The sequence below is a fragment of the Sphingobacterium sp. UBA7625 genome (genome assembly GCF_002484085.1).
Classification (GTDB): Bacteria; Bacteroidota; Bacteroidia; order Sphingobacteriales; family Sphingobacteriaceae; genus Sphingobacterium; species Sphingobacterium athyrii.
In genome coordinates, this window is sequence record NZ_DLJD01000031.1 from 197,499 (window position 1) to 241,403 (window position 43,905).

The window sequence follows — 43,905 nt, forward strand, 5'->3', positions numbered from 1 at the left end:
GGACGAAATCAGGGACCAGCTTTCGTTGTCAATTGCTGCCGGAGTATGCCAGTTGTCAAATACCATCTCCTTATTGGGCGCAAAGAACAACGAAAAAGGACCTCCCTCCGGACCCAGCCATAGTCGATCTTCACCACCATAGGCATTCATGTGTGGATCAAGAGCTTTATCGAATGCTTTGTAGTTGATCCAGCCAAAGCTCCTTCCCTCCGCCCCCCCGGCTGTAGAAGTGAATACCTTACCTTGATATTTGGGAGAAACAATGAGTTGCGCATCAGTATCTGAAGCTGAGAGAACAATCAGCTCCTTATCCCATTTTTGAAGAAAAGTGAGGTCGTCAGCAAAATTAGATTTGCCTTTTTGTGTATGCCCCGGCTCCTTATTGTTTCCCTGACAGGCGGAGAACATAACTGAAAATATGATCATAGCGTTGAATAGTTTTATTTTCATGATCCTAAACTTTAGTTGATTTCTATCCCATTCTTTCCCGGAAGCGGTTTAAATTTCCCGTGAGGTTCAGTCTGATACCAGTAAGCGACTGAAATGATATCGGATTTCTGCGGTAGATATCGGTCTTCGGAACGCCAGCCCAGATCTTGAACCGTCACCTTTAGGTCGCCGTCAAAACGCACAGGATCTAGAATATGCCATCTATACATGCCAAATCGTTGCTGAGAATCATATATACCATCCGGCCGAATGACCTGATGTAGTCCCGCATATGGGGTAGTAAATTCCTGATAGCGTCGGGTTTCTTTATTTTCAAAATTGTACGATCCACAGAAATAATCTTCCAGCCCTGTCGTCACAATCGTTGCAAACTCTTTATCGCCATCGAGAAAGAACTTGACCTCACCTTCACCCCACCAACCAGTATTGTTAACTCCTACGGCCAAATAGGTTCCCACATAATGTCCCTTACCCTTTACACCATCAAGAATGGTATGTAAAGAACCTTCGGTGGGATGGGATCTCCGGTATTGCGCATGAAAATAGGCTTCATCATTTGCAACCTCAGTCTCAGCATAATTGACTTGATAATAGAGCACCATAGGATGAATGCTCACATTCTCCATAGTTATTTTACATTTTTTCCGAAAGGGCATTTGCCAATAGGAATTAAATGCACTCCCCGGGTTGACGGTCATGGCCAGTGAATTTAAAGGCGCATATTTATTCCAGCCCATGCCGAAAAAGGCACCTACCGGAGCTTCAATTGAAGGCTCGGTCTCCCCGTCCCAATAAAACCTGATAATGGATTGACTCCAGTTTCCCGTAGGTGTCATCCAGATGTGCTGAATGATTCCCGATCCGTCTATTTCGGCCAGTGTAAAGGTCTCACCGGCACCGATATGAACATACGGATTAACTTTCCAGCCTACGCCCAATTCACGGGCGGCTCGGGAAGCATTTGCCTGGTTCCGCGCCCCCTCCTTTTCATTTGGGACAGCCATTCCACCTTTACCTTTTCCACCGCTAAAATTTTCAGGACTGATAGACCTGGTTTTAGCATTCGATAGTTTGGATAGATTAGTCAGTCCAGCTGGATTTTGAGCAAAAGATGTATAACCGAACATGACTATACACCATAAAAACATGAATCTTTTCATATGCTGTAATTAATTAGTTTTGGATGTCTATTTTCAACGGATTAAATGAATTCGATTTTCCCTATCAGCCAGATGAAAATTTTCTTTTTAAAAATTACATCTAATTGCGTCCTAAAATTGAAATATTCAATATGAACGATTGCTCATCCATTTAATCGCTTTCTGGAACTTGTTTATATAATCAGTTATGTGGAATTAATTTTATTTTTTTGCTTAATCGTTTAAACTAGAAAGGTAAAAAAAATGAAAGAATCCCGCAGCTTGTTTTAAGTTTATAATTATCAGTTATACAAGTATAAGCTTAATCGATTAAATAAACAAACAAAAAATTGTATCTTTTTTGTTAACCTATAAATTATCAACATATTAACAGCGAAAACAGCACTATTTACGTGTTTTATGCGTTTCAGCTATGGCTTAGTTAATGGACATCAAAAACAAAAAGCCGGAAGAGTAGTTCTTCCGGCTTGAAGGGCAAGGCCTTATTTTTTTATCACAGATAGGCTTTTTTCAATTTTCGCCTGGTTAGTGTTCCGCAATAATGGAACGGTCTAGATGCACATAACCGCCATCAACGTGGATCAATTGTCCTGTTGTATGGCTTGACTTTTCAGATAGTAAGAATACGGTTGTATCCGCAATTTCTTCTGCGGTTGTCATGCGATTTTCCAATGGAATACGATCGGTAATTTTTTTCAATATTTCCTCCGGATTTGGTAGCGTCTGAATCCAGGTATCGTATTGTGGCGTTGCGCATTCCGCAACAACAATCGCATTTACCCGGATGGAATAAGGCAACAGTTCTACCGCCCATTCACGTGTCAGTGCATTTCGCCCACCATTGGAAGCGGCATAAGCCGAAGTATTGCCCTGTCCGGTTTCTCCTGTTTTGGAAGAAATATTGACGATACTACCTTTAGATGCTTTCAGGGCGTCGAGGGCGTGATGCGCCATTAAATAATAATGAATCAGGTTTTTATGGAGTGAGGCGACAAATTTTTCGTAATCGCCTGAAGCTAATCCTACCCCATCATTTTGTCCCGCATTATTCACTAAACCATCGATTCGACCATAGACCTCCAGTGTCTTTTGTACTGCTTTTTCACAATCTTCAGGTTTGGACAATTCAGCTTCGATACACAAAGCATCAATCCCAAACTGTTTCACCTCTTCCCTGACTTTCTCGTTGTCGGCCTGCTTACGTCCAACAATGACAGGAATAGCCTGCTCCCTAGCCAAAGCATGCACGACAGCACGTCCGATCCCTTTCGCGCCCCCCGTAACAATAACAACTTTATCTTTTAAATGAAGATCCATAATAATTTTATTGAATTGTGTGTTTCATTGATGCCTCCAACCTGTCCGCATCCATAAACTCGTTTCACTGGTTATTGATTAAAACCTATGTCGACAACCTCGCGTTATTTATTCCCGCTATTTGGCTGTCTTAAAAAATCAGTATGCATTCTTTCCCTTTCATGCATACTGATTTCTTTCTTATAAATTATATACACGTATAGCATTCTCAGCCCAAAACGCCTTTTTTTCCGATGCTGTAAAGCTGCCCAGTTTATCCTCCACAATTGCGATACTTTCTTCATAGGAAGCTGCTAGGAGACATACCGGCCAGTCTGAACCATACATAATGCGGTCCTTTCCAAAACGTTGAAAAATATGTTCGATATATTGTGTAAAATCATCCAATTTCCATCCTGACCAATCTGCTTCCGTTGCCAGTCCGGACACTTTACATACGACATTTGGAAAGGCAGCAAGCTTATCGATAAACGCGGCCCAGTCATTAAACTCTTTTGATTTAATGGGCGGTTTGGCGATATGATCCAGCACAAACTGCAGGTTTGGATTCTGCTGTACACATTGCAATGTAGCCGCGTAATGACGTGGACGAATCAATAAATCGTAGGTGTAACCAAAAGCGGCCAGCGCTTTCAACCCGTTCAATACAGCGGGCCGAATTAAAAAATCTGGATCCAACTCCCCCTCAACGACATGACGGAAACCCTTGATTACTGGCAATTCTTTATAGCTGATCAGCTGTTGCTCGATGTCTTCGGCCTGAAGGTCGATCCAACCGACAACACCTTTGATAAAAGGGTAACTTTTGGATAGCTGCACCAGGTAGTTTGTCTCCGCGTCAGACTGATCGGCCTGAACGGCCACACTACCTGCGAATCCATTTCGCTCCAAAACAAACTGCATATCCAAGGGCGTAAAATCCCGTTGGATGACCTGCATTTCGTCGGTAATCCAACTGTCTCTAACGGGATCGTATTGCCAAAAATGCTGATGGGTATCTATACGCATAATAAAACCTAAAATGTTAGCTAAATTAATTTTTGGAATAAGCAACCACTGTCTGACGCGACTCGCCGAGGCCATCTGCTCCCAATTCGATCACATCACCTGCTTTTAAATAAATTGGAGGATTGAAACCAAGGCCTACACCAGCTGGGGTTCCCGTTGAAATCACGTCACCCGGCAATAGTGTCATAAATTTGGAAACGTAGGATACAACATGTGCGATCGAAAAAATTAAATCTTTGGTATTTCCATCTTGATAGGTCTTCCCGTTTACTTTCAACCAGATGCGCACATTATTGATATCCTTGATCTCTTCTTTGGTGGCCATAAATGGGCCCATCGGTGCGAAGGTATCACAACCTTTTCCTTTATCCCAGGTGCCACCACGTTCCAATTGATACTCGCGCTCAGAGACATCATTGTGCAGGACATAACCCGCTACATAATCCAGTGCTTCATGCTCTTCCACATAAGAAGCTTTTTTACCGATCACAATACAGAACTCCACTTCCCAGTCTGTCTTTACAGAATCTTTAGGAATCATCACGTTGTCGTATGGCCCGATTAAAGAAGTCGTGGATTTCATAAAAATAATAGGCTCAGCAGGGATTGGAGCATTGGTTTCCTTTGCATGATCCATATAGTTCAATCCGATGCAGACAATTTTGGAAGGACGGGCAAAAGGTGCTCCGATACGTTCTTCCTGAGGTATTTCAATAAGCTTACCTGCGTTTGCCTTGACGAATTCTTCCAAACGAGCCAAGCCGTCTTCTGCAAAGAACTGCTCGTTGTAATCACCACCAAATGCACTTACATCGTAATTTACACCGTCAATCTGAACTCCGATTTTCTCTTTGCCGAAGGCTCCAAAACGTATTAATTTCATAGTTTTATAGATTTGAGATTTGTCTAGTATCTAATATTTAATTATTCAATTTAATAAAACCACCATCAATAGGATAATCATTGCCGGTAATAAAACCCGCATCATCACTACAAAGAAAAAGTGCCAATTTAGCAATTTCTTCCGGCTGTGCCATACGGCCGATTGGTTGGCTTGCGGACAACTTTTCAAACATTTCCTCTTCTTTACCGGGATAGTTCTTCGCAATAAATCCATCCACAAAAGGGGTATGCACACGGGCTGGCGAGATACTGTTGCACCGGATGCCAAAAGCCATATAATCACGTGCGACAGACATGGACATCGCATAGATCGCACCTTTACTCATGGAATAGGCAAAACGATCTGTAATCCCAACCCATGCCGCAATTGAAGCCAGATTTAGGATAGCCCCTGCCCCCTGTGCCTTCATGATTGGTACAATTGCATATAATGCATTGTATGCGCCCTTCACATTCACATTAAAAATGCGTTCAAAGTCTTCGGATTTACAGTTTTCTAAATTGCCAACGTGGGCAATGCCAGCATTATTTACTAAAATATCAATTTTCCCGATATTTTGCGCTATCGTGCCAATTTCTTGTTGATCGGTTACGTTACAACGATTGAACACAGCCTGTCCTCCTAGAGCCAAAATTTCTTCCACTACAGCATGCCCACCCTCCTCATTTAAATCCAAAATATGGACTTTCGCTCCTTCCTTAGCAAATTGCACACTGATAGCGCGGCCAATTCCACTACCACCGCCTGTAATAACAGCTACTTTTTGTTCTAATTTTCCCATTGTTATTTAATTGTTAGTGTTAAAACTAGATCCGCCTCATCGTTTGATGCGGGCAAATCCAATCGTAAACTATGATCTTTATTACTAAATTTAATATCCTTATTTCCGATAAATGTCTTCACTTTCTTAACCTGATAAGGAAGCTTGGCAATAACTAATTCTTTTTTCTCAGGTTTAAGGACATGCAGGAATACCTGATTTCCTTTTCGCGTCAATGCATAATCATCCGTAGGCGCTATTCCTCCTGCTTCCGTTCCGTAAATGGTCTCGCCATAGACAGCCAACCATCTTCCAAGATCTTTTAAGCGATCTTGTTGATAGTCCTGAATTTCGCCATTCGGCATCGGTCCCACATTCAGTAACAGATTTGAACCATGTCCGGCAGCTTTAACCAGATAAGTCAAGACCTCTCTGAACGATTTACGGGTCCTATCTTTCAATTCAAAACCCCAAGATCCAGCAATCGTACCACATACCTCTTTGGGCAATTTGCCGACATCATGTGCACTTGTTCCAAATCCAGTGGTGTTCTCCCCTGGCAAATCACGTTCAAACATCTGAAAGTCCTCGCCTTCAAAAGGAGCCAGATGGTGATTGTTACCCACCAGACATTGTGGCTGCAACTTATGGATCAATTCATAAATCTCTTTAAAATGCCAATCTTCTTTGGGTTTGTCCCAATGACCATCAAACCAAATTCCATCAATTTGCCCATATTCCGTAAGAAGCTCGGTCAACTGGCTCTTCATAAACTGCACATAATGATTCCAATCGCCTTTTGTGGAGTCACGGCCTGAAATGCCACCTCCTGTTTTACCAGCTGGAAAATAATCATTCCGATGCCAATCCAGTAGTGAATAGTAAAACATGACTTTTATCCCTTCGGCACGGCAGGCTGCTACCAGCTCTTTTACAATATCACGTTTAAACGGTGACTTTTTCACGATGTTGTAATCGGATGTTTGACTATTCCACATCGCAAAACCATCGTGATGCCTTGTTGTAAAAGTGATATATTTCGCACCGGCCTGTTTAAATAATTTTGCCCATTGTTTTGCATCAAAAGAAATGGGATTAAAAAATTTAGGCAGCAATGCATACTCATCCAGGCTGATGTTCTGATTATTCATGACCCATTCGCCATCCCCCAACACGCTATATACCCCCCAATGGATAAAGACTCCAAATCGAGATTGTTCAAACCATTCCCTATTTTTTAAGTTTTCAGGACTTGGTTGGTAATGTTGCTGACTATAACCATAGGAAATGGATCCTATGAGCAAGGCCAGGCTGCAGATGACATGTTTTAGTTTCATATGGAATTATTTATGATTTAAAGGCCATATGGAATATCCAGACCATTTTGTATGCTGTGTATGCTTTTTTGACATGGATATTTCATTATGCTTGATAATTTGTTTATTTACAAAGAAACGCCCCTTCGCCAAGGAATAAAATCATCCTGTCCCAACAAGACTGCTTTAGGTTTAATTTCACCTGAAGCAACTTCAATCACATAATCAAGGATGCGATGCGCAGCCTGTTCAATGCTCTCTGTACCTTCGATAATGGTACCACAATTGAGATCTATGATATCAGGCATTTTTTCAAAAGTTTTGGTATTGGTCGATAGTTTTACCACAGGTGTAATCGGGTTTCCAGTCGGCGTGCCCAGACCTGTCGTAAATAGGACAATATTAGCTCCTGCAGCAACCTCTGCAGTGGTACTCTCTACGTCATTACCCGGTGTACACAGTAGGTTTAGCCCTGCACCATTGGCAAGTTCGGGATAGTCTATCACGGCCGCTACCGGTGAAGTACCGCCTTTCTTCGCAGCTCCTGCAGATTTAATCGCATCCGTAATTAGGCCATCACGGATATTGCCCGGAGATGGATTCATATAGAAGCCCGAACCATCTGCTTCCGCCTTAGCGTTATAGGTCCGCATTAAGCTCATAAATTTCTCCGCAGTAGCTTCATCCACACAACGGTCACTAAGCTCCTGTTCCACACCACACAGTTCAGGAAATTCAGCTAAAATGACTGAACCGCCTAAAGTCACCAGAATATCGGAAACAAAACCAAGCGCCGGATTGGCAGAAATGCCTGAGAACCCATCTGAGCCACCACATTCCAAGCCTATACATAGCTTGTCCAACGTGGCTGGCTTGCGCTCATTTTTATCCGCCTGCATCATACCGGCAAAAGTCGCTTTGATCGCCTTTTGCATCAATTCTTTCTCCGTACCCTCTTTTTGCTGTTCAAAGATATATAAAGGCCGGTCGAATCCCGGATTTCTTTTCTCGATTTCAGCCTTTAGAATAGAAGCTTGCGCATGTTGACACCCTAAGCTCAATACTGTCGCTCCCGCAACGTTTGGGTGGGTTATGTAACCGGCCAGCAAACCACATAAGGCATCGGAATCCATGCGTGTACCACCACAGCCCATTTCATGATTCAGAAACTTGATACCATCGACATTTTTAAACAAACGCTCTTGTTCATTTGAAGCCGGATTGGCCAATAAGTCCTGCCCGAGAATCTGGTTCACATCTGCTCCGGACTTGTACAAATCTATTAAGTCTTCTACTTCGGCGATATAATTATTTGCTTTCACTTTATAGCCCAATTTTTCTTCGAAAGCCGCTTTAAGTGTTAGGACATTCCGGTTTTCGCAGAATACCAATGGAATGACCAACCAATAATTTGCGGTTCCCACCGTACCATTCGAGCGGTGAAACCCGTTGAATGTTTTGTCTTTAAATGCAGTGATATCCGGTTTGGTCCAAGCTGTTTTGCGGTCCCCCATTCTAAAATCTTCGGATGCATGACGTAGATTTTCTGTTGTAATCAATTCACCGGCACTTAAATCATCATTCAGCTTACCAACCAAAACACCGTACATCAATATTTCGGCATCTCGCTTCATCGGCTGAATGGTAAACTTATGTTTGGCCGCGACGGCTTGTTTCAATGTGAACTCGCTGCCTTCGAAAACAATTGTCGTTCCTTCGGCCAAGTCCTGTAAAGCAACCAGGACATTATCCATCGGATGGATCTGTAAATAGCGTTGTATGGCCATAATTTAAACTAATTCAAATATTTTATTCATCATTACCCATTTCTCACCTGGTTTGGCTCCCGGGATGGCAGCCTGATATTTCCACATCAGTTGCTCCCACTCCTGTACCTTTTCATTGGCCGCATCCATCGCTGCTTTTTTGTCAAATGAAAAATCCGCCCCAACTTCCATGTTCATAAACAGTCTATTCTCAAAACGGTAGATTTCCATTTGCGTTACGCCGGCATCCAAAATCGATTGCTTGATCTCTGGCCACACCGCACGGTGATAATCCTCGTATTCTTTGATCAATTGTGGATCATTCACAAGATCCAATGCCATGACATATTTTTTCATCTGTATAAATTTGTTTTTTGTGATGAAGCGATCAGATTTATTCATCGAGAGCATGTTTTAAGCGGCATTTATGAGCTCGCTTTGCTCGTTTTGAATAAAACATGATGGTTTCATTGTTCTTTATTAATGTGATTTAAGATTTTCTGTTTCGGCAATACGCACGTTCCTATTTTGAAAGGCAAAGACTAATACCACTATAAAACAGACTAAAGGCACAAAATAACCGTATTGAAAATGGCCTGTTTTATCCGATATCAAACCCAAAAGCGGCGGCAATAAGGCCCCGCCTACAATAGACATAACGATTAAGCTGGAGGCAGATTTAGTATCTGCGCCAATGCCTTGTACACCAAAGGCAAAGATGGTCGGGAACATAATGGACATAAAAAATGCGATTCCGATCAAGGCATATAATGTTTGTACCCCCGTTCCAAAAATAACGAACAGCGATAACACGATCGTCACAAACGAGTAGATGATCAACAACTTGGACGCAGACACAAAACGCATAAAGAAAGTACCGATAAATCGACCCAACATAAATGCCAGTCCGGCAAAACCAGCGTAGTCTGCCCCATCTTTACCTGATATTCCCGCTACTTCGGTCGCATATAATACCAGAAAGCTTAAAATACAGACCTGCGCACCAACATAAAAAAACTGTGCAATAACAGCCCATCTTACATTTTTGTGTTTCAACGCGTGAAAAAAGCCAGCTTTTCCCTCTTCCTCATCATCTTTGATGTCCGGTAATTTGGTAAAGAAAAATAAAGCTGCGATCAATAAGATCAAGACCCCCAAAACAAGGTAAGGCATTTTTACGGAAGCAGTTTCCGACTGAATATAAGCCATTTTTGCCTGTTCAGCCATTTGCGCAAGTTCTTCCTGCGATTTGGGTTCGTGCGACAAAATAAATTTCCCGCCGAATATAGGTGCCAAAAAGGCTGCAAGTCCATTGAATGACTGCGCAAAATTAAGCCTTTGAGCCGAGGTTGAAGGGTCACCCAGTATCGCCACATAGGGATTGGCAGCGGTCTCTAAGATCGTCAAGCCACAGGCAACAACAAATAGCGCACCCAAAAAGAAAACATAACTGATCGTGTTCGCTGCCGGAACAAATAAAAAGCAGCCCAGCGCAAAGAAAAGCAATCCGATCAGAATGCCCGCCTTATAACCATAACGCTTCATAATAATCCCCGCTGGAATCGCCATCACAAAATAGGCGATAAATACCGCTGAGTCAACCAGAGATGCCTGGAAATGCGATAAACTAAAAGCATTCCGCAAATGTGGAATCAAGATCGGATCAAGGTTATGGATAAATCCCCAAAAGAAGAACAAGGAGGTCACCAAAATCAAGGCAAATGTGTAACTCTTTTTGTTAGTCATATATTCAAATGGTTATAAGTAGTTATTTTATGTAAAATAAGCCTAAAAAACCTAGACAATATTCAAGTATATTATCAATTTATTAAGCTATATTACCATATCCAAACAGAAATGAGTAACTTTAATGCATATATTTCATAGTCATGAAAGCACAGTTACTGCATTTAGACAACGACCTCACCCATTCATTCAATGCCAGAAGAGACGATACGCCGCAATATCACAATATTTGGCACTATCACGAAGAGCTCGAACTGATTTATTTTGCTGAAGGGTCTGGCACACAATTTATTGGCGACAGTGTACGACGTTTTGAATCCGGAGATATCACTTTGGTAGGCTCCAATCTTCCCCATTATTGGTTGTTTGATGAGATCTACCTACGGGATGATCGTCCGCAGGCCGCGGATATACGGGTACTGCATTTTAAGGAAAACTTCTGGGGGCATGAATTCACCAACCTGCCGGAAAACAAAAATATCAAAGACTTGATGCGAATTTCGAAACGGGGGATTGCACTTTCCAGTTCATGCCGGACGGAAACGATAGCGCATATTGATGCTATATTGGATAGTGTTGGCACCGCCCGCCTTATTCACCTGCTCCAGCTTCTTGTGACCATTGCTGCAGAAGAACAACATGACCTATTAACCAGCACAAGCTTTACGATTCAGTCACAGGACCAGGATGCGGACCGTATGCGCATTGCCATGCATTACATCGGTGAAAATTATCGGGATCAAATCCGTCTACAGGAACTAGCCTCATTGACAGGTATGACTCCGAATTCTTTTTGTCGTTATTTTAAATCACAGCTCGGGAAAACACTTTTTCAGTTTCTAATTGAAATGCGTGTAAAGACCGCATGTAATCTCCTGATGGAAAACAAGCAGACAATCAAACAAATCTGCTTCGAATCCGGATTTCAAAACTTTTCAAGTTTCCACAAATATTTCAAGAATATCACGGGCACAACACCCCTCAACTATCAAAAATCAAAAAGTTAAGACGACTTTGCCCAGCAAGGCGGAATCTTCCATTAAACGATGCGCCGCCGGGGCCTCCTCAAATGGAAGAACACGATACAGGACTGGTTTAAAATCTCCGGAAACAATCTTAGGCCACACCTTAGCCCATATCTCATTACGCAATAGTTCTTTAAATTGACGGTCCCTTGCTCTAAGGGTACTTCCAGTCAATGTAATCCGCTTTTGCATCAATTTCAGCAAGTTCAATTCCACTTTTGCGCCTTGCATGGCATTGATATAAACCAGATGCCCATCGGGGTTCAGAAGAGCTATATTTTTTTCGAAATAAGCACCGCCAATACTATCCAAGATCACATCAACCCCCAGATCGGCCAATGCCAGCTGGAAGTCCTCGCTTTTATAGTTGATTACTTTCGATGCACCAAGGGATTGGCAAAAATCGCCTTTTTCTTCCGAACTTATGGTCGTATAGACTTCCGCCCCAAATAGGGCTCCCAATTGAATCGCGGTACTTCCAATCCCGCCGGCTCCGCCATGGACTAAAAAGTGCTGCCCAGCCTGCAGTTTTCCCCGGCGAAAGACATTATCCCACACTGTGAAAACGGTTTCTGGAAGTGCTGCAGCTTCTTCAAAAGTCAGATTGGGCGGAATAGGAAGACAATGGCCCTCATACACGGCAACATAATTCGCATACCCGCCGCCAGCAACCAATGCGCATACCGGATCACCAATGTTCCAATTATCGACCAAACGTCCTTTTTCCACGATAACACCCGCCACTTCTAGTCCCGGAATACGCGGATCGACACCTGCAGGAGCGGGGTAATTTCCTTTTCGCTGGAAAACGTCCGGCCTGTTCACCCCTGCCGCCTTGACTGCTATCAGCACATCCAAATCACCCATTTGGGGTTGTTCAAGCTCCTCAACATGCAATACCTCCGGACCGCCCGGCTGGGTTATAACTACTGCTTTCATCTGTGAATACTTATTTATTCTATTTTTTTTTGTGCTCTTCTAGAGACCTCTATTTTTTCTTCCCAATATCCGATAGGCCTATGCATCGTTTAACTTCCATATCACCTATCCCGGAATGCCGACATCTTCGTCTGTGTATTTTATTAGGATTTCTTTGGATATTTTTGTAACCGAATATTGAGCGAGAGCATAAAATACCGGGCTAGACGATTATTTTGAACATCCAATATATCGTTACCGACAACAGCACGGGAGATTCCCGTATTCTGATTCATCAAATCGAATCCCTGAAACCGCAGCATACCCAGATTATTACGTCCAAAAGTATATTCCATATAGGCATTGATGATCGTTGGATTGATATTGCTCCATGAACTCGAATACCCCGCATTAAACTTTTGGGACAACTCCAGTCCTATGGTAAAATGCTTACCCATATACGCCTTTGAACCCAAGCCCACAATCCCCGAATGCGCCGTAATATTATCGCGAACGGGCCAATCAAATGTCGCCCGATTCAGCGAATAATTACCATTGAGCTCCGCCTCAAAAATATCGTTCCAGGCATAGCGAAATTGAATCGCCTGTGTGAATAAAAAATGTCCACCAAAGCTTTTCTTATCATTGACATACGATATATTGTTGTAGTAATCAGCATTCCCGTTAAGGCTCATCTGTAAGTTATCCGAAAACAAAGAAGCTGTAAAAAGATAGTAACTTTTGAGATCAAAATAGCCTTCAGTATTGCGGTACGTTGTTTTTTGTACTGTTGAATTAGACTCGATCGTGCGGTTTGCCACAATTTTATCATTGACAAGGTTATAAGCAAGACTAGCTTCAAGATATTGTCCTTTACGCGTCATGGATTTACGATATTTTGAAACGATACTATGTGCAAATTCAGATTTCAGATCCTTATTCCCAATAACAATATTCTGGGTATTGGTATTATCCACTACAGGTTGTATCTGATAAAAACTAGGCTGATTATTTCGTCCATAATAATCTATGGCAAGATCCTCGTCTTTCGTAAACTTCCATTTTAGCCCTGCCGAAGGAACAAGATTGACATTCGGATAGGAAGTTCGTATGTTTTCATTTGTTAAAGCCCCGGTTAATTCCGATGCCTGGACCGCAAAACCCAAATTTATCTTAACATTTTTTCCTATATCCTGACGGTAGACCATCCCGACCTTATTATTAGCAAAAGAATAATCGTATTTTAAACTTAACGAATCTATCTCAGATTGAAGTGTATTATCGATAGTCGAACGACTGGCATCAATTCTTGTGTAATCAAAATCGTAATTGATCTCCAAAACACCGCCCAGATCCACAGGCTCAACAAGTGACAAGCGGCTTTGGATATTTTTACTTTCGTTATTGGATCGGATCATTTGATTTAGGTAAGTATTTGTGACCTTAGGGGGAGTCAGGCTACTATCTATTGCTGTATTATCATCACTTAATACTTCATCTTTATCCAAGGAGTTAAAGTCTGAATGAAAAGTATATAGTATTTTTCGGCCCGGTTTATCAAAAGTACGCACATAAAACAGATCAAGGGCTGCTGCAGGGCTCTCGGTACTATTCGCGGCCTCATATTTACCCGTACTGCTCAATCTATTGTTTCTTATCCGCCGATCTTTTAATGTTCGGCCTGTGGAATTGGTCCAGGACAGTTTTGGAGAGATCTTTAATTGATCTTTAGACGACAGCTTCATGTCAAAGTCCCAGTCCATCTTGTGTGTCCGGTCAACCGACTTTATTTTGTAATCCTCATAGTTACTGATTGCTGTATTACTTCCTTTTCCAGAGCCATAGATAGACTGCAAAAAAGAATTTCCTACCGTATTATTATTACGCTGTGTAAAAGAATATTTTCCACTGGCGTTCACCTTTTTGGAAAGCGGACTGGAAAAACTTGCCCCAATAGAACTTATCTTATTAACACCATCGGTGGGATCAGCAAAATCCGCCAGTTCGCCCATCTCCCGTTCCCGCTCTCCTCCATTCGGAGAACCGAAGGAAAAGAGATTGGTATTTGTGTTATTCATCGAAGACACCATGGAATATTCCTTTCCATTATCAAATCTATTCACCCCGATACTTCCCAAATAGCGCTCTGCGGTTCCCCCGCCCAATGTCGCCTGCCCAAAGGTGATTTTTTTCTTATCTTCCTTAAGAACAATATTCAGTACTTTCTCGGACTCTGCGCTTTTGATCCCTTTGGCCGTGGCTTCATCGCCATAAAAGTCAATGACCTGCACACTCTTCACGAAATCTGCCGGAAGGTTCCGTGTAGCCGTAAGCACATCGCCACCAAAGAATTTTTTACCATCAACTTTTACCGAAGATATCGCTTTCCCAAAAGCATAGACGGATCCGTCTCTGGATACTTGCACGTTGGGCAAGGCTTTGAGCGCCTCCTCTAAAAGTGCCCTTCGATCGAACTGAAAAGCCTCTAGATTAAACTGTACGGTATCTTGCTTATAAACAATAGGTTTGTATTTTTGAATAACGATTTCTTTGAGCAAGGATACATGTGGAAACATGGTCAATTTCCCCACATCTAATTTGGCTGTGCTGCTATTATATAGTGGATAACTTCTTTCGAGAATACTCAAACCTATCTGGCTACAGCTTATGCGAATGTCGTTGCCCAGAACCCGTCCAAAGCGGAAATAGCCGGTAGCTGAAGTTGACGTAAATAAGGTATCACGCGAGCTCGTCAAATGCACGCTAACACCTTTCAGCGGACTGCCGGCAGTATCTACAACAATTCCATAAACTTCTTTTTTTGTCGCCTGACCAAAAGTGCTTTTAGGCAGAAAAAATAAGCTTATAATGGATAACAAAAGTATAAACCGGATTATATCCCCGCCCCTTAGTTTCATCAAACAGACTTTGCAATAATACAATTCAATATAAGAATTCTTAAGCTATTAACGTAAAAAGTTGTGATTTTGTATAAAAAAAAACGAGTTGTTAGGAAAACAACTCGTTCTTTCAACTAATTTTTTATAATCTGTTACTCACCGGCAAAGGTAACCTTCACAAGATGTTTGTCAATTTCCCAACGGCCAGTACCATCCTCACCAATAACATCAAATAATTCCAGGATACGTCGCGCAACAAATTCCTCCTCTACCTGCTCTTCAAGGAACCATTGTACAAAGTTGAAGGTTACATAATCCTTCGCTTTGGCACATTTATCAGCAATATTATTAAATTGCTCTGTTACAAACATTTCCTGCTCCAAAGTCTGCTCAAATACACCACGGAATGATTCAAAATCTTGTGGGATACCTGTGATCTCCGGAGAGATTGCACGTCCACCACGATTGTTGATGTAGTTGAAAAGTTTCAACATGTGCTCACGCTCTTCGTTAGACTGCTTTGCAAAAAACTCAGCAGCGTTTTCTAAACCTTGATCATCACACCATGAAGACATCGCCAGATATAGTGCCGAAGAGTGTGCTTCTACTTTGATCTGTGCATTTAGTATATTTTCGATCTCTTCTTTCAAAGAAGATTTTAATTTCAATAAATCTTTCATATTTACCTTAAGTTTAATTTCTAAAACAATATCAGGTGATATACCTTATCATCCGATTACATTACAAAGATACATCGGATTTGGAAAATCTGTATAAATAATCTGCAATACAAATTCAGTCTAAATTAGACAGGCAAACCGCAACTTGTTTAGAATCAATACAATTACAAATACCGTTCATAGATACTTTCAATAACCCATAAATTTAATTAATGATAGCCCCATTACCCAAAAAAACGTCTATTTTCAATAAATAAAGCAGGACAAGAAAAGGATACTTATTTAATTTTAATTTAAATAAGCAAACCATATAACAGAAAAAGCGGTGTATCTCTTGTTTAGACACACCGCTTTTTCTGTTATTATATATAAAATATGTGCTTATGCCAAGACAGCAAAAGGCGATACCTGTAGACAGGTTCGGATGACCGAATTTAATTCCATCATAAACTTAGCGCCATCCAGCAGCTCGCGAAGCTGAAGTACATCCTCTACGGCAAGAATGAAGCATCTCTCTGTCCGAAAAGGCATAACAATCTCAAAATCAGATGAACGTGTGGTATCATTGATCATGTATTCTACATCAATGGCATCCATACGCTTTTTGAATTTCAAAAAGTCTGACACCGAAAAAGATGTCGTTTCGTTATTATACTCCAACCAGAAGCAATTTTTACGGCTACATTGATAAACCGTACCAGCTGTAGTGGAAAATACTTCTTCAACGTGCGCTAATGGACAAACCAATTTTGACATTTTTATTACCTTCTCTTTTAAACTGCTCAAAAATAAATATTATTTATAATCAATCCAAGTAAAACAGCTAATTATTTTGATTTAATATAAATAAGCTCCCCGTCCGGTATTGCTGGCAAGTTGCGAATCTCCCCGAACAGGCCAAAAAAACAAGCAAGCCGAAGAAGCGAGCAGCGCTTGAATATCTAAAAAAGCCGGCACAACTCGATGGTTCCCATAAAAAAAGGAGGTCAGCTTAAACTGACCTCCTTCCTTATAAGTATGTAATATTTTTTAATCGTATTCTTCCTCTTCTTCTTCCTCTACGGAAAGTACTTCTTTGCGATTGCTAATAACTGTATTTTTTGTCTTTGTTTTATATTTGTTAATCTGCCTACGTAAGGATTCTACAGCGATATCCGTCGCCTCCTCAAAACTCTTCGCCTGCCCTTTTGCGAAAAGTTGGCTTCCGGGAATGTTCAGTTTGATCTCTGAAATCTTATTTGCCTCGTCATCGACATTTTCCAATCGCAGGTAGCATTCACCACCGATAATTGAATCCAAAAACTGCTCTAATTTTCCTGTCTTCTTTTTAATGAATTCGATTAACTTTTGATCTGCATTAAATCGAATGGATTGCACAGTAATGTTCATTTTTCCTCCTTTTTTTAAGCTTTTGGATGAGCTTGTTTATAAATAGACTTCAATCGTTCTGCTGAGTTGTGCGTGTACACCTGCGTTGCCGCAAGTCCTGCATGTCCCAACAGTTCTTTAATTGCATTTAAATCTGCCCCGTTATCCAGTAGGGCCGTTGCGAACGTATGCCTCAAAATATGAGGGCTCCGTTTACCTTGTGTGGAAATCAGTGTTAAATAACGATGCACAATATCATAGATTAGCTTGGCATACGCTGGTTTCCCTTCTTTCGTAACAATCAGTAAGCTGTTATTAGTATCAACAAATTGCGACGCCTTTTGTTGCAAATAGTTTTTCAATTCTTTTACCAAAAGATCATTTATCGGAACAAGCCTTTCTTTGCTCCTTTTACCTAATATAAGAATATTTTTGTTAAAAAAATCTATATCCTGCTCCTTAATTTTCAACAGTTCGGCCAAACGAATTCCCGTCCCAAAAAGAAGTTCCATGACCATGTAATTGCGGCGTGACTCAAAATCATCCTGCTCTTGTTCCAGATGATCCAGCAGACGAACCAGTTTTTCTTTCTCCACAACGACGGGAAGCTTCTTTGCCGTCTTTAAGGCCTTAATAAGTGTCATGGGATTTTTATCCAGGCAGTCTTCACGTTGAAGAAATTTAAAATAGGTGCGCAACGAAGACATGCTTCGATTGACAGAACTCGCATTCTTACCGGACTCCATCATCTTCGCGAAGTAATGCCGTAAATCCCGGTAAACAACATCCGATAACACAAGTCCCTCAGCATTTAAAAAAGACCAAAACATCTCCAACTCGTGCCGATAGGCAACAACCGTATGTTCTGAATATCTTTTTTCAATCTGCAAATACCGAATAAACTCCTTTTCCAACATAATTTCCCTCGCTATACTATCCTTAAATTACAAACTTAAAAGCACAAAAAAAAGGGAAAAGCAATGCTTTTCCCTTTATATTTTTAAATTCTCAGCGAATCAATTAGTTAGCCACATCTTGATTCAAAGATTGTTTGTAAATCGCTTTTTTCACTTGAATGCGACGAGTTACAGATCTCTTTTCATAAGCTTGACGTGAACGCAACTCTCTTAAAACGCCAGTTTTCTCGAATTTCTTCTTGAAACGTTTTAATGCTCTATCTAAAGATTCTCCTTCTTTTACATTTACGATAATCATGCGTTGTATATACCTCCTTTCGTCGCTTTTAAAATTTAAAGTGGGACAAAGGTACGATATTTACATTGAATAAGAAAAGAAAAATAAATTTTATATTAATCCAAATTCCTCTAAAATCGTTCTCAAAGGTTTCTCCTTGGTACACAATGCCGTATGCCAGCCTAATTGCTTCGCTGTAGCCAAATGCTGCGGGCTATCGTCGATAAATAACGTCTCCGCAGGATTTAATTCCTGCTCCGCCATGACCAATTCGAAAATCTCGGCGTCCGGTTTACGCATGCCCACCAAATGCGAATAATAGGTCTTTTCAAAAAATCCTTCGTTGTCGGCAACAGCATATTTTTCATAAATAGCATTCATGCAGTACGCATAATGAATAGCATTATTATTGCTCAACAAAAAAGTACGGTACTCTTCTTTCAATTGCAATAATAACGCATGATGTCCCTCCGGAACGCCAATCAATAAACTGTTCCATGCGCCATCAATTTGCGCGTCGGTCAGGGCTGGATTTTTGGTAATCGCACGAATCCCATCCCGGAATTCCTCAGCACTAATTTTTCCCTTGTCAAAATCGTCAAAAAGTGCACTTTGACCATGATGCCCAAAAACTTCGTCAACATTTTCTATACCTAACTGAGTAAAAGCAACTTTCAACTTCATAAAGTCGATCATGAAGATTACATTTCCATAATCAAGAACAATATTTTTAATTTTTTCCATCGAATTATTTTGAAATACCGATACAAATATCGATAATTGCATCGTCAAAACGGCATAACCGATGCTAAAATTGACAAAACAAACGACCTGCTCCTATAGCTCAGTCGGTTAGAGTAGAAGACTCATAATCTTTTGGTCCCTGGTTCGAGCCCAGGTGGGAGCACAAACAAAAAGTCGCTTTTCCATATTGGAAAGCGACTTTTTTGCGTTTAATTCCCGCTCTTCACCTATTTTCGCCGGATAGTACCTATTACCGTCTGCACAGGTTTACCATCTGTTTTAGCCATTTTACAATTCGTTAGAACAAATGCCCAGGATAACTACAAACCGGAATGTCGTTAGATATCTTTTCTATTATCATCTGAATCAATATCAATCAGTTTGTTGTACGGATCCACACCGACCTGTGTAGGTTTTTGATCTACAACCAATGTCAACGTATTATTGATCTGATCAATACGATGTTTTTTGAGGTAAATTTCCTGTGGTTTGCCATTGTTCTTATCCGCCGCTTTTGAAAAAACACCAACCTCAATATAGTCCCTCAGTGGCAAGGATTTCAATGTCACCCGATCTGATTTTTTAAATAACAACGGTTTGCTTCCTTGATCATTGTAACTCTTTTTCCCATTGGCATCCACGCGATACTTAGCCACTTCGAATTGAATATCCACTTGATATTTTCCATTTTTCAACTTTTTAGTACTCACCTTCTCCACTTTATTATTGTACAGGGTGATCGTCTCAAACATGTCTTTAATCAGATAACGCAGGGAGTCAGGTGTCGCTCTGCGAAAGTAATCCACAAATTCCAAGGATGTTGTATAAGGTGGATTTTGGAAGGCCGTACTTTCCAAATAAGCTTTTGCTGTTTGGTTGAATACATCTTCCCCAAGGTAGTCACTCAGCGCGTACAATACCAATGAGCCTTTTTGATAATGGATATACATTTGGTTCTCATTGTACATGAGCGGTTTTTCCCCTAATTTCTCCGCGCTTCTTCCAGTTAAGTAGCCATCCAGTGCGTCTTTGAGAAACTTGCGCATCTGTCCTTTTCCATACCTCTTTTCCAGTACTTTCAAAGAGGAATATTCAGACATACTTTCTGACATCAATGTGGCTCCCTGCGTATTGGCACCGACAACTTGATGTGCCCACCACTGATGCGCTATTTCATGCGCGGTCACAGCATATGGATAATCCACCGCATCGTCTTTTTTCTCATCCACATCCGCAATAAAACCTATCGCCTCCGAGAAGGGAATGGTATTGGCAAAAGACTGCGCAAAAGTTCCGGCTGTTCGGGGAAATTCAACGATTCGAAGTTGCCGATGTTGATAAGGACTATATTGGCTGGTATAATAGGCCAAGGAAGCCTTGCTCGAAGCCATCATCCGATCAAGATTGTAGGTATGCCCTTTGTGGTAATAGATTTCCAAATTAACACCATTCCATTGATCCTTTTTCACTTCATATCGAGCGGAATTAAAAGCAAAGAAATTCAGAATCGCTGAATCCATTTTATACTGGTAATATTTTCTTCCGTTTTTCTCCCACTGTTTGGTCAAGTACCCCGGAGCAATGGCCAATTGATCTCTATCCGTACTTACAGTTGCCTCAAACCGAATCCAGTCTGCATCATTTGAAATATAATTGTTCTTTCGCGCATTGGAATCCGTGGCCAAAGCCATACGATCCCGGTAAGGTAATCCATATTTTTTACGGATATCATTATCCACCAGCTCGCCCTGATCTAAATAACCGATATTCGGAAATAGCATATTGTTAATGAAAGTTCCATTGCCTTTAACGGGAGACTTTTCATTGACCCAGGTATTAACCGGACTAACTGTACTAAAGTTTAAGATGATAGAATCCCCCGGTGCCATTGGCTTGGCCAACTTATAGATATTGAAATTATAAATATCATCGGCCGATATCAGCTTATGAGGCACATCGAAAGAAAAAGTATAGTCATAGTCATTATAATTGACAAAAATAGAGTCTATGGCAACCGTAGTCTTATTCTTGAGCACATAAGAAGCCTGTGCTTTAAAGCTACGCGTGGAAGGATAGATATCCATATTGAACTTGATGTCAACAACACGGGGCTGAGGTCGAAATTGATATTTTTTGTACTTCTTTTCCCATTCCACGGACTGCTTTTCATGATCAAGACTTGTATAATAAGGATTTTTAATATGGTTCTCATAATATATGCCCGCACCGATCCCCACAAAGCCAATAAAGCTCAGGAGAAGGACAGTTATACTCGCCGGGCTTAAGTTTGTTTTTAATATTTCCCAACGCTCCCTCATCCCCGAAAATCCACCTCTACGCCAAAGTAAGAGGGCTATCGTAAGAAAGAACACCGCAAATAGCAGCCAATAGACGCGATAAGTTAAAAAGGGTAAGATATAGCCAAAACCGTCCATATCTGAATAGTCAAGCCCCGGCCCTTGGTTAAACTGATAAATCGCCTGCTCCACGCCTACCATCGATAAAAATGGCAATCCGATAAATAAGGTTAACAGGACAAAAAAACCAGCCAGATAATTTTTGAAGAGCGTATGTACAAAGATGGCCACAAATAGCCATACGATATTTGCCAACATACCATACACCATCAAGTGCATGATGTATTGCCCGATTTCGAAATGATAATAATGATGATAGACCTGAAATGCCATACAGGTGAGCATCACCACTGCAAGCAAGGTCAGTTGCATTAAGATGATCGCGATTATTTTGGAGCCCAAGAGCGCCCAGTTCGGAACTGGTGTCGCATCCAATAATCCGCCCATCCGTGTAATGCTGCCACGATGAACCAATAAACCACTGAAGAGGAAAGTCAGAATCAACAAAAAGAATTTAAAGGTCGTTCCCGGTATCATCAGCATTTTCCAGGTAACAGGATAAGTCGAGGTACCGAAAATCGCACCGATTGTACTAGCCATCAAGATGATAAACAATACGCCGACCAGGGTTAGAATCAAAAAAACCGAATTTTTAACAATGTATCGATAGTCATACCGCGCAAGTGTCCAAGTCGTTTTCAGATAGTGGACGATTGAAAAGTCATAGTTCACTTTCGGTAGATTGAGCCGAAAAACACTGTCAAAATTATTTTTTGTCAATCGTTTTCCTTTCTTGCCTGTCTTCACTGAAATAGAATCCTGTGAGAAAGAAAATAAAAGGTAAAATCCGCCAATAAACAATGCGGCTACAGCAAGCCATATCAGACGATTATAGATAATTGCTCCCAGAAAAGGAAGATTGTTTGTGTTCTTTTCTTCAGGAGACCAATATTGCGTGTAGTAAGAAATGGCGCTATCACCAAAGGGATCTATCAATGCCCCGAGATAACGATGATCAGCGTTTGTTGTCAGATTCTGGACAAGTACCTGTACAATAATAAGCACCAGCACCGCAACAAAACCTACATATACATTACGGGTAAAAGTGACCAATACAAAAATAATAGCGCTAAGAATAACCAGATTGGGGATAACCTGAATAAGATAGGTCTGGAAGTAGGCTAAAATATGTACGGGACCCAACAAATCTGGATTAATCCCCGGAACGAACTGTGCAACAACAATACCTAAGGTGGATGCCAGTACGATGACGAGTACGACGGCTATCGATCCAAAAAACTTGCCCAATAGATAATCTGTTTTGGTAAACGGATAACTAAAGAGAATGGTATGTACATTATATTGAAAATCCCGATAAACACAGGCCCCCACAATCGAGGGAATTAAGAAATAGATAATGGAAGACATCCCGTTTATCATCTCATTAATAGCCCAAGGCGAATTTCTGATGGTATTGGATGATGTCGTCGCTGTGACGCCATCAAATATCCCTAGTGAGGACAACATGATGAACAACGACAGGACAAAGAATAAAGCCATATAAATATAGACGGCAGCACTCTTAAACCAACGTGTAAACTCAAAATTAAAAATTGGACTAAACATGGCGCTGGTCAGTTTTTAGTGCAACAAAATAGACATCTTCCAGTTGCCCTTGTGCATTTACGAAGGATTCATCTGGCTGCACGTCACTATAAACCCGGATATTGAGCGTATTATCCTGATTATAGTTTGTAGAAATTACATTATACTTCTGTGTATACTCATCCAATTGATCGCGGCTAATGATCCGTACCCAGATCTTGCCTTCCAATTGTTCTATTGTCTCCTTTGGCGTGCCGCGCAATAGTATTTTACCCCCATTGAGAATAGCAAGTTCATGGCATAATTCGCGGACATCATCCACAATATGTGTCGAAAAAATAACCGTATGATTGGTTCCGATCTCCCGCAATACATTTAAAAAACGATGCCTTTCAGCCGGATCCAGTCCCGCAGTAGGTTCGTCAACAATAATCAGTTTGGGATCGTTCAGCAATAACTGGGCAATGCCGAAGCGTTGTTTCATTCCCCCCGAATAACCACTCACACTCTTGTTTCGGACATCCCAGAGGTTGGTTACTTCCAGTACACGCTTGATGATAGCCTGCCGATCAGCACCTGTCTTAATTCCTTTGAGTTTCGCGAAATAGTGTAATAAATCTATCGCCGAAAGGTTCGGATAAACACCAAATTCCTGTGGTAAGTAACCCAAAATTTTTCGCAGTTCCATTTGCTTTCCAAGGACATCAATATCACCAAAAGTAATGCGGCCATGATCGGGCTTCTGAAGGGTAGCTATAGTGCGCATCAAGGATGATTTTCCTGCTCCATTTGGTCCGAGGAGACCAAACATTCCCGGCTTTATTTCTAAGTTTACTTCGTCTAGTGCTTTTACACCATTAGGATAGGTTTTACTGAGATTTTCTATTGATAAATTCATAAATAAGTTTAACTGTTAATAATTCGTTAGTATACAGCAACGACAATTTGTTACAACAATATAACAAAAGTTCACAAGAAAACAGGTAGATCTACCTATTTTTCAATAAAATATCAACTAAAAACAGTTATTGCCCATACAGTTCATCGAGGTATGAAAACCATATAGGCAGATTGGAATGGCCGCTTAGAGCTTTAACTCAAATAGACTTACCGTGGCCTTATCATAGTGTGCGGGCAGACCGGATGTATCGCGAAGTTTCTTTAATCCCAGAAATTCGAAACCACATCTGGTATAATGTTCAATAAGTCCCTTATTTTCCCCCACCGTATCCAGGCGAACAAAATTCTTATTATTTGCAATGGCATATTCAATCGCCCAATGCACAATGTACTGAACGAGGTTCTTACCTCTAAAATCGGGATTTGTGGCAATGCGATGAATATAAACCGCCGGATCTTCATTTCTTTCTTCCCAGATATCAGGGTCGTCGAATGTAGTCGCCCAGACACAGACAATATCCCGATCGGCAACCATTTTCCATTGCCTATGCTCTTTCAGTTCCTGCTCAATAAGCTTCCGGTCAAATTCAGGCCAAGAAACCATGGATTTTGCTTTTTGAAAATCTGTCGCAAACTTATAAAACTTAAAAATCGAATCAATATCCTGCGGGGTGCTATTCCGTATCTGTAATTCCATTATTATCACTAAATTACTGTTATCAACTTTGCCTGAAGCATACACAAAAATACACTTCTGCGAATAATGATAATGGATACAGATCATTGCTATATTAGGGTATCAGTTTCTGCTGCCATTTGCCCAAATTGCCACAATAATAGCTGTTGGCTACAACGGAATAAACTTTCATCCCAAGATCCCCAATATCCATTTTACGTCAAAAATATCTGTCACTTCCACCAATTGATCCGTCTCGTTGTTACCTAATACAGGTTGACCAGCCCCTGCCGCCAGCTTAGCGACAAGCCGGCCACGGTCAGCCAGATTCGTACAAGGCAAAAACACCGAAAGATAGTTGCCAATTTTTCGACCATCATCGTGTACCAGATCCGAACCATAGATAACCACACTGGGAGAAATAAGAGAGGCACTTACAATAGGCAGCTCTGAATACCCTTTTATTTTTTTATCTAGCCTGTCAAAATCCAGGCTCCCGCCAAAACATGACTGATAAAACGTAAGCGCCTTTCTACAATCCCCCGAAAATGTGATAAAAACCCCGCTTCTTAACCGTTCCATATCCTAAACAAATTGAATTAAACTATGCATCCGGTATGACGGGCTCCACAAGTTTTTTCATTTTTTCCAACGATTCCTGCCATCCCAGGTAACACATTTCGGCGGGGATAACTTCAGGAATTCCTGTTTGTTCTATTTTAAGTTCAGTACCACAGCTGACTGCACGCAGCGAAACTGTCGTTGTCATTTCTCCGGGTAAATTGGGATCATCAAAGCGGTCAACATATTTGATAAATTCATTGGGTATGATTTCCAAATATTCACCGCCAAAGGAATGACCATTGCCCGTACCAAAATTGATAAATGTCATCTTGAATTGACCGCCTACTTTAAAGTCCATCTGCTGTACGGTACAGACAAAACCATAAGGGGGTAACCAGGAGGCATGCGCTACCGGATCCGCGAATGCGCGGAAGACTTTTTCAGGACTCGCCTGAATAACCCGATGTAAAGAAACACTATTTGTTTTCATCTCGTTTGATTGTTTATAATGTAAATAGATAATATGATCTTTTTGTTCTTTCTAATAAATTTTTGATCAACCCATCCTTTCCGATGGGAACACCATGATATTAAGATACCGCTGATGCACCTGTATAGGTATGCTGCTGTGCGGCACGACTTGTACCGGCTATCTTTGACCGATAGACATAAGATAACATCAGTATACCCAGTACGATAAGGGGCAATAACATAAAGGTTATATTTTTATCCACGCAGGCATGACTGATAAAGGCAAATACCAAACTGAATGTCAATCCTGCATAAGCCCATTCTTTTAATTTAGCCGGAAACTGTGGAATGGCAATAGCGATGACTCCGAGCACTTTACAGATAATAAGAGCATAGGCAAAATAGTCCGGGTAACCTAAAGGTTTGGTTCCCGCATTCATATATTGCGGTGCAAATAGTAATGTGCCAAGCGGCATAGCGCCTTCCCAGATAACAATTAATATCGTCGCTATCCAGAAGATAATTTTATTCTTTTTCATGATGTTGCTATTTTAAGGTGATTAATTCGTTGATTTAACATGTTTTACAAAATTATTAAGGATCGACTGCCAGCCTTGTTGCTGAAATTCAGGATCATTCATCTGCTCCGCATCAAAAGTGGTGCTGATAATTGTCTTTCCATCTCTTTCAGAAAACAGTGTGCTTACTGTCCGGCCGTCAGACATGGTATAGGCGATTTCCTGATGCAATTCAACCCTCTCATAAGTTCCTTCAAAATCGAACCCAAAACTGCCATCCTTTGCTTCCATCCGATTTTTAAAAGTGCCATTCACACGCAAGTCGTTTTGACTGCTCGGACAATGCCAGCTTGGATCTGCAGTATTCCATTGCATAATATCTGCTGGTGCGTTCCATTGTTGCCATACTTTTTCTACCGGTGCATTTACTGTGGCTTCCACGTTGATTTTTGTTTGTGTTTCCATGATTTCTTTTTATTTGTTTATAATGATATAGCAAAGATGCAAAGGATTTTAAAGCCCGGCGTATTGTAAAACCGACAACTTTAGGGGTGGATTACGACAAAAACAATTTGTACCTTTATCACATAAACCCAAAAGATATGCAAGTCTCAGTTTTTGTCCCCAAATACGGTACTATCGAAGGTATTACGCCAGCATTTAGAACCTTTCATACGGCCAATGAATTTTTATCGGCTTTTGGAAAAAAACCGATATTCAATGTTGAGTATGTAGGCCTGAGTGAATATGTGCCAGCCAATAGCGGCGAGTACACCATAAAAACAAATCGCTTACTGCAAAATGTCGATCGTACCGATCTACTGATCATACCGCCGACTTTTGGTGATATTGACACCGGAATAAGGGACAATGCCGAAGCCATACCTTATTTTAGAAAACTTCACTTAAAAGGCACCCGCTTGGCCAGCTTATGCGTGGGAGCTTTTCTTCTGGCAGAAACTGGGCTTTTAAATGGAAAAAAATGCTCGACTCATTGGGCTTATATCAGCGAGTTCAAGGAAAAATACCCCGAAATAGAAATCGAAGATGGCGCCGTTATCACCGAAAACGACAATATATACAGCAGCGGCGGCGCCAGCAGCCTTTGGAATTTAATTCTGTATCTCGTCGAAAAGTTTTCCGACCGCGAAACAGCTGTTATGATTGCTAAATATTTTGCGCTGGATATCAGTCGGGACAGTCAGTCACAGTTTGCAATATTCCGTGGACAGCGAAATCACGACGATGTGGATATCCAGAAAGCACAGGATTACATCGAACTGAAATATGAGGAAAGAATTACTGTTGAGGAACTGGCGAATTTTGCAAACATTGGCCGCAGGACTTTTGAGCGCAGGTTTAAAGAAGCGACAAACAATACACCGGTCGAGTATATCCAGCGTGTGCGGATAGAGGCTGCCAAGAAATTTTTTGAGGCATCAAGGAAAAATGTTTCGCAAGTAATGTATGATGTGGGTTATACAGACACCAAAGCCTTTCGGGATATCTTCAAGAAAATAACGGGCCTTACGCCCATAGAATATCGGAACAAATTTGCCAAAGTAGCCTAATAAGATAAAGACTACCTCGCAAACGCAGCGGAATGGCATGGAATAAAACAACAAGCCACACGATAATCGTGTGGCTTGTTGCTGAAGTTGCGTTAAACCTACTTCTTAAGCATCATTTCCCGGATATATTTTACCGGTGAATTGCCAAAACTTAAAAATTTCTCATTGAAGGCTTTCAGCTTAAATTGAGCACCCTCCTCCTTTTTAACAGCTTCTCTTAAATCGTAGATTTCTTTATATCCCGTAAAATAGGAGGTCAGCTGCACACTGCTAACGGATACTCTCTTCCACTTTCCAGCGGCTTCGGCCTGTTGTTGAAACGCTTCATCAACCAATAAATGCATTGCATCTTTTTCACTCATATTCTTCACATGCACACTATAATCCAATATTGCATTACACACAGTCCGCAGATGCCATTTATACCACATCAACCACATTTCAGGTGCATTGTCACCATAGCCATTTTCCAGCATCATCTGCTCGGTATATACGGCCCAGCCCTCGATCATCGCGCCATTCCCCAAAACACTCTTGATTAAGCTCGGTGACTGATTGGCATACACCAATTGCGTATAATGTCCGGGAATAGCTTCGTGGATATTCAAAATCTGCAAAATATAGTGATTGTATTCCCGCAAATAGCTTTCTGAAGCTTCTTTGGTCCATCCTGCAAGACTACCAACATTGTAGTATGTATTTCCACCTTTATCGTAGGGACCGGGAGCACTGATAGAGGCTCCGGCCACGCCGGCCATGTAAGCAGGTTCTTTCCGCACAACCAAAGGCTTACTGTCATCAATATATAAGAGATCCTTCTTCTTCACAAATTCCACCAGTTTTGGAATCTGTGCTTCGATAGCAGACTGAAAATCTGCCGCTTTGACGTGATGAACAGACAAGGTATCAATCATCTTGCGGATCAGGACCAAACTATCTGTGGGCTGCACGGCCTTTCCAAAATACTTTGGCCATAGCTGCTTACTGATTTTATGCATTTCGGTATGCAAATAACGCTTACGTGCCCTTGCTGCATCGTAGATCTCCGCAGCAGTAGATCCTGACTGAATGTCAAATTTAAACTTTTGATCATATAATTCCTTCCCTAATCTAAAACTTCGCGGAGACGGGTTGGATGTCTCCTTTAAATAGGTCACAAATCCCTTTATTGCTTTTACAGCTTGGTCGGCTTTCGTTTGAATAGCTGCTTTTTCAGTTGCCGGAAGATTGGATTTTTTTAGAGAATCACGCAGATCCGTTTCAAATACGGATAATCCGCCCAAATTTTGCTGTATGGCCAAATCTGTCAATACCAAAGCTGGACTCTTGATCTGCCCTTTTGCGGCTTCATAATAGGCTGGAATTTTCGCCATGCGCTGTTCAATGGCATGTAGGCGGTCGTGCAGTGGAGCATAGTTCTCAGCCAGCATAAAGGCGATGGTGCCGCTTACGTTATAGGCAGAGGGGTTCCATTCGTAAGCCCGCTCCTTTTCGATCGACCACACATTGGATTCCAGATAATTCTGGATCAAATGGTAGTCCGTTTGTTGCGAGAGATTCAGATCATGCAGATCAAAGCTTTTTAACTGATCGAGCTGCTGTTTTGAAAATTCCAAGCGTGATGCCCTGCTTTTAGCATCAGGAATCGTCAATAACGAATCGTATCGATGAAAACCTACCTGTGTGGCCCATTCCGGATTTTCTTTCCAGAGCTGCTCGATGAATCTATCTTCGTAAGCTTTAAAACTTGCATTGGAGGTCGTATCCGCAAGGGCTTTTTTGGTATCGGAGCCCGACCCGCAGGACGCCAGCATTCCAAAACTCAGGATAGTGAACGTATATGTTATCAGTTTCATTGGAGTAATTTGACTAAAAATAGCAATTGTTGTTGATTGTTGATCAATCACCTCAAGGATTTTACAATTCACATCGCTGCATCTTTCCGATCTACAGTCAAGTATGGAATTTGCCTGCAAAGGTCCGCAATCGTCCTGAGGATGCCCATTAGAGATCCAATAGAAAATTATTAGAATTTTGTCAGAAAAAATAAAGCATAATCAACTAATAACCAGTTCATTAAAAACAAATAAAAAAATATTTAGCGCCTTATGTCCAATTTCTTTAACTTCAATCATTATTGTAGTGTAAAACAGTTACACTTAAAACAATAATAAAATGAAACAACGAATCAATTTTTTCGCAAAAGGCCAAAACGCGATGAAGGCTATGTTTGGATTGGGAGCTTATCTAGGTAAATGTACCATCGAACAAGAGCTTTTGCATCTGATTTATTTTAGAGTATCACAGATCAATGGCTGTGCTTATTGCCTGGATATGCATTCAAAAGATTTGCTTGCCACAGGTGAAAATCCACAACGTCTATTTTTATTGGACGCTTGGCGTGAAGCACCACTTTATAGTGCACGTGAACGCGCCGCGTTGGTCTGGGCTGAAGCAGTAACGAAAATAACCAATGGAGATGTACCTGACGAAGTTTACGCCATTGCAAATCAGGAATTTTCTGAAGAGGAACTCATCGACCTGACTTTGGCTATAACCACGATCAATGCATACAACCGTTTTAATATTTCTTTCCGCACTGAAGCTGGCGGATACAAAGTGGGCCAACATAAAGTGCAGACAGCATAACTAAGCTAAAACGAGATAAATCAATTTATTTAACAAATTAAACGCGAAGCATGAAGGATTTCATCTTATTATTTCGGCAGGCCGGCGGTGAACAGCCTCTTTTGAACGAAGAAGAAATTGCCAAAATAAACAAAAAATGGGAGGATTGGATCGGTGGTATTGAAGCACAGGGAAAACTATCTGACCATGGCTCACGTCTTGAAAAAAGTGGAAAAGTATTAAAACCGGGCGGGATTATTACGGATGGCCCGTTTGTGGAGATCCGGGAAAGCCTCGGGGGGTTTATTGTCATCTCCGCAGAAAACCTTGAAGAAGCGACGACATTGGCGCATGGTTGTCCCATTTTGGAATCTAGCGGCAGCGTTGAAATCAGGGCACTTTTGGTTTAAAAAAAACTTTATGGGCAGTTGTATGCTATACAACTGCCCTATTATGTATGATGGAACCTAACTTTCTAAAACAGCTTTTTCAACAAGAATTCACCAAGATCGTCGCTGTAATTTCAAAACGTTTTGGGCTACAACACATCGAAACTGCCGAAGATATTGTCAGTGAGACTTTTTTGCTGGCTACGGAATCATGGCAAACGAAAGGTTTGCCCGCAAACCCAACCGCCTGGCTGTATACTGTAGCGAAACAGAAAACCTTAAGTCACTTTAGAAGGAATAAAATTTTCGAAGACAAAGTGATTCCGGAAATACATCAAAATCAGCGTGCCGTGGATTATACCGATGAATTTAGTTTCACACAAGAGAACATCAAGGATAGTCAGTTAAAGATGCTGTTTGCCATCTGCACTCCTGCGATTGCCAGTGAAGCCCAGATAGGTCTTGCACTGCGGATTCTTTGTGGTTTTGGGATTGAAGAAATTGCCGAAGCCTTTCTTTCAAACAAGGAAACCATCAACAAACGGTTGTTCCGGGCAAAAGAAAAGCTTCGCACAGAAAAGATCCAGCTTGAATTGCCTTCCGAAAAGGAAATCGTGAAAAGGCTGGATAACGTATTGCATATTATTTACCTTTTGTTTAACGAAGGGTACTACTCCAAGACCCAGAATGAGATTCTAAGAAAGGATCTGTGTATTGAGGCCCTACGCCTGGCGCTCATGTTATCCACCTACGAAAAGACAAATGTTCCCAAAACGAATGCACTCATCGCGTTAATCTGTTTTCACTCCTCACGCTTCGATGCCCGCCACAGTATCGATGGAGAGTTCATTCTGTATGAACAACAAAATGAGAAACTTTGGAACCAAGCCTTAATCAATCAGGGAATTTATTTTTTGAATCTGTCGGCAGATGGCGATCAATTGACCTCCTACCATATCGAAGCAAAAATTGCACAGTGGCATTGTGCAAAAGCAGATACCGTAGAAAAATGGAACGAAATCCTTCAGCTTTACGATCGTTTGCTGGCGGTGAATTATTCGCCGGGTGCAGCACTCAACAGAACCTTTGCCTTATACAAAGCTAAAGGTCCAAAAATTGCACTGACCGAGGCAAAAAAACTAAATCTAATGGATAACCACTTTTATTATACACTCTTGGGAGAGCTCTATAAGGATATAGATCGACAAAAAGCAATCGCGAACTTTCAGCGTGCACAGGCATTGGCAAAAAGCTCCCTGGAACAGGAAACTATCCAACGCAAGATCAATATGCTGTAAAGTTCGCGATCCGTTACACTTTGTCAGCTCTTATAATCAGCTGATTCTTATGCCTTAGCTGATTATGGATCCCTTTTTTGAGTTTCGCCAATACGTCATAAAAAGTTCGTAAAGTTCGCTGGGTTCGATTGCCATCACAGAAGCCGAGTACATGATATTTAGCTGTTGTGACGCTTCATCATAAGCCATTTTCCATAACATCGCTGGAAGCCGGTCTTTATAATTAGAAGCATTGCCTAAAGTGACAACCACTAACGTATCTCCGCCTACTTTCTGTAAGTTAATTGCTGTGACGTCATCCCAATTACCGGCACCGAAAGCTTTTGCCATTGGTGTAGTTTTTCCGGAGAAATGACTTTTATGTAATGAAATCTGCGCAGACTTGTCCCGAAGACTTAATAAGCTATTCACCAAGAGGCCTAGCATTATAAGCAATATTCCGCCCGAGAATACCGCAGGTTTCACTTTTAGTTCACCGTCAAATATTCCGATACAGTACAAAAAGAGCAATAAAAGAACGATACAAATCACGCCTGACAGGCTTAGAAGCTTAGCAGTTTTGCTTCTATTTCTATATAAGTTTACTTCCTGATCCATTTTAGTTGCCCCAGTTGACATTAAGATTATGCTTTTCGGCATACGCTTTTCCTAGAACATATACCTCATCAAATGTTTTATCAATCCCCGGCATGTAATCTTGCTGTATTTTTTGTAGCAATGCCTGCTTTTCTTCAGCAGATCCCTTTGTATCACAAAGTTTAGCATAAGCAGTATACTCATTTTTATAGACTGGCAACACCTTTTCAAATAAGGCGATGGATTTTTCTTTTAATGCTTTTGCATCATCATCCGAAACATTGAGTGCATTGATGTCTTTTAATGCTTTCTCTACTGTCTGGATCTTGATGTCCACGGATTTCTGCGCCTCATCACCTGCGTTCTTACTCGCGGGGATATCGGCAAATTCAACAGTCTCCTGTTCGAGGTGTTTACCAAAACGATCAGGAGCAAAATCGGCTATAAGATTGGTATTTAAAACAACTTTTCCGAAAAAATTTTCTGGGCTTGGAGCTTGGCAGGCGGTGAAAAATAGACTCGCCGACATGAAAATAACAAATAGTAAGTGCTTCATATAAATTTTTATTTTGTCCGAAATTAACTAATATTAGTTAAACCGGCAAACCATCCAATTCTTCACTATTGCATCCTTAATAGGCTAAAAAAACGTATACCGCACCAACCCCGATATTATCTTTTGCATTTCACTTGACCAACACGCTAAATTTTAATAATTTAGCAGTTATAGAACAACAGATTAAAAACCGCTGATTATGGGCTTTGATATTAGTTACCATCCTATTTCTGAAGAACAGATTAACGCCTGGTACTTTGAATTGATTGCAAATCCTGAAAAAATAGAAACGCTGGCATCCGAGTATCAAATTGATGATTTCTATAAAACAAAATATCAGGACACCATAAACGCCGGTCGGGAAACAGATCAAAATGATTATTTTGACAAAACACATGGTTTCTTTATCGCCGTCGTTCAAGGTTTTTTTGAGACCTATTTCTATGTCCGTGGCGGCGCATTATCTTTTTCCACGAATAAACTATTAGATTCCTATTATAAAAAATGGGAAGAATTTATTCCAATAGCTTCGCTCACAAAAAAAATACAAAACAAGCTTATTGAAAATTATTGCTCCGGCGTATATATTTCAGCCGATCAGGTCATTCGCCTATTGGAAGACTATCACCATAATCCTGAAATTAGGTCGGAATTGGATCAATTATTTTCTGAGGGACGTATCACGATTTTCTTAAAGGCATTGAATTTTGCCAAAGAGCGTGGTCTAGGCCTCCTGGAAGCTACAGAAGTTGTGGAACCTCAGCCTTTTGATCTGAATGAGTCTAAAAGTTATTCTAATCTCTTTAACTGCGACAAAGAAGGTCCATTGCTTTATCAAACCACAGCATTCGAACAGATCAAAGACATCGAACAGCGTAATGGTCTCCCTGAAAATGAGATTCTACCCAATGTGAAAGTTGAAAAAGTACATGTAGATCCTGCGGAAACAGATACGGAGAATACACATGAAATCAGCAAAAAGAAAAACTTCTGGAAGCGTTTATTTGGTTAAATCCGAGCACAGAGAGACAATGTTACAAATCCCACCGACACATTCACCTGACAATGAAATCCTTAGCTCCAGGATCGTCCACGCAGCGATAGACCGGGTCTTTGAGGCTTGCGCCAATCCCGCTCATTTGGAAAATTGGTGGGGGCCTGCAGGATTTACCAATACCTTCGAAGAATTTTAACGCCTTTCGTCCACTCCTATTATTCGCTGCCATGTACCTTGTTTTATTCCTTATCATTGCTTTTTTTGCGGGATTAAATTATCTACTTCGTTCCGCTGTTAAAAAGCAAAATAAAAAGATATCTTCCGTTGAATATACCGTTATTATTGGCTACATACTATCCATAGCTTTATTTGGAGCTGGTCTGTTGACCCATTCGAGTCAATATCATGAGGCCGTCGATCCCGTTGATGGCGCCTGCTACCTACCTTTTGGTGGGAAACATGCCTTATCGCTGTTTATCTATTTTGTTGCTTTCAATGTTGCTGTAATCGCCGTTTGGATAAAGGGCCGGCAAATACCACCGATCCCTTTAGTCCTTGCCCTTATTATTTTAATGTTGGGATCTATAATCAGTATCTTTGTGCTGACTCAGGTAAGCTATCACGATACATCAACCTTAAGTAGCTATGTCGGGAATGAAGGAACCCTTTACTTTATTTTCACACCACTTTTCTGTTTTTGTTTTGGCATAGGTTTTATCTGGAAGATCATTCAGGAGGAGAAGGCAACAGCGATCCACAGAAACTATCGAAATCCCATACTGAACAAGATCAATAGGCAGCTTTCGTCCAAGATGGACTATCCGGTATGGGCGCTGATCTTACTCGTTCCTTTCTTTGTCGTCATGACTGCTATTCTTATCCTATTTGGCCAGGATAGTGACTCAATGGCCAAAGTATTCACCGAGACCACTACCTGGGCTTTTTCTCAGAAAATGCATCCACCTATTTTAGACCATCGGGGACATTACCTCTGTACCGTGGCAGCAAAAGGTGATCCAGCAATTGTAAAACCCTTACGCTTAGGGAATCGGCATGGAAATACGATCATCGTTAACCGTCAACTGTTGGTGGCCAATGCCTTTGAGGAAATCTTAAGCGACCTATCTCCCAAGTTGCATCGTTATGTACGTTATTTTTACGACAGATACGGATACAACATCTCTACCAGAATCAACTCGGTCGGGGCATCAAACCTAACCTATAGGGTAATGAAACCACTTGAGTATACTTTTCTCTTCTTCCTTTATCTATTTTATGTAGAGCCCGAGAAGAAAATCGCCAAGCAATACACCTAATCATTTCAATCTTTACATCCTTCGAATAAGCACCAATATTCAATGCATTGGAGGACCATGACATTTTTTTTATATGGATCAGACAAATTATTTTATTGTCCTAACCGGGGGACCCGGAGTCGGCAAAACTACTTTACTCAACAAACTAAAAAAAGAAGGCTATAGAACCGTGCCCGAAGAAGCACGTCGAATCATTCAAGAACAGGTGGCAAAAAACGGCGATGGCTTACCTTGGAAGAATAAGCAACATTATGCCTCATTAATGTTGGCAGCGTCCAATGCTCGTTACCTTCTCGAAATCAAAGAAAACACCCAACGCCAAGAGTATGTCTTTTTTGACCGAGGTATTCCAGATACACTCGCCTATATCGACATGGAAAAGTTAACTGTTGCAGCTCCCTTACTTGAAGAAGCTAAAAAATACCGTTATCATAAAAAAATATTTATCCTTCCGCCATGGCAGGAAATTTATGAAACCGATCATGAGCGAAAGCAGACTTGGGAAGAAGCCGAAGCTACATTCCATCAGATGAAAAGTGTCTATGAACGGCTTGGATATGAGGTCATAGAAGTACCTAAAACATCCGTCGAACTACGCTATCAATTTATTTGCGAATCGCTCGGGTTAGCTACTCACTGATCTTTCATTAAGGTTTCGATGCGACGATCTGGAATTAACCACATGATGGCTACTGTACCATACATCAACAGACTGACGTACGGATTTATAAAAGATATACCGATCCCCAGAAAATACAAGGCTGTAGAAATGTTCTCCTTGGTCTTCGATTTGACGGCACGTTTTAAAGCGGACTCTTCTCCTTCCGTCTGGACCGCAAAATATTCAACAATATTGTAGGCTACGGAACACATGATCAATACAACGCCATAGGCAATAATGGGATCACGTTCAAAATGGGATTCACCAATCCAGTTGGTTGTCAAAGGCATCAAGGAGAGCCAAAATAAAAGGTGTAAATTTCCCCATAATACTTTCCCATTGACTTTCTGAACAATCTGAAAAAGATGATGGTGATTATTCCAATACAGCCCGACATAGACAAAACTGACTACATAGGAGACGATTTTGGGGAACAGGGGTTTTAAACTTGCAAAAGTGTAACCTTCAGGTACTTTTAGTTCGAGTACCATAATGGTAATGATGATGGCCAATACGCCATCACTAAATGCTTCCAGCCGACTTTTAGTCATTGTTATAAATCGGAGTTAAAAACTGATATTGCAGTCCCAGGCGAAACACATTCAATCGTGCCGGCCCGGGATCGGCGCCAAGTATTCCATCATGATAATCCTTCAAGCCCCAAGAATAGCCTGCAAAAATCGTATAACGGTCGTAATTGACATTAAACTGCAATCGCGGGCGGATATCGACATCAATTACTTTACCTCTATCCCGTTCAAAACTTGTCTTATTGCCACTCTTATCTTCGATACTTCCGTTTTCCTTGATGCTCAACGTCTTCGCTACATCAACACCGAATTGCATATCCATTGTCATCGGTTCAAAATAAACACGATAGCCGACGAAGGGATTAAAATTCAAAAATTGTTGGTTGAGCTTGGTCAGTCCACGACTGCCATTTGCGAATTCGTTGCCTTCTAGGTCAACCTTGGTCTGTAAACGTTCAAAAGCACCTTCTACACCTAAAAGAAAATTATTTGCAAAGACATAACGGTAGTTCACTGCACCCCCAAAATTAATTCCATACTTTTTACCGTAAGGATTATTGGTATAATAATCCTGCTGACCAGAGCCATTTAAAGTGCTTTTAGCGATGCTTCCAGACCCGGTAAAATTGGAGACACCGGAAGTTACACCGACACGAAGTTCATGGGATTGTGAAAAAGCCGCAAACGGAACGATACAGGCTATACATGCAAGAAGTAAAAATCTCTTCATCATAAAAATATAAAAACAATCTAAAATTAAGAAAATTTAGGCGATTGAGCTCACATTGCCATTTTATTTTTCAAACAATTATTTCTTGTTCTATCATGCCGAATACGCTGTCAAATTCAGGTAGTCAAATAAGTCCTTCTTTTCCATATTTCTTGAACTACATCAATGGAATTGAATCAAATGGACTTTAATTTTGTTGTATCAAATCAAAGGAATACATCGTATGAAATATATCTTAGAGAATCCTGTCAGCGGTCATATTGGCCAGCAAAAATATAAAACGACCATTCTATGGCGCAACGGTGAATTGATTACCGATGAACCTGAAAAATTGGGTGGCAAAGATCTCGGGCCTGACCCATACACCCTATTGGTCTCTTCCCTCGTTTCCTGTACATTAGCAACCTTACGGATGTATATTGACAGAAAAGAACTTCACATCGATGAAATACAAGTCACGGCCAATATGTATTTACGAATTGAAAAAGAGCAAGTAGTGACCTATTTTGACCGAGAAATTTCATTCGGGCAGGCAATCGAAGAAAACACGGTATTACGTTTACAGCAAATTGCTGATGAATGTCCGATTTCAAAGATATTAAAAGGTAATGCCGTGGTAAATACAATCATGAAAACAAACAATTAAATGAAAAATTTAATCATTATTTTGTTCGGAAAAAACGAGGAAATTCTCCACACACTACAGCGGATCATAACGGGTACAAATGGCTGGCAAGCGGTCATTCAACAAGATCTCCTCACTTGTAAGAAATACCTCTCCAGTTACCCTGGCGACATCCTGCTGCTGAGCTCTGGTTTATCAACACAGGAAGAAACCGAGATCATAGACCATCTTTCTTATTTAGACCATCCGATTGGTTTGATAAAACATTATGGCGGTGGAAGTGGACTTTTGAAAAATGAAATCTATAGTTTATTCCCTGATTTGATTCCTGACAAATAAATGAATTCACCAGGAATGTTTTGTTTTTTTCGGTTATTAAACCAGTTCAATGAGAAACACTCCTCAGCAGGCTAATTTTGAATACATAAATCGTAAGATCATGAATAAAAAAAACTTTATAAAAAAGGGACTTTTAGGTTCCGGAATATTTGCATCAAGTACTGAGTCAGCAGATGTCATGAGGAATGACATCGATGAAATAGAACCTTTGGAAACACTGGATGCCAATGCGTTGCAATACAACTCCGATCAACTGGAAAACCATAGTGTACTACACAAAGCAACAAGCCGGGGTTATGCGGATCATGGCTGGTTGCAGAGTAACCATACCTTTAGTTTTGCCAATTACCATAATCCCGACCGTATGCATTTCGGTGTACTCCGGGTACTGAATGATGATATTGTTGCCGAAGGCAGGGGGTTCGGATTGCATCCGCACGACAATATGGAAATTATCAGTATTCCCCTGGAAGGGGATCTGGAGCATGAAGACAGTATGGGCAATCAGGCCATCATCCGAAAGGGAGATATCCAGGTGATGAGCGCAGGAACAGGTATCATGCATAGTGAGTACAATAAAAATACCGATCAGATTGTTAAATTTCTGCAGATCTGGGTCTACCCGAACCAACGTAATGTAGCACCCCGATACGATCAGATCACCTTGGACAAATCACAAAGACACAATAAGTTTCAACAGATCCTCTCACCTGATCGTGCCGACGAAGGAGTATGGATACATCAGGATGCGTGGTTTCATATGGGTAATTTTGACAAAGGTATCGAAACAAATTACAAAGTTAAGCAAGCTGGAAATGGCGTTTATATTTTCGTCTTAAGCGGAAGCGTCAACGTAGCGGGACAAGAGTTGGAAACGAGAGATGGCTTTGGTATCTGGGACGTTTCGGAAATTAAACTCATGGCCACTTCGCCCGATACGGAGATCCTCCTGATGGATCTTAACATGATATTAAATTAATGCCCTATCATCTGGGAGCGACAAATAAGCGAGATACGATCAAAATAGGGCATCACTTTATTGCTTTTACCGCCGGCTAAATCCAGCGGTATGCGTAAGCCAGATGCTCGTATTCCTGATCGGATTACCATTGCATAAAAAAGGGGAATGTTAACATTCCCCTTTTTTATCGTCGTTGCAAAATCTACTTTAAAAACTGATCGAATTGAGTTTTTTATCAACTAGAATTCCGTCTATCGCTTTTAAATTGAAGTTAACATTACGTTTGGCTTTCAATTTGATCTTAAATAGCACTTCCGAGCCATTCAGCGTTTCCTTATTGCCCAAATTCACAAAAGTAGGATACAAAGCTTTGCTGCCGTTTGTATGAAGACGGTCATTGGTATAGTTATTCATTTCCTTCAGGTGTAGCGGATCTATTCCCACAAACTCAAAATCGCCCTGATTATAAGGCAATGCGAAGCTAAGCGCATTCACTGCTTTAAGGTTTTCTCCGCTTACGGTGATTTCAACGATATCGCCAGATTTTAAGGACGTCCTGGATGCTGTCAATTTTAGCTTACCAGCAACTTTCTCCGCTCTGGTTGGTTTGGCTCCCCCCTCGATCGACACGGCAACATTTGAGATATCATAGGCATCAATCAACTTATTTTTATTGACATCACCATTACTCACATAGCCTTCAAAATCACCATCCCCCATTCTTAATCCGGTATAATTAATATAAGAAGTCAGATCGTTATGGTCAATCAGGCGATCGTTGTTGATATCGCCGGGTAAATAGCTAGTCGATCCAGGCACCTTAAAGACATAGAGCTCACGACCTGAACCGAAGCCGCCGACAGCCTCCGCAACCGAAATCTTAATAAAGCGTGCGACAGGATGCTGACCAAAACTAAAGTTCTTCATTTCGCCATCACGTTTCCATTCAAAGCTTCCGGCTTCAGACCAGGTATCCTTATCATTGCTATAAAATACTTTACCTTTTAAAATGATGCCGTTGCCACCATCCGTCCGAGGAAGGTACTCAAACTTATCCAGCTGATTGACGGATCTCAGATCTAGCGTAATATCAAACGGAACCGCAGTTTGCCCCCATTTGGTATGCCACATATCCCCTTCATCGTAATTGAACAGTTTATTGATGCCGTTGCCTCCTTGATTGTCTACAGAGGTCTCCGCTTTAATACCTTCGATCGCAAACTCCAACGGATTAGCTTTTGTTTTTGCACTAAATGTACTCCAATCAGAAGCACCAGCTTTATTAACAGATCGGATTTTAAAGTTATATTCAGTTTCTGCATCCAGCCCCTCAAATAACAACTGATTATCTTCAATGGTCGAGTATATCAGATCATTAAACGCAATCTCATAATAGTCTGCATTGGCGACCTTCTCCCATGTCGGTGTTAATCTGTAGGCTTGGGTATTACTCTCCGTTACATTGGCATTAGGAGGCCTAAGCGCTCCCGTCTGTGCCAAATGCGCGTCATTAGGCGTGAATCTGAACCCATCAACTTGTATTTCTAGCGCTGCTGCTGACACATCCTGCTTACCGATACGTACTAATACCATGGGATTTTTGATCAGCTTGACCTTTTCAAATTCGGATCCCTTTGTTGCAAACTGATTCAGATCAGGTTGTGCATCGAAGAAGTAGGCATTTTCCAGGTTCTTAAATTCAGCCAGTGAATGTGCCTCCTGAAGTTTTATTCCTTTTTTATTGACTTTAGCAGTCACTTTCTTCGGGGCAGCGGTTACATTAAAACGGACTTCTGTCGCTTTCACTTTTTCAAACCCCTCAAATTCCCCCGCTGACGGCGCTATTGTGAACAGCACTTTGTCGTCTTTCTGTATGGAAGAAATCTTGGTATTTACGCCTTTTCCATAACGATAAGCTTCTGTTTTTCCGTCGTCATCATATTCCGTGAATTCAGAATTTCCAAACGGATATACCTCGTAAATACGCTGATCCTTTTTGATCTCCTGTACATTATTATTTGGATTCGTAACTGGAATAATGGCTCCATTTTTAACAAAAACCGGTAGTTTCCAAATTGGTACATCAAAATTATTGATGATACGTCCACCGGTATATTTGTCACCGGTAAAGTAATCTATCCATTCTCCATCAGGCAAATAGATACCGTTTCGGATGTCATTGCCCTTCTCATCCACGCGTGTCTCCTGATAGATCGGTGCCACCAAAAAATTAGGTCCATACAAATACTGATATTGTGTCGCCTTTCCAAGTGTGTACTGATTTGCCTGTTCCAAAAACATCGCACGAATCATCGGCAGGCCATCGACAGCCTGTTTAGCTATACTATAGCTATAAGGAACTAATTGGGATTTCAGCTTCAGGTAAAGACGGTTGATGGAAGTTGCGGGTTCGCCCAAAGCATGTGGATACTTTTCATTGGATCCCCATCCATCCATATTCAATTCCATTGGTGTCCAAGTTTTCCATTGAAAGTCCCGAATGTTCACCTTAAAGTTTTTTCCACCAAAGATTCCATCCATGTCCGAGGTAATATTTGGCTGTCCGGAAAGACCAGAACCGATATACGTCGGAATATGGAATCGGATATATTCCCAAACCCCACCAGTCTGATCGCCCGACCAAATACCGGCATAGCGTTGCGTTCCTGCCCATCCATCCAATGAAATAATAAACGGTCGTGCATTGTTACCATAATAAGGCATGGTATGGCCCACGTCAGCGACACCATTTAAGCCGAAGGAATAACCGGGCCCTACCCAGGCGACATCCGTCTTTAGGACCCGGACACCTGCATCACGTACTTCTTTGACAATATCTCTTTGCAGTAATGCACTGATGCTGTCCTTAGGGTGCAGGTCAGACTGCGTCCATAAGCCAATTTCCACGCCGTTTTTACGAGCATAATCACCAAATTCCTTTAGGTTATTAATATTTCCGTCCAAAGTCTCGGTCTGACCATATCCAGCGCCATAGCCGTCATTGGGCAGAATCCATCCCAAAGGCATATCATGCGCTTTATAGCGATCTATAACAGCACGGGCCGAAAATTGGTAATTCCCTTTTTCGCCATTCAATGACTCTTTTATACCGCCATTTTCCTTCTGGCTTTCTTTATAGCGTTTTCCATCTTCAAACAGAATTCCCTTTCCATCTTCTTTCCAAAAATCTCTATTATATGCATTGAGGTGACCTTCATACAAGCCAAATTTTGGCAGAAGTATAGGATTACCGGTTAACTGATAAAAATCGTTAAGTAAGGGTACCGTACCATCGTTGATCATAAAAAAAACATCCAGATAATCCGTGTCATGGGATAATTTTACGGTACCTTTTGTCTTTGCCCCAAATGCGTAATTCCCTTTTTTGAACGTATACCACATAAAGCCATAACCGTTCGTTGACCAAAAATAAGGTGTAGGAGATGCTACGCCGCCATCGGTCCAGCTATTTTGGTTTTCAATGGCGATCGCTCTACCTTTATGGGAGAAGCGTCCATTTTGTACACCACCACCGAAAAAGTACTCATCCTTATTTTCTTTCAACGTTAAGGTCACTTGCTTAGATTCGAAAGCAATAGGCTTTAAGCTCTGGACTACAACTTTATTCGTGATACGATTGAGGATACTAAATTGAGAGGTTTGTTTATCTATGGAGAACACAATGTCCTTGGTTGTTATTGTAGCGCTACTTCCTTCATCTTTTACTTCCAGCTCATTCACCGCTTTTCGCGGTTGTTCGACAAGGATCTTTGCCTCAGGTTTCGCTTCCGGATCGCGGATAATACCACCGTGTGTATCCTGAAACATTCTGAAAATATGATTTCCATAGAAATCCAATGTCAGTCGTTGGTTGTTTTCATATACAATCTCCACTGTTGTTGGATTAATTTGCTGTACAGCAATAATCTTACTAACAGTAGCGGTTTGTTCCATCTTATAATTAGCAGGCGGGTGAGTCATCGCACCGACCTTATTCGATTGAAAAATAAACGGAGAAGCCAATCCCACCAATAAACTAACCTGCGCTTTTGTACTCCAAAAAGATATCTTCATGTGTATCATTTATAATATTAAATCGCATTGCTGTATTTCCACCCATGAGAAAGCTGCGAAATGCTGTTAAATTAACATAACAATAATACAATAGTAAATCCAAGTAAAAAAGAGCTTGCGAAATGCAAACGATTGTCTAATAATAATGTTGCAGGAGTCAAGTGATTTTAGTTGAACGTTTCCGTCGGCCCCGACCGGTTTCTAGGCCTCCTGTTCCGGGCCGGTTTCCGCGGACTTCCCCCGGATCCGATATCCCTGTTGAACAAAAAGCTCTGTAAAAAGTATCTAAACGAAAGAAGCCCTTGAC

At 41.1% G+C, this 43,905-nt stretch carries 43 protein-coding genes and 1 tRNA gene (1 of these 44 cut by a window edge); 13 read left to right on the plus strand and 31 right to left on the minus strand.

What is annotated here, in order from left to right; all coding sequences use genetic code 11:
* From B4G94_RS15070 to fucP, 10 genes are all read right to left on the minus strand, one after another.
* On the minus strand, positions 1-450 hold the start of the coding sequence (locus B4G94_RS15070) for a DUF6786 family protein (protein WP_286859860.1). It extends 789 nt beyond the left edge of the window; 450 of the gene's 1,239 nt are visible here — the first part of the coding sequence; its start codon is at positions 448-450; its stop codon lies beyond the left edge, outside the window.
* An 11-nt stretch (positions 451-461) separates the two neighbouring features.
* The gene (locus B4G94_RS15075; protein WP_104383185.1) at positions 462-1,610 is read right to left on the minus strand and encodes a glycoside hydrolase family 172 protein; all 1,149 of its coding nucleotides are present in this window, start codon (positions 1,608-1,610) and stop codon (positions 462-464) included.
* A gap of 525 nt (positions 1,611-2,135) precedes the next feature.
* A complete protein-coding gene (locus tag B4G94_RS15080; RefSeq protein ID WP_286859863.1) occupies positions 2,136-2,927 on the minus strand; it encodes an SDR family oxidoreductase in 792 nt (263 codons plus the stop codon).
* 180 nt (positions 2,928-3,107) lie between these two features.
* Complete coding sequence (locus B4G94_RS15085) at positions 3,108-3,935, minus strand: amidohydrolase family protein (protein WP_286859865.1); 828 nt, start codon at positions 3,933-3,935, stop codon at positions 3,108-3,110.
* A gap of 25 nt (positions 3,936-3,960) precedes the next feature.
* Entirely contained in the window at positions 3,961-4,818 is an 858-nt protein-coding gene (locus tag B4G94_RS15090) for a fumarylacetoacetate hydrolase family protein (protein WP_104383188.1), read from the minus strand.
* 37 nt (positions 4,819-4,855) lie between these two features.
* Positions 4,856-5,620, minus strand: coding sequence for an SDR family NAD(P)-dependent oxidoreductase (locus tag B4G94_RS15095; RefSeq protein WP_286859867.1), 765 nt, complete (start codon positions 5,618-5,620; stop codon positions 4,856-4,858).
* Between the two features lie 2 nt (positions 5,621-5,622).
* On the minus strand, positions 5,623-6,936 hold the full coding sequence (locus tag B4G94_RS15100) for an alpha-L-fucosidase (RefSeq protein ID WP_286859869.1): 1,314 nt from the start codon (positions 6,934-6,936) through the stop codon (positions 5,623-5,625).
* Between the two features lie 107 nt (positions 6,937-7,043).
* On the minus strand, positions 7,044-8,702 hold the full coding sequence (locus tag B4G94_RS15105) for a UxaA family hydrolase (RefSeq protein ID WP_104383191.1): 1,659 nt from the start codon (positions 8,700-8,702) through the stop codon (positions 7,044-7,046).
* A 3-nt stretch (positions 8,703-8,705) separates the two neighbouring features.
* Positions 8,706-9,038, minus strand: a complete 333-nt coding sequence (locus tag B4G94_RS15110; protein ID WP_104383436.1) for an L-rhamnose mutarotase — start codon at positions 9,036-9,038, stop codon at positions 8,706-8,708.
* A gap of 123 nt (positions 9,039-9,161) precedes the next feature.
* Positions 9,162-10,427: an L-fucose:H+ symporter permease gene (gene fucP, locus B4G94_RS15115; protein ID WP_108637066.1), complete on the minus strand. Its 1,266-nt coding sequence runs from the start codon at positions 10,425-10,427 to the stop codon at positions 9,162-9,164.
* A 143-nt stretch (positions 10,428-10,570) separates the two neighbouring features.
* Between fucP and B4G94_RS15120 the strand changes: the two genes are divergently transcribed.
* Positions 10,571-11,434 (plus strand): AraC family transcriptional regulator, encoded by an 864-nt coding sequence (locus tag B4G94_RS15120; RefSeq protein ID WP_286859871.1) that lies wholly within the window; start codon positions 10,571-10,573, stop codon positions 11,432-11,434.
* On the opposite strand, the gene B4G94_RS15125 is transcribed toward B4G94_RS15120, so the two are convergent.
* The 8 genes from B4G94_RS15125 to B4G94_RS15160 form a co-directional block, all read right to left on the minus strand.
* Positions 11,423-12,391: an NAD(P)H-quinone oxidoreductase gene (locus B4G94_RS15125; RefSeq protein WP_286859873.1), complete on the minus strand. Its 969-nt coding sequence runs from the start codon at positions 12,389-12,391 to the stop codon at positions 11,423-11,425. The two genes, B4G94_RS15120 and B4G94_RS15125, sit on opposite strands and share 12 nt — an antisense overlap.
* A gap of 143 nt (positions 12,392-12,534) precedes the next feature.
* Entirely contained in the window at positions 12,535-15,288 is a 2,754-nt protein-coding gene (locus tag B4G94_RS15130; protein WP_286859875.1) for a TonB-dependent receptor, read from the minus strand.
* A 134-nt stretch (positions 15,289-15,422) separates the two neighbouring features.
* The gene (locus B4G94_RS15135; protein ID WP_108637070.1) at positions 15,423-15,950 is read right to left on the minus strand and encodes a ferritin; all 528 of its coding nucleotides are present in this window, start codon (positions 15,948-15,950) and stop codon (positions 15,423-15,425) included.
* Positions 15,951-16,331: 381 nt separating this feature from the next.
* On the minus strand, positions 16,332-16,706 hold the full coding sequence (locus B4G94_RS15140; protein ID WP_108637071.1) for a DUF6686 family protein: 375 nt from the start codon (positions 16,704-16,706) through the stop codon (positions 16,332-16,334).
* A 273-nt stretch (positions 16,707-16,979) separates the two neighbouring features.
* Positions 16,980-17,339 (minus strand): ribosome hibernation-promoting factor, HPF/YfiA family, encoded by a 360-nt coding sequence (gene hpf / locus B4G94_RS15145; protein ID WP_108637072.1) that lies wholly within the window; start codon positions 17,337-17,339, stop codon positions 16,980-16,982.
* A gap of 14 nt (positions 17,340-17,353) precedes the next feature.
* Positions 17,354-18,235: a tyrosine-type recombinase/integrase gene (locus B4G94_RS15150; RefSeq protein WP_108637073.1), complete on the minus strand. Its 882-nt coding sequence runs from the start codon at positions 18,233-18,235 to the stop codon at positions 17,354-17,356.
* A gap of 103 nt (positions 18,236-18,338) precedes the next feature.
* A complete protein-coding gene (gene rpsU / locus B4G94_RS15155; RefSeq protein ID WP_046672133.1) occupies positions 18,339-18,533 on the minus strand; it encodes a 30S ribosomal protein S21 in 195 nt (64 codons plus the stop codon).
* Between the two features lie 90 nt (positions 18,534-18,623).
* Entirely contained in the window at positions 18,624-19,256 is a 633-nt protein-coding gene (locus B4G94_RS15160; RefSeq protein ID WP_286859879.1) for an HAD family hydrolase, read from the minus strand.
* Positions 19,257-19,345: 89 nt separating this feature from the next.
* On the opposite strand from B4G94_RS15160, the gene B4G94_RS15165 reads away from it, so the two are divergent.
* Positions 19,346-19,419, plus strand: a tRNA-Ile gene (locus B4G94_RS15165).
* A 175-nt stretch (positions 19,420-19,594) separates the two neighbouring features.
* On the opposite strand, the gene B4G94_RS15170 is transcribed toward B4G94_RS15165, so the two are convergent.
* From B4G94_RS15170 to B4G94_RS15200, 7 genes are all read right to left on the minus strand, one after another.
* Positions 19,595-23,239: a M1 family aminopeptidase gene (locus tag B4G94_RS15170; protein ID WP_286859881.1), complete on the minus strand. Its 3,645-nt coding sequence runs from the start codon at positions 23,237-23,239 to the stop codon at positions 19,595-19,597.
* On the minus strand, positions 23,232-24,116 hold the full coding sequence (locus B4G94_RS15175; RefSeq protein ID WP_108637076.1) for an ABC transporter ATP-binding protein: 885 nt from the start codon (positions 24,114-24,116) through the stop codon (positions 23,232-23,234). The genes B4G94_RS15170 and B4G94_RS15175 overlap by 8 nt, the downstream gene beginning before the upstream one ends.
* Before the next feature lie 186 nt (positions 24,117-24,302).
* Complete coding sequence (locus tag B4G94_RS15180; RefSeq protein WP_286859882.1) at positions 24,303-24,815, minus strand: GNAT family N-acetyltransferase; 513 nt, start codon at positions 24,813-24,815, stop codon at positions 24,303-24,305.
* A gap of 168 nt (positions 24,816-24,983) precedes the next feature.
* Entirely contained in the window at positions 24,984-25,376 is a 393-nt protein-coding gene (locus B4G94_RS15185; RefSeq protein ID WP_286859883.1) for a glyoxalase, read from the minus strand.
* 22 nt (positions 25,377-25,398) lie between these two features.
* Positions 25,399-25,848: an SRPBCC family protein gene (locus tag B4G94_RS15190; RefSeq protein WP_108637079.1), complete on the minus strand. Its 450-nt coding sequence runs from the start codon at positions 25,846-25,848 to the stop codon at positions 25,399-25,401.
* Between the two features lie 100 nt (positions 25,849-25,948).
* Positions 25,949-26,368 (minus strand): DoxX family protein, encoded by a 420-nt coding sequence (locus B4G94_RS15195; RefSeq protein ID WP_165305792.1) that lies wholly within the window; start codon positions 26,366-26,368, stop codon positions 25,949-25,951.
* A gap of 21 nt (positions 26,369-26,389) precedes the next feature.
* The gene (locus B4G94_RS15200) at positions 26,390-26,812 is read right to left on the minus strand and encodes an SRPBCC family protein (protein WP_286859884.1); all 423 of its coding nucleotides are present in this window, start codon (positions 26,810-26,812) and stop codon (positions 26,390-26,392) included.
* A gap of 137 nt (positions 26,813-26,949) precedes the next feature.
* Here B4G94_RS15200 and B4G94_RS15205 point away from each other — a divergent pair, with 137 nt between their 5' ends.
* A complete protein-coding gene (locus B4G94_RS15205; protein WP_165305790.1) occupies positions 26,950-27,918 on the plus strand; it encodes a GlxA family transcriptional regulator in 969 nt (322 codons plus the stop codon).
* A gap of 98 nt (positions 27,919-28,016) precedes the next feature.
* Here B4G94_RS15205 and B4G94_RS15210 read toward each other — a convergent pair whose 3' ends face one another.
* Complete coding sequence (locus B4G94_RS15210) at positions 28,017-29,774, minus strand: DUF885 domain-containing protein (RefSeq protein WP_286859885.1); 1,758 nt, start codon at positions 29,772-29,774, stop codon at positions 28,017-28,019.
* A gap of 319 nt (positions 29,775-30,093) precedes the next feature.
* Between B4G94_RS15210 and B4G94_RS15215 the strand changes: the two genes are divergently transcribed.
* Genes B4G94_RS15215 through B4G94_RS15225 form a run of 3 tightly spaced genes read left to right on the plus strand, consistent with a single transcriptional unit; the run spans position 30,094 to position 32,233 of the window.
* Complete coding sequence (locus B4G94_RS15215; protein WP_108637085.1) at positions 30,094-30,567, plus strand: carboxymuconolactone decarboxylase family protein; 474 nt, start codon at positions 30,094-30,096, stop codon at positions 30,565-30,567.
* Between the two features lie 50 nt (positions 30,568-30,617).
* A complete protein-coding gene (locus B4G94_RS15220; protein WP_108637086.1) occupies positions 30,618-30,956 on the plus strand; it encodes a YciI family protein in 339 nt (112 codons plus the stop codon).
* Between the two features lie 47 nt (positions 30,957-31,003).
* Entirely contained in the window at positions 31,004-32,233 is a 1,230-nt protein-coding gene (locus tag B4G94_RS15225) for an RNA polymerase sigma factor (RefSeq protein ID WP_286859887.1), read from the plus strand.
* Positions 32,234-32,287: 54 nt separating this feature from the next.
* On the opposite strand, the gene B4G94_RS15230 is transcribed toward B4G94_RS15225, so the two are convergent.
* Together B4G94_RS15230 and B4G94_RS15235 are read right to left on the minus strand one after the other, a co-directional pair.
* Entirely contained in the window at positions 32,288-32,851 is a 564-nt protein-coding gene (locus tag B4G94_RS15230) for a hypothetical protein (protein WP_286859888.1), read from the minus strand.
* Complete coding sequence (locus B4G94_RS15235) at positions 32,832-33,365, minus strand: hypothetical protein (RefSeq protein ID WP_286859890.1); 534 nt, start codon at positions 33,363-33,365, stop codon at positions 32,832-32,834. Before B4G94_RS15235 ends, B4G94_RS15230 begins: the two co-directional genes overlap by 20 nt.
* 199 nt (positions 33,366-33,564) lie before the next feature.
* Here B4G94_RS15235 and B4G94_RS15240 point away from each other — a divergent pair, with 199 nt between their 5' ends.
* From B4G94_RS15240 to B4G94_RS15255, 4 genes are all read left to right on the plus strand, one after another.
* Entirely contained in the window at positions 33,565-34,377 is an 813-nt protein-coding gene (locus tag B4G94_RS15240) for a hypothetical protein (protein ID WP_286859892.1), read from the plus strand.
* 19 nt (positions 34,378-34,396) lie between these two features.
* The gene (locus B4G94_RS15245; RefSeq protein ID WP_286859893.1) at positions 34,397-34,558 is read left to right on the plus strand and encodes a hypothetical protein; all 162 of its coding nucleotides are present in this window, start codon (positions 34,397-34,399) and stop codon (positions 34,556-34,558) included.
* 31 nt (positions 34,559-34,589) lie between these two features.
* Complete coding sequence (locus B4G94_RS15250; protein WP_286859894.1) at positions 34,590-35,678, plus strand: DUF6688 domain-containing protein; 1,089 nt, start codon at positions 34,590-34,592, stop codon at positions 35,676-35,678.
* A 73-nt stretch (positions 35,679-35,751) separates the two neighbouring features.
* Entirely contained in the window at positions 35,752-36,318 is a 567-nt protein-coding gene (locus B4G94_RS15255) for an AAA family ATPase (RefSeq protein WP_286859895.1), read from the plus strand.
* Here the strand turns inward: B4G94_RS15255 and B4G94_RS15260 are convergent.
* Positions 36,312-36,890, minus strand: coding sequence for a TMEM175 family protein (locus B4G94_RS15260; RefSeq protein WP_108637092.1), 579 nt, complete (start codon positions 36,888-36,890; stop codon positions 36,312-36,314). The genes B4G94_RS15255 and B4G94_RS15260 overlap by 7 nt on opposite strands.
* Complete coding sequence (locus B4G94_RS15265; protein WP_286859896.1) at positions 36,883-37,602, minus strand: outer membrane beta-barrel protein; 720 nt, start codon at positions 37,600-37,602, stop codon at positions 36,883-36,885. Before B4G94_RS15265 ends, B4G94_RS15260 begins: the two co-directional genes overlap by 8 nt.
* A 220-nt stretch (positions 37,603-37,822) precedes the next feature.
* Here B4G94_RS15265 and B4G94_RS15270 point away from each other — a divergent pair, with 220 nt between their 5' ends.
* The 3 genes from B4G94_RS15270 (at position 37,823) to B4G94_RS15280 (ending at position 39,542) form a co-directional block, all read left to right on the plus strand.
* Positions 37,823-38,245, plus strand: a complete 423-nt coding sequence (locus B4G94_RS15270; protein ID WP_165305780.1) for an OsmC family protein — start codon at positions 37,823-37,825, stop codon at positions 38,243-38,245.
* On the plus strand, positions 38,246-38,563 hold the full coding sequence (locus tag B4G94_RS15275) for a hypothetical protein (RefSeq protein ID WP_108637095.1): 318 nt from the start codon (positions 38,246-38,248) through the stop codon (positions 38,561-38,563).
* Between the two features lie 100 nt (positions 38,564-38,663).
* Positions 38,664-39,542 (plus strand): pirin family protein, encoded by an 879-nt coding sequence (locus B4G94_RS15280; RefSeq protein WP_286859897.1) that lies wholly within the window; start codon positions 38,664-38,666, stop codon positions 39,540-39,542.
* A gap of 189 nt (positions 39,543-39,731) precedes the next feature.
* Here the strand turns inward: B4G94_RS15280 and B4G94_RS15285 are convergent, their stop codons facing one another.
* Complete coding sequence (locus B4G94_RS15285; RefSeq protein ID WP_286859898.1) at positions 39,732-43,598, minus strand: TIM-barrel domain-containing protein; 3,867 nt, start codon at positions 43,596-43,598, stop codon at positions 39,732-39,734.
* Between the last annotated feature and the right edge of the window lie 307 nt (positions 43,599-43,905).

What these genes read in the sequence shown, in the direction of transcription:
- B4G94_RS15075 (WP_104383185.1), bottom strand. Translation starts at nt 1,610, where the DNA reads ATGAAAAGATTCATGTTTTTATGGTGTATAGTCATGTTCGGTTATACA.
- B4G94_RS15080 (WP_286859863.1), bottom strand. Translation starts at nt 2,927, where the DNA reads ATGGATCTTCATTTAAAAGATAAAGTTGTTATTGTTACGGGGGGCGCG.
- B4G94_RS15085 (WP_286859865.1), bottom strand. Translation starts at nt 3,935, where the DNA reads ATGCGTATAGATACCCATCAGCATTTTTGGCAATACGATCCCGTTAGA.
- B4G94_RS15090 (WP_104383188.1), bottom strand. Translation starts at nt 4,818, where the DNA reads ATGAAATTAATACGTTTTGGAGCCTTCGGCAAAGAGAAAATCGGAGTT.
- B4G94_RS15095 (WP_286859867.1), bottom strand. Translation starts at nt 5,620, where the DNA reads ATGGGAAAATTAGAACAAAAAGTAGCTGTTATTACAGGCGGTGGTAGT.
- B4G94_RS15100 (WP_286859869.1), bottom strand. Translation starts at nt 6,936, where the DNA reads ATGAAACTAAAACATGTCATCTGCAGCCTGGCCTTGCTCATAGGATCC.
- B4G94_RS15105 (WP_104383191.1), bottom strand. Translation starts at nt 8,702, where the DNA reads ATGGCCATACAACGCTATTTACAGATCCATCCGATGGATAATGTCCTG.
- B4G94_RS15110 (WP_104383436.1), bottom strand. Translation starts at nt 9,038, where the DNA reads ATGAAAAAATATGTCATGGCATTGGATCTTGTGAATGATCCACAATTG.
- fucP (WP_108637066.1), bottom strand. Translation starts at nt 10,427, where the DNA reads ATGACTAACAAAAAGAGTTACACATTTGCCTTGATTTTGGTGACCTCC.
- B4G94_RS15120 (WP_286859871.1), top strand. Translation starts at nt 10,571, where the DNA reads ATGAAAGCACAGTTACTGCATTTAGACAACGACCTCACCCATTCATTC.
- B4G94_RS15125 (WP_286859873.1), bottom strand. Translation starts at nt 12,391, where the DNA reads ATGAAAGCAGTAGTTATAACCCAGCCGGGCGGTCCGGAGGTATTGCAT.
- B4G94_RS15130 (WP_286859875.1), bottom strand. Translation starts at nt 15,288, where the DNA reads ATGAAACTAAGGGGCGGGGATATAATCCGGTTTATACTTTTGTTATCC.
- B4G94_RS15135 (WP_108637070.1), bottom strand. Translation starts at nt 15,950, where the DNA reads ATGAAAGATTTATTGAAATTAAAATCTTCTTTGAAAGAAGAGATCGAA.
- B4G94_RS15140 (WP_108637071.1), bottom strand. Translation starts at nt 16,706, where the DNA reads ATGTCAAAATTGGTTTGTCCATTAGCGCACGTTGAAGAAGTATTTTCC.
- hpf (WP_108637072.1), bottom strand. Translation starts at nt 17,339, where the DNA reads ATGAACATTACTGTGCAATCCATTCGATTTAATGCAGATCAAAAGTTA.
- B4G94_RS15150 (WP_108637073.1), bottom strand. Translation starts at nt 18,235, where the DNA reads ATGTTGGAAAAGGAGTTTATTCGGTATTTGCAGATTGAAAAAAGATAT.
- rpsU (WP_046672133.1), bottom strand. Translation starts at nt 18,533, where the DNA reads ATGATTATCGTAAATGTAAAAGAAGGAGAATCTTTAGATAGAGCATTA.
- B4G94_RS15160 (WP_286859879.1), bottom strand. Translation starts at nt 19,256, where the DNA reads ATGGAAAAAATTAAAAATATTGTTCTTGATTATGGAAATGTAATCTTC.
- B4G94_RS15170 (WP_286859881.1), bottom strand. Translation starts at nt 23,239, where the DNA reads ATGTTTAGTCCAATTTTTAATTTTGAGTTTACACGTTGGTTTAAGAGT.
- B4G94_RS15175 (WP_108637076.1), bottom strand. Translation starts at nt 24,116, where the DNA reads ATGAATTTATCAATAGAAAATCTCAGTAAAACCTATCCTAATGGTGTA.
- B4G94_RS15180 (WP_286859882.1), bottom strand. Translation starts at nt 24,815, where the DNA reads ATGGAATTACAGATACGGAATAGCACCCCGCAGGATATTGATTCGATT.
- B4G94_RS15185 (WP_286859883.1), bottom strand. Translation starts at nt 25,376, where the DNA reads ATGGAACGGTTAAGAAGCGGGGTTTTTATCACATTTTCGGGGGATTGT.
- B4G94_RS15190 (WP_108637079.1), bottom strand. Translation starts at nt 25,848, where the DNA reads ATGAAAACAAATAGTGTTTCTTTACATCGGGTTATTCAGGCGAGTCCT.
- B4G94_RS15195 (WP_165305792.1), bottom strand. Translation starts at nt 26,368, where the DNA reads ATGAAAAAGAATAAAATTATCTTCTGGATAGCGACGATATTAATTGTT.
- B4G94_RS15200 (WP_286859884.1), bottom strand. Translation starts at nt 26,812, where the DNA reads ATGGAAACACAAACAAAAATCAACGTGGAAGCCACAGTAAATGCACCG.
- B4G94_RS15205 (WP_165305790.1), top strand. Translation starts at nt 26,950, where the DNA reads ATGCAAGTCTCAGTTTTTGTCCCCAAATACGGTACTATCGAAGGTATT.
- B4G94_RS15210 (WP_286859885.1), bottom strand. Translation starts at nt 29,774, where the DNA reads ATGAAACTGATAACATATACGTTCACTATCCTGAGTTTTGGAATGCTG.
- B4G94_RS15215 (WP_108637085.1), top strand. Translation starts at nt 30,094, where the DNA reads ATGAAACAACGAATCAATTTTTTCGCAAAAGGCCAAAACGCGATGAAG.
- B4G94_RS15220 (WP_108637086.1), top strand. Translation starts at nt 30,618, where the DNA reads ATGAAGGATTTCATCTTATTATTTCGGCAGGCCGGCGGTGAACAGCCT.
- B4G94_RS15225 (WP_286859887.1), top strand. Translation starts at nt 31,004, where the DNA reads ATGATGGAACCTAACTTTCTAAAACAGCTTTTTCAACAAGAATTCACC.
- B4G94_RS15230 (WP_286859888.1), bottom strand. Translation starts at nt 32,851, where the DNA reads ATGTCAACTGGGGCAACTAAAATGGATCAGGAAGTAAACTTATATAGA.
- B4G94_RS15235 (WP_286859890.1), bottom strand. Translation starts at nt 33,365, where the DNA reads ATGAAGCACTTACTATTTGTTATTTTCATGTCGGCGAGTCTATTTTTC.
- B4G94_RS15240 (WP_286859892.1), top strand. Translation starts at nt 33,565, where the DNA reads ATGGGCTTTGATATTAGTTACCATCCTATTTCTGAAGAACAGATTAAC.
- B4G94_RS15245 (WP_286859893.1), top strand. Translation starts at nt 34,397, where the DNA reads ATGTTACAAATCCCACCGACACATTCACCTGACAATGAAATCCTTAGC.
- B4G94_RS15250 (WP_286859894.1), top strand. Translation starts at nt 34,590, where the DNA reads ATGTACCTTGTTTTATTCCTTATCATTGCTTTTTTTGCGGGATTAAAT.
- B4G94_RS15255 (WP_286859895.1), top strand. Translation starts at nt 35,752, where the DNA reads ATGGATCAGACAAATTATTTTATTGTCCTAACCGGGGGACCCGGAGTC.
- B4G94_RS15260 (WP_108637092.1), bottom strand. Translation starts at nt 36,890, where the DNA reads ATGACTAAAAGTCGGCTGGAAGCATTTAGTGATGGCGTATTGGCCATC.
- B4G94_RS15265 (WP_286859896.1), bottom strand. Translation starts at nt 37,602, where the DNA reads ATGATGAAGAGATTTTTACTTCTTGCATGTATAGCCTGTATCGTTCCG.
- B4G94_RS15270 (WP_165305780.1), top strand. Translation starts at nt 37,823, where the DNA reads ATGAAATATATCTTAGAGAATCCTGTCAGCGGTCATATTGGCCAGCAA.
- B4G94_RS15275 (WP_108637095.1), top strand. Translation starts at nt 38,246, where the DNA reads ATGAAAAATTTAATCATTATTTTGTTCGGAAAAAACGAGGAAATTCTC.
- B4G94_RS15280 (WP_286859897.1), top strand. Translation starts at nt 38,664, where the DNA reads ATGAATAAAAAAAACTTTATAAAAAAGGGACTTTTAGGTTCCGGAATA.
- B4G94_RS15285 (WP_286859898.1), bottom strand. Translation starts at nt 43,598, where the DNA reads ATGAAGATATCTTTTTGGAGTACAAAAGCGCAGGTTAGTTTATTGGTG.